At 53.6% G+C, this 57,671-nt stretch carries 50 protein-coding genes (2 of these 50 running past the window's edge); 11 read left to right on the plus strand and 39 right to left on the minus strand.

Annotated elements, in window-relative coordinates:
* From F1728_RS10150 to hpnC, 7 genes are all read right to left on the minus strand, one after another.
* Nucleotides 1–571, minus strand: the 5' portion of a protein-coding gene (locus tag F1728_RS10150) for a hypothetical protein (protein WP_155363999.1). It extends 74 nt beyond the left edge of the window; only the first 571 of its 645 coding nucleotides appear in the window; it begins with the start codon at nt 569–571; the stop codon falls past the left edge of the window.
* A gap of 772 nt (nt 572–1,343) precedes the next feature.
* On the minus strand, nt 1,344–3,122 hold the full coding sequence (locus tag F1728_RS10155; protein ID WP_155364000.1) for a CocE/NonD family hydrolase: 1,779 nt from the start codon (nt 3,120–3,122) through the stop codon (nt 1,344–1,346).
* A gap of 360 nt (nt 3,123–3,482) precedes the next feature.
* Entirely contained in the window at nt 3,483–3,995 is a 513-nt protein-coding gene (locus F1728_RS10160; protein ID WP_155364001.1) for a carboxypeptidase-like regulatory domain-containing protein, read from the minus strand.
* Between the two features lie 110 nt (nt 3,996–4,105).
* Nucleotides 4,106–5,092: a DUF1559 domain-containing protein gene (locus F1728_RS10165; RefSeq protein WP_155364002.1), complete on the minus strand. Its 987-nt coding sequence runs from the start codon at nt 5,090–5,092 to the stop codon at nt 4,106–4,108.
* An 899-nt stretch (nt 5,093–5,991) separates the two neighbouring features.
* Nucleotides 5,992–7,071: a ribonucleotide-diphosphate reductase subunit beta gene (locus F1728_RS10170; protein ID WP_350192774.1), complete on the minus strand. Its 1,080-nt coding sequence runs from the start codon at nt 7,069–7,071 to the stop codon at nt 5,992–5,994.
* A 75-nt stretch (nt 7,072–7,146) separates the two neighbouring features.
* Nucleotides 7,147–9,999, minus strand: coding sequence for a ribonucleoside-diphosphate reductase subunit alpha (locus F1728_RS10175; protein WP_155364003.1), 2,853 nt, complete (start codon nt 9,997–9,999; stop codon nt 7,147–7,149).
* An 811-nt stretch (nt 10,000–10,810) separates the two neighbouring features.
* Nucleotides 10,811–11,779, minus strand: a complete 969-nt coding sequence (hpnC, locus tag F1728_RS10180; RefSeq protein ID WP_155364004.1) for a squalene synthase HpnC — start codon at nt 11,777–11,779, stop codon at nt 10,811–10,813.
* 314 nt (nt 11,780–12,093) lie between these two features.
* On the opposite strand from hpnC, the gene der reads away from it, so the two are divergent.
* On the plus strand, nt 12,094–13,494 hold the full coding sequence (gene der / locus F1728_RS10185) for a ribosome biogenesis GTPase Der (RefSeq protein ID WP_155364005.1): 1,401 nt from the start codon (nt 12,094–12,096) through the stop codon (nt 13,492–13,494).
* 47 nt (nt 13,495–13,541) lie between these two features.
* Here the strand turns inward: der and F1728_RS10190 are convergent, their stop codons facing one another.
* Together F1728_RS10190 and F1728_RS10195 are read right to left on the minus strand one after the other, a co-directional pair.
* Entirely contained in the window at nt 13,542–14,444 is a 903-nt protein-coding gene (locus F1728_RS10190; RefSeq protein ID WP_155364006.1) for a hypothetical protein, read from the minus strand.
* A 52-nt stretch (nt 14,445–14,496) separates the two neighbouring features.
* On the minus strand, nt 14,497–15,366 hold the full coding sequence (locus tag F1728_RS10195) for an amidohydrolase family protein (protein WP_155364007.1): 870 nt from the start codon (nt 15,364–15,366) through the stop codon (nt 14,497–14,499).
* A gap of 162 nt (nt 15,367–15,528) precedes the next feature.
* Between F1728_RS10195 and F1728_RS10200 the strand changes: the two genes are divergently transcribed.
* Nucleotides 15,529–17,367, plus strand: a complete 1,839-nt coding sequence (locus F1728_RS10200; RefSeq protein WP_155364008.1) for a MutS-related protein — start codon at nt 15,529–15,531, stop codon at nt 17,365–17,367.
* Between the two features lie 25 nt (nt 17,368–17,392).
* Here the strand turns inward: F1728_RS10200 and mgtE are convergent, their stop codons facing one another.
* The 13 genes from mgtE to csrA form a co-directional block, all read right to left on the minus strand.
* Entirely contained in the window at nt 17,393–18,739 is a 1,347-nt protein-coding gene (gene mgtE / locus F1728_RS10205) for a magnesium transporter (RefSeq protein WP_155364009.1), read from the minus strand.
* Nucleotides 18,740–18,943: 204 nt separating this feature from the next.
* On the minus strand, nt 18,944–19,549 hold the full coding sequence (gene rpsI, locus F1728_RS32550; protein ID WP_350193566.1) for a 30S ribosomal protein S9: 606 nt from the start codon (nt 19,547–19,549) through the stop codon (nt 18,944–18,946).
* A gap of 72 nt (nt 19,550–19,621) precedes the next feature.
* Nucleotides 19,622–20,089: a 50S ribosomal protein L13 gene (rplM, locus tag F1728_RS10215; protein ID WP_145193687.1), complete on the minus strand. Its 468-nt coding sequence runs from the start codon at nt 20,087–20,089 to the stop codon at nt 19,622–19,624.
* Between the two features lie 298 nt (nt 20,090–20,387).
* The gene (gene flgL, locus F1728_RS10220; protein WP_155364010.1) at nt 20,388–22,649 is read right to left on the minus strand and encodes a flagellar hook-associated protein FlgL; all 2,262 of its coding nucleotides are present in this window, start codon (nt 22,647–22,649) and stop codon (nt 20,388–20,390) included.
* A gap of 68 nt (nt 22,650–22,717) precedes the next feature.
* Entirely contained in the window at nt 22,718–24,394 is a 1,677-nt protein-coding gene (flgK, locus tag F1728_RS10225; protein WP_155364011.1) for a flagellar hook-associated protein FlgK, read from the minus strand.
* Between the two features lie 95 nt (nt 24,395–24,489).
* Nucleotides 24,490–25,017, minus strand: a complete 528-nt coding sequence (gene flgN, locus F1728_RS10230) for a flagellar export chaperone FlgN (RefSeq protein ID WP_145036904.1) — start codon at nt 25,015–25,017, stop codon at nt 24,490–24,492.
* A 138-nt stretch (nt 25,018–25,155) separates the two neighbouring features.
* A complete protein-coding gene (locus tag F1728_RS10235) occupies nt 25,156–25,530 on the minus strand; it encodes a rod-binding protein (protein WP_155364012.1) in 375 nt (124 codons plus the stop codon).
* A 45-nt stretch (nt 25,531–25,575) separates the two neighbouring features.
* The gene (locus F1728_RS10240) at nt 25,576–26,661 is read right to left on the minus strand and encodes a flagellar basal body P-ring protein FlgI (protein WP_155364013.1); all 1,086 of its coding nucleotides are present in this window, start codon (nt 26,659–26,661) and stop codon (nt 25,576–25,578) included.
* 38 nt (nt 26,662–26,699) lie between these two features.
* On the minus strand, nt 26,700–27,617 hold the full coding sequence (locus F1728_RS10245) for a flagellar basal body L-ring protein FlgH (RefSeq protein WP_155364014.1): 918 nt from the start codon (nt 27,615–27,617) through the stop codon (nt 26,700–26,702).
* Nucleotides 27,614–28,753, minus strand: a complete 1,140-nt coding sequence (gene flgA, locus F1728_RS10250; protein WP_155364015.1) for a flagellar basal body P-ring formation chaperone FlgA — start codon at nt 28,751–28,753, stop codon at nt 27,614–27,616. Before flgA ends, F1728_RS10245 begins: the two co-directional genes overlap by 4 nt.
* A 43-nt stretch (nt 28,754–28,796) precedes the next feature.
* Entirely contained in the window at nt 28,797–29,597 is an 801-nt protein-coding gene (gene flgG / locus F1728_RS10255) for a flagellar basal-body rod protein FlgG (RefSeq protein WP_155364016.1), read from the minus strand.
* Nucleotides 29,598–29,668: 71 nt separating this feature from the next.
* Nucleotides 29,669–30,442, minus strand: a complete 774-nt coding sequence (locus tag F1728_RS10260) for a flagellar hook-basal body protein (protein WP_155364017.1) — start codon at nt 30,440–30,442, stop codon at nt 29,669–29,671.
* A 448-nt stretch (nt 30,443–30,890) separates the two neighbouring features.
* Nucleotides 30,891–31,091, minus strand: coding sequence for a carbon storage regulator CsrA (csrA, locus tag F1728_RS10265; RefSeq protein ID WP_155364018.1), 201 nt, complete (start codon nt 31,089–31,091; stop codon nt 30,891–30,893).
* Between the two features lie 412 nt (nt 31,092–31,503).
* Between csrA and F1728_RS10270 the strand changes: the two genes are divergently transcribed.
* On the plus strand, nt 31,504–32,163 hold the full coding sequence (locus F1728_RS10270) for a hypothetical protein (RefSeq protein WP_155364019.1): 660 nt from the start codon (nt 31,504–31,506) through the stop codon (nt 32,161–32,163).
* A gap of 117 nt (nt 32,164–32,280) precedes the next feature.
* Here F1728_RS10270 and F1728_RS10275 read toward each other — a convergent pair whose 3' ends face one another.
* The 6 genes from F1728_RS10275 to F1728_RS10300 all read right to left on the minus strand — a co-directional run bounded on the left by F1728_RS10275 (nt 32,281) and on the right by F1728_RS10300 (nt 38,745).
* Entirely contained in the window at nt 32,281–33,144 is an 864-nt protein-coding gene (locus F1728_RS10275) for an HDOD domain-containing protein (protein ID WP_155364020.1), read from the minus strand.
* Between the two features lie 241 nt (nt 33,145–33,385).
* Nucleotides 33,386–34,270, minus strand: a complete 885-nt coding sequence (locus tag F1728_RS10280; RefSeq protein ID WP_155364021.1) for an RAD55 family ATPase — start codon at nt 34,268–34,270, stop codon at nt 33,386–33,388.
* A gap of 81 nt (nt 34,271–34,351) precedes the next feature.
* On the minus strand, nt 34,352–35,467 hold the full coding sequence (locus F1728_RS10285; RefSeq protein ID WP_155364022.1) for a D-TA family PLP-dependent enzyme: 1,116 nt from the start codon (nt 35,465–35,467) through the stop codon (nt 34,352–34,354).
* 24 nt (nt 35,468–35,491) lie between these two features.
* Nucleotides 35,492–36,331, minus strand: a complete 840-nt coding sequence (locus F1728_RS10290; protein WP_145439101.1) for an amidohydrolase family protein — start codon at nt 36,329–36,331, stop codon at nt 35,492–35,494.
* Nucleotides 36,332–36,376: 45 nt separating this feature from the next.
* Entirely contained in the window at nt 36,377–38,374 is a 1,998-nt protein-coding gene (locus F1728_RS10295) for a sodium:solute symporter family transporter (RefSeq protein WP_155364023.1), read from the minus strand.
* Nucleotides 38,371–38,745: a hypothetical protein gene (locus tag F1728_RS10300; protein ID WP_145036876.1), complete on the minus strand. Its 375-nt coding sequence runs from the start codon at nt 38,743–38,745 to the stop codon at nt 38,371–38,373. The genes F1728_RS10295 and F1728_RS10300 overlap by 4 nt, the downstream gene beginning before the upstream one ends.
* A 247-nt stretch (nt 38,746–38,992) precedes the next feature.
* Between F1728_RS10300 and F1728_RS10305 the strand changes: the two genes are divergently transcribed.
* Nucleotides 38,993–39,961 (plus strand): YHS domain-containing protein, encoded by a 969-nt coding sequence (locus tag F1728_RS10305; protein WP_155364024.1) that lies wholly within the window; start codon nt 38,993–38,995, stop codon nt 39,959–39,961.
* Nucleotides 39,962–39,993: 32 nt separating this feature from the next.
* Here F1728_RS10305 and F1728_RS10310 read toward each other — a convergent pair whose 3' ends face one another.
* Nucleotides 39,994–41,049, minus strand: a complete 1,056-nt coding sequence (locus F1728_RS10310) for a hypothetical protein (RefSeq protein WP_155364025.1) — start codon at nt 41,047–41,049, stop codon at nt 39,994–39,996.
* A 314-nt stretch (nt 41,050–41,363) separates the two neighbouring features.
* Here F1728_RS10310 and F1728_RS10315 point away from each other — a divergent pair, with 314 nt between their 5' ends.
* Together F1728_RS10315 and F1728_RS10320 are read left to right on the plus strand one after the other, a co-directional pair.
* A complete protein-coding gene (locus F1728_RS10315) occupies nt 41,364–42,392 on the plus strand; it encodes a metallophosphoesterase (protein ID WP_228030630.1) in 1,029 nt (342 codons plus the stop codon).
* A 325-nt stretch (nt 42,393–42,717) separates the two neighbouring features.
* Nucleotides 42,718–44,427 carry an FHA domain-containing serine/threonine-protein kinase gene (locus tag F1728_RS10320; RefSeq protein ID WP_155364027.1) on the plus strand — a complete coding sequence of 570 codons (1,710 nt, stop codon included), beginning with the start codon at nt 42,718–42,720 and terminating at the stop codon, nt 44,425–44,427.
* 246 nt (nt 44,428–44,673) lie between these two features.
* On the opposite strand, the gene F1728_RS10325 is transcribed toward F1728_RS10320, so the two are convergent.
* Nucleotides 44,674–45,531 (minus strand): SGNH/GDSL hydrolase family protein, encoded by an 858-nt coding sequence (locus tag F1728_RS10325; RefSeq protein WP_155364028.1) that lies wholly within the window; start codon nt 45,529–45,531, stop codon nt 44,674–44,676.
* Between the two features lie 148 nt (nt 45,532–45,679).
* Here F1728_RS10325 and F1728_RS10330 point away from each other — a divergent pair, with 148 nt between their 5' ends.
* Entirely contained in the window at nt 45,680–46,432 is a 753-nt protein-coding gene (locus F1728_RS10330; protein WP_155364029.1) for an HpcH/HpaI aldolase family protein, read from the plus strand.
* 123 nt (nt 46,433–46,555) lie between these two features.
* On the opposite strand, the gene F1728_RS10335 is transcribed toward F1728_RS10330, so the two are convergent.
* A complete protein-coding gene (locus F1728_RS10335) occupies nt 46,556–47,029 on the minus strand; it encodes a DUF1569 domain-containing protein (RefSeq protein WP_194242757.1) in 474 nt (157 codons plus the stop codon).
* A gap of 275 nt (nt 47,030–47,304) precedes the next feature.
* Between F1728_RS10335 and F1728_RS10340 the strand changes: the two genes are divergently transcribed.
* Both F1728_RS10340 and F1728_RS10345 read left to right on the plus strand, forming a co-directional pair.
* Nucleotides 47,305–48,390, plus strand: coding sequence for a ligand-gated ion channel (locus tag F1728_RS10340; RefSeq protein WP_155364030.1), 1,086 nt, complete (start codon nt 47,305–47,307; stop codon nt 48,388–48,390).
* Between the two features lie 84 nt (nt 48,391–48,474).
* Entirely contained in the window at nt 48,475–48,999 is a 525-nt protein-coding gene (locus F1728_RS10345; protein WP_155364031.1) for a GNAT family N-acetyltransferase, read from the plus strand.
* Here the strand turns inward: F1728_RS10345 and F1728_RS10350 are convergent.
* From F1728_RS10350 to F1728_RS10365, 4 genes are all read right to left on the minus strand, one after another.
* On the minus strand, nt 48,996–49,307 hold the full coding sequence (locus F1728_RS10350; RefSeq protein ID WP_194242758.1) for a hypothetical protein: 312 nt from the start codon (nt 49,305–49,307) through the stop codon (nt 48,996–48,998). The two genes, F1728_RS10345 and F1728_RS10350, sit on opposite strands and share 4 nt — an antisense overlap.
* Nucleotides 49,308–49,339: 32 nt before the next feature.
* Nucleotides 49,340–49,672 (minus strand): hypothetical protein, encoded by a 333-nt coding sequence (locus tag F1728_RS10355; protein ID WP_155364033.1) that lies wholly within the window; start codon nt 49,670–49,672, stop codon nt 49,340–49,342.
* Between the two features lie 136 nt (nt 49,673–49,808).
* The gene (locus F1728_RS10360; RefSeq protein ID WP_155364034.1) at nt 49,809–50,726 is read right to left on the minus strand and encodes a CHAD domain-containing protein; all 918 of its coding nucleotides are present in this window, start codon (nt 50,724–50,726) and stop codon (nt 49,809–49,811) included.
* Nucleotides 50,727–50,826: 100 nt separating this feature from the next.
* Nucleotides 50,827–52,056 (minus strand): multidrug effflux MFS transporter, encoded by a 1,230-nt coding sequence (locus F1728_RS10365; RefSeq protein ID WP_390643857.1) that lies wholly within the window; start codon nt 52,054–52,056, stop codon nt 50,827–50,829.
* A gap of 195 nt (nt 52,057–52,251) precedes the next feature.
* On the opposite strand from F1728_RS10365, the gene F1728_RS10370 reads away from it, so the two are divergent.
* Nucleotides 52,252–52,518 (plus strand): hypothetical protein, encoded by a 267-nt coding sequence (locus F1728_RS10370; protein WP_155364035.1) that lies wholly within the window; start codon nt 52,252–52,254, stop codon nt 52,516–52,518.
* 28 nt (nt 52,519–52,546) lie between these two features.
* Here the strand turns inward: F1728_RS10370 and F1728_RS10375 are convergent, their stop codons facing one another.
* The 4 genes from F1728_RS10375 to F1728_RS10390 all read right to left on the minus strand — a co-directional run bounded on the left by F1728_RS10375 (nt 52,547) and on the right by F1728_RS10390 (nt 56,799).
* Nucleotides 52,547–53,389 carry a UbiA family prenyltransferase gene (locus F1728_RS10375; protein WP_194242759.1) on the minus strand — a complete coding sequence of 281 codons (843 nt, stop codon included), beginning with the start codon at nt 53,387–53,389 and terminating at the stop codon, nt 52,547–52,549.
* Nucleotides 53,390–53,460: 71 nt separating this feature from the next.
* Complete coding sequence (locus tag F1728_RS10380) at nt 53,461–54,675, minus strand: inositol-3-phosphate synthase (protein ID WP_155364037.1); 1,215 nt, start codon at nt 54,673–54,675, stop codon at nt 53,461–53,463.
* 277 nt (nt 54,676–54,952) lie between these two features.
* On the minus strand, nt 54,953–56,221 hold the full coding sequence (locus F1728_RS10385) for a phosphohexomutase domain-containing protein (RefSeq protein WP_155364038.1): 1,269 nt from the start codon (nt 56,219–56,221) through the stop codon (nt 54,953–54,955).
* Entirely contained in the window at nt 56,119–56,799 is a 681-nt protein-coding gene (locus F1728_RS10390) for a phosphohexomutase domain-containing protein (RefSeq protein ID WP_155364039.1), read from the minus strand. Before F1728_RS10390 ends, F1728_RS10385 begins: the two co-directional genes overlap by 103 nt.
* A 612-nt stretch (nt 56,800–57,411) precedes the next feature.
* On the opposite strand from F1728_RS10390, the gene F1728_RS10395 reads away from it, so the two are divergent.
* On the plus strand, nt 57,412–57,671 hold the 5' end (the start) of the coding sequence (locus F1728_RS10395) for an Hsp70 family protein (RefSeq protein ID WP_155364040.1). Its footprint extends 1,324 nt past the window's final position; only the first 260 of its 1,584 coding nucleotides appear in the window; its start codon is at nt 57,412–57,414; the stop codon falls past the right edge of the window.

Below are 57,671 nucleotides of genomic sequence, written 5' to 3' on the forward strand. Positions count from 1 at the left end.
CTCTCGCTGGAAAAATTAGATTAGTCCATACTTCTTTTTCTTCCTCAATTTGCTGAGGATTCATCCCTCTAAAATCCCTAACTTCTTCATATGTTTTCTGAAGACAGCCTTCCAGTTGTTGTCTTTCTTCTTTGATTTCCTCCAGAGTTAAGTATGCGATATTTTCATCTTCAGGGGGAAATCCAAAGGGTGTCTTATAGGGTCCGTTCAATTTACTGTTTTTGAACTCCAGATCATGAATTGGAGGCATTTCAACAATGTTGATATCTATTTCCAACTCTGTTCCAAATAGATCACGTATAAATCGAAAGGGAAGTACTAATGAACCGTTAGGCTCTATTGGGTCATGTGGAAGACCAAATATTTTCCTTAGATTGGACTCATGCATCTTGTAGCACTCTAATAAATCTTCAGATAGTTCGTTGTTAGGAATGTTAGGATCGATACCGTCCTCTTGTTTCACTTGTTCTAAAAACAACTGAATATAACCTTCGGCTTCTTTCTTATTTATTTTTTGAATCGATTCAATTTTGATAGCAAAACCAACGATGCTTCCACTGATATAATACATCTGTATGATATTCCTCGGAGGGGCCAGAATTATTCAGCAACTATTACTTGCTTTTAGCTGTCATTCAACGGATCCATCTAAGGATCTATTAAAGGGGACTGGTCTCTTTTTTAAGAGTCCTAACCCCTTTTTCTATCCGGCTTCACAGAAAAAGCTGGCTGGAAAGGTCTTTGATTCGAAGAACGTAGTCCAACCACATCCAAAAGTCTTCCCCATGCTCGTCAATTAGGTCCATTGTTGGATCGAAAACAGATTCTCTGATTTCATACTGGAGCAACAGAATTCGCTTGCCACGCATTTTCAGCGAAAACTCCCGTCTGCATGATTTTCTGCGAAAACTTGTGACGCACTCCCCTGCCTCAATGTTTATGCAAATTTTAGAACAGTCTGTGGTCTGCTCTGCGGGTGATAGTATAGAGCGATGTATCCATAGTCGGCCGAGTTCGAACGCCGATACGGTATCCGAACACTGCTCGACTTGCAGCAAGAGAACGTCTTCCGGGCGATACAAGACTACTGTAAGTTGGGGCGTAGAAACATAAAACCCCACTACATTTCTGGTGCCAAGGGCGCAGGACTTGGATCTATCGAAACTAAGAGGTTCTCCCACTTCAGAAACGTTACCGCATTGATAGTAATCCTGAATTACAGGTTTCATTGATTCTCCCAGTTCTCCATCACGAGCATCGGGATTAAAGGGGTGCACGACAGGTGGCAACTGAGCATCCTTGTCGCCCGATACGAGAACTGTGCCGCCTGGCAGTAGCGCCTGTCATTCACTCTGTATCCATGGCAGCACGATTCTGGTGGGGTATTTGCTGCCAAAATAAATGGTCTGGTTGGCGATCTTCAGTTCTGCGTCGGCGTTTTGATTCGCCGCCGTGTTGTGATTGCGATCGTAATTCGGGAAGTCCGAACTGGTGATATCCAGGCGAATCCTGTGACCGGGCAGAAATGCATTCGATGTGGGGTTCATGCGGATCGTGTATTTTACAACAGCTTCCGGTTTAATCAGACTCGGCTGATCGAGTCCCTGGCGATACCTGGCCCGTACCATCCCCATCGACACATCGCGTGCCAGTCCGTCCGGGTGCACATCGATCAATCGAACAATGAAATCGGTATCGGGTGCAGACGATGCGGCGTGCAACTCCACAATGGGATTTCCTGTCACTTCTATGCGCTCAGTCAGGGGCTCCGTCTGATAAACCAGAATATCCTGACGTTGGGCTAAAGGCCGCTGGTCCGTCGGAATTTGAATTAATCGTTCTCCATGCAGGGAAGGCACCGGGTTCTCGGGATCGTAGCGATAGTTGTCTGTGCCCTGTTGCGACGGTAAATCGACCGTCAACTTCCCATCGCCGGCGGGAGTGTTCGCTCCGTCAGCGCTGCCTGGATAGAGGACCTTGTCTTGAGCCCGCTCCAGTGGCCAATCGGGCTCGTCACGCCATGCGTTGTCTCCCATGACAAAGATGCGATAGGATGCAGTCTCATCGATGCCATTCTGCTTGCCCTTCAGCCAATAATCAAACCAGCGTATCTGGTAAGCCGCAAGATCAAAGACGGCCTGTGGACCAAAATCGATGTTCCCGTAGCGGCGGCGTTTAAAACCTCCGTGAGGCCACGGGCCGACGATCGTGCGCGAACCCTTGCGTGCCACCTTACTCCCCCCCTCCGACCTGATGGCACGATCCAGCATCAGGTCTCCGTTGCAATGGTCAGACCAGCCGATGATATTTAAATTCGGGACCGTGATTTCATCCACGGATTTGTGCAGCTTCCAGGGATCTGTATAAGGATTCTTCAGCCAGTAACGGACAGGCTTGATTTCATCCTCGAATACTTCTTGCGGTAAATCCAGGTAGGGGAGAAAATTCAGCCAGTGCTCGGACTTACCAGAAGTCCATTCTGTTTGTGCTGCAGCGCGTGCGTGAGTGCCTTCCCGTTCCGCACGACGGCGCATGTCCGGCGACATGGAGACGGACCACCAATGGAGCCGACGCCCGGGTCGGATCGTACCCGGACCTTCCAGATCGGTATAGCGCGCCGGGATACTATAAGCGCACATGGCGACCAATGAGGGTGGCCTCAATGGGGCTAATCGCCATTGAAGGAAGGCATTGTAGGACCCTCCAAACGTGCCGACTTTTCCGTTGGAACCTTCCAGCTTTGCCGCCCATTCGACCGTATCGTACCCGTCTTCCGCATCATGCGTATTGAAACGCACAAACGACTCCCACTCCCCATCCGAATCGTATCGTCCACGAGCATCCTGAGACACGACGATATAACCCGCTTTGACATAGCGATCCATTCGCTTCGACTTTCCATACGGGGTACGCATTACCAAAACGGGGTAGGGTCCGCCGCGATCGGGCCGAAAAACGTTTGCCCTCAGTATGACCCCGTCGCGCATCGGCACGGCAACGTTCTCTTTGACTTCAACCTTGATCGGTTCAGTATCGAACGCTGAGAGGATTTCGGCCGGGATGATTGCTGAAAGCAAAGTTAAACAATATGCGATGTATAATCGAATTCGCTTGGAGTACATGGGGCTTGCTCCTGAAACGCTCCAGATAGTTGGACGTGAAATATATTTAGAATACGGTCATGACTAAAAAGTTGTTATGCTAAATGCTTCATCTCTTTTTTAAGAGTCGCTGACCCCATTTACTGTCTTAAGCCACCTTCAGGATTTGGAGGAAAATCAAGTCTTGCCGTAGTGGGAACAGACCCTGGCATTAGTCTATCACGTTCATCCCCGAACAACAGTAACGATCTGCCAGAGCCAGTAGTTTTCTCTCAACCCTTCACGCGCAATAAAAAAGGGACCACCGGCGGTGGTCCCTTTGAAGGGTGTTTCATTTTGTTGCAGATGAATCAGTCCCGGGTCACATTTGAGACCCGCTGACTATTCATGATAAAACGACTGCGGGGGTTTGAATTTTGAGTCGAGTTGAAATTCGAATGTCGATTCCGGCGCTTTGACTGAGGCTGCCTGGATAATCGCATGTGGCTTGAACAGGTTATAGGCAGGCGGAATCTGTTCTTTCATCCCGACTCCACCTTGTTGGGAATCGGGAGGAATCGGAGACCCGTCCGGGAGGGTGATCTTCGAGAAGGTCACACCGTACTCCCCGGGAGGGCATCCCGGATTCGAATGGTAGTCAGTCAAAGTAAACTTGCCCGCCTCATCGGTCAGGCCAAAAGCGCCATTCCCTTTCGTTCCGCTCGTGGGATGAAATTCAACCATGGCACCGACAAGCGGTTCTCCATCCATCGTCACGGATCCCGTAACAGGAATCATATCAGTGCCGGGACCGGTATCCGAACCGCCACAACCGGAAAGAGCAGTCAGCATTACCGCAAAAAGGATCGCGGTTCCTCGAGTCAATTGACGCATCGTATCTAAGCACGCGCTCATGTTGTTCCACCAGAGTAAGAAGAAGCAGGATTGAATAAGAGAAAAGAGTCTGATGCTCACGGATTTCCTCATCCGTAAGCATCAGACATATCGGAAAACAAATTCCATGATCAGAATTCACCGAGTACCTGGCCGTCTTTGATTCTGGAGAGGCCGGTGCGGATAGAAGCATCGACGTTCTCGCTGAGAAAACGCACTGCACCATCGGCAAGCAGAATCATACAACCGCCGACATGGGCACTTCCGGGCATACTGTAAGATCCCAGTACGCCGGGACGTTCCGTCATTGGAGGAGTCCAGGAGCAACAGAGCCAGTAGTTGATTCCCCGACTGTGACCCAGGTTGACACCATTTCCTGCATAGACGCTACAGCCCCAGTAGTTACCGGTTCCATCCCGCACCTGACGAGTCGTTTCGCAGACCATGACGGTATTACTGGTCCCATCTTTGATCTTCGAGATATCAGAATCGGAATTCTCCCCGAAGAGCGCTCTTGTGGTAGCTCCTTCATTTCGCCACAACGCCCAGGGGCCCGTACCGGAGGTGACACTGAACCCGTAGTTGGTCATGGCACTTCCCGAGACACCACAGCCGTAGTTGGGAGACACGGCATTGTAGGTCTGGTTGTTGTCATCACTCGGACAATTGAAAACAGCGATGACCTTTTTCGTCAGCTCCATATTCGCGGTGATGTCTGCAGACGCGCCCATCACGGTTCCCGCACTGTTCGAAGACCATCCGCTAAATGTACTGTTGCGCTGGGCGGCACTGAAGTTGAACTGATTATATAGTGCAGTCTGTTCAATATAGGGCAGCAGCAGCGTCCAGCCTGTTTGATTCAGGATCGGATCGCCGGCCTGCTTCCAGACCATGGCATTGTTGGCACTCGAGTAGGGAAACTTGCTGTGAGCATCGTGATAATTGTGCAACGCCAGTCCAAGCTGCTTCATATTGTTCTTGCAGGTGGAACGGCGGGCCGCTTCGCGCGCCTGCTGTACGGCAGGGAGCAGCAATGCAATCAAAATAGCGATAATTGCAATTACCACCAGCAGTTCAATCAGAGTAAAACCCTTCTTGTTGTGTATGGTCCTCGACATCAAATAACTCCCTCTTAAAATTCATAGGTTTAGAGATAAATCCACAGGATTAGAAAATACAGAAGCTTAATATGTGTGCTGGATTAGTTTCGTGATGATGGTATTGAGAAGGCTTCTCACAAACGAAGGTCGATAGCGTATTGGAGGGTCACTTATTGGAGGGAAAACAGTTCGTTTATTTTATTTATTAAACTATGGTTAAGCCATTGATTCAATACTAAATTCTAAAATGAACATCGGTTCCCCGAATTAAAAGGGAGTCTCCAACAAACTGTGCAGACTCCTGCCCCGCCTTCTGAATCACCATTTCCAGGAATGAAAAGGGGATTTGTAGAATGGCACAAGGAATTGTTTTCCAATAAGTAACTCTTGTTCTTGTCCTGATGTAATAGTGGATGAGATGTAGCAAGAGGACATTCAACGTGAGGCTCGAAGAGAGGTCTTCAGCAGGAGGGGACAGAGCGCCATGTTCCAGCACACAGTAATGCAAAGCATGTGCCGTCACGGGTATCAAAAGGGGTCGTTAAAATTCTCAGTTTACCGGACATGAGGCATCGAGACACAAACTGTTATCCATGCTTCACTTATGCGAAATTGTATTTCGTCGTCTCAGAATGGGTAGTCTTTGAGACATTGGATGAGAACTTCGCGAGTGCCATAACTTTTTGATGATTGCCAATTAATTTCGCACCAGAGATCACCAGAATCATAGGACGGTGAACTCTCTAATACAGTCGGCTATCGCCAGCTGCGTTGGTTTATCTCTTTTCAACAGCCACAGATAAAACGCTTTGGTTGGAGCCCCGCCTTCCATTTTCCCCCATTCTTCACGCGCATCAAAAAAGGGACCACCGGCTGGTGGTCCCTTCGAGGGTGCATTCCATTTTGTCGCGGACGAATCAGTCCCAGCTCAGTGATCCTGAGCTCTGGTATTCGGTCACGCGGGTTTCGAAGAAGTTCTTTTCCTTCGAAAGGTCCATGGTTTCGCTCATCCACGGGAACGGATTCGAAGAACCGTACTGGGCGGGCAGACCGATGCGTTCCAGACGACGGTCAGCAATGTGCTGCACGTATTCGCGGAACAGATCGCCGTTCAGTCCCAGAATCCCTGTGGGCAGACAGTCTTTAGCGTACTCGATTTCGAGTTCGGCTGCGTACTTGACGCGCTCGATAATGGTCTGCTGGAACTCGGGAGTCCAGACTTCCGGGTTTTCCTGCTTGATGCCATTGATCAGGTCGATCCCGAAATTCAGGTGAATGGTTTCGTCCCGCAGGATGTACTGGAACTGTTCCCCGATTCCGGTCATCATGTTGCGGCGATGGAACGAGAGCACCATCACGAAACCGGTGTAGAAGAACAGGCCTTCCATGATCAGGTAGTAGCCGATCAGGTTCTTCAGAAATGCCTGAGTTCCTTCGAAGGAATCGGTGGAAAAATCAGGATCCAGAATTTCGGAAGTCAGTTCCATCTCCAGCTGATCTTTTTTGGCGATCGCAGGCACTTCGTGGTACATGTTGAAGACCTCAGACTCATTGAGTCCCAGGCTTTCCACGATGTACAGGAAGGTATGGGAATGGACGGCTTCTTCAAACGCCTGACGCAGCAGGTACTGACGGCATTCAGCGTTGGTCACATGCTTGAAGATCGCCAGCACAATGTTGTTGGCCACCAGGCTCTCTGCAGTCGCAAAGAAACCCAGGTTCCGCATGATCACAAACCGCTCACCTTCGCTGAGCTTGCTGGAACGCCACATTTCGATATCCTTGGTCATTCCGACTTCGGTGGGCATCCAGTGGTTCGCACAGCCATTCAGGTAATGTTCCCAGGCCCAGTGATACTTCAGCGGCATCAGCTGGTTGACATCAACCTGCGAGCAGTTAATCAGTCGTTTTTTATCCGCCTTGAAACGGCCCGTGGGGGTATCTCCTACGGGAGTCAGTGAAGGAGAACCGGATGTATTGGAATTGAGAATTGTCATCATAACACCTCATTAAAATCCATTTGGAAAAGTAACGTAAGCACAAATACGGATCGTGGGACGCAGCCCGCCAGATTACTGGCAGGCTTCGCAATCACCATCCAGATTACAGGATTGACCGGGAGCCACCACGGTAGCGGGCTGAACCGACCGTTCCACCTGGATGTCGCCGGAAGCACTGGCGTTCTTCATCCAGCGGGGCTGAATGCCGAACTTGTTGACGTCCACGGTCGATTTCTCAACCTGGGTGGCTGCCAGCGTTCGCAGGTAGTACGTAGTTTTCAGACCGCGTTCCCAGGCCAGCATGTACATTTCATGCAGTTTCTTCCCGGACGGTTCTGAGAGGTACAGATTCAGTGACTGCCCCATGTCGATCCATTTCTGGCGATGGGCCGCACATTCGATAATCCACTTGGGTTCCACTTCGAATGACGTCAGATAACGGGCCTTCACATCATCAGGAATCCGCTCAATTTCGACGACCGAACCATCGTAGTACTTGAGAGCTTCCAGCATGTCCGCATCCCACAGGTCGAGGGCTTTCAGGTCGTCCACCAGCTGACGGTTGACCTGGGTGAACTCACCAGACAGGTTGCTCTTCACATACAGATGCTTGTAGGAAGGCTCAATCGACTGAGACACACCGATAATCGTGGAGATAGTTGCCGTAGGTGCAATTGCCATCACGTTACTGTTACGCATGCCGTTCGCAGCGATCGAATCGCGAACACGCTGCCAGTCCAGACGGGTCTGACGATCCACGTCAATCGGCACGCCCCGCTCTTTCTCGTAGAGGTCGAGCGTATCGATCGGCAACAGGCCGCGTTCCCACTTGGAACCGTGATAGGAACCGTAGCGCCCCCGTTCTCCGGCGAGTTCGGACGAAGCCAGAATCGCGAAGTAGGAAATGGCTTCCATGCTGGCATCGGCGAATTCAACCGCCTGCATGCTGGCATAGCTGATTCCCTGGGCAAGCAGAGCGTCCTGGAAGCCCATCACGCCCAGACCGACGGGACGATGGCGGGTGTTGGAGTTGCGTGCTTCGGCAGTCGGGTAGTAGTTGATGTCGATCACGTTGTCGAGCATCCGCATCGCAGTGCGAACCGTTTCTTCCAGCATGCCCAGGTCGAGCTGACCATCGACGATGTGCAGCTTGAGGTTGACGGAACCCAGGTTGCAGACAGCGGTCTCATCACGGGAGGTGTTGAGCAGAATCTCAGTACAGAGGTTACTGCTGTGAACCACGCCGGTATGATCCTGCGGAGAACGGATGTTGGACGGATCTTTCCAGGTAATCCAGGGATGACCGGTTTCGAACAGACGGGTCAGCATCTTCCGCCACAGTTCGACAGCAGAAACCTTCCGGAACAGCTTGATCTCGCCGGTTTCGGTCATCTGTTCATATTCGACGTACCGCTTTTCGAAATCGTGACCGTAGAGGTCATGCAGATCGGGTACACTGTCCGGGCTGAACAGAGTCCATTCGGCGTCTTCGCGAACGCGACGCATAAACAGGTCGGGAATCCAGTTGGCGGTGTGCATGTCGTGAGTACGACGGCGATCATCGCCGGTGTTCTTCCGCAGATCGAGGAACTCTTCGACATCCAGGTGCCAGGTTTCGAGGTAGGAGCAGACAGCCCCTTTCCGCTTGCCACCCTGGTTCACAGCCACAGCCGTATCGTTGACCACTTTCAGGAACGGAATCACGCCCTGGCTCTGGCCGTTGGTACCACTGATGTGCGAGTTGGTCGCCCGGATCTGAGTCCAGTCGTTCCCCAGTCCGCCGGCCCACTTGGAGAGCTTGGCGTTGTCGGAAACACACTTGAAGATATGATCCAGGTCGTCATCGACGGTCGACAGGTAACAGGAGCTCAACTGCGGGTGCAGTGTGGCTGAGTTGAACAGGGTCGGCGTCGCAGAGGTGAAGCGGAAGGTTGAAAGAATATTGTAGAACTCAATCGCCCGTCCGGTCGGATCGTCCTGCTCCTGGATTGCCAGGCCCATGGAAACACGCATCCAGAAATACTGAGGTGTTTCAATGCGACGGCCGCCAATGTGCAGCAGGTAACGGTCAAAGATCGCCTGCAGTCCCAGGTACTGGAACAGGTGATCCCGCTTGGGTTCGAGGGCCAGAGCGATACGATTCAGGTCAAAGCTGAGCAGATCGGGGCTCAGACGTTTGGCTTCGATACCATCATTCAGGAACTGCTGGAACCGATCGACGTACAGCTGATTCAGCTCATTTACGTCCGCGGGAGCGTTACCCAGGGCATCGTTATAAATGATCTTCAGCATCAGGCGTGAAGCAACGGTATCGTAAGCGGGATCCCGTTCGATACGGGTCCGGGCTGCCAGAATCATGGCGCGATACAGTTCTTCTACGGAGATACCATCGAAGATGGAACGCATGACTTCTTCCAGCAGGTCTTCTGCTGAGCAGTCCCCTTCCAGGCCGCGACAGGCTTCCGACAGGCGGGCCAGAATTCGTGATTCGTCAAAGGGAACTTTCGTGCCGTCTTTGAGGATCACATGGAACCGGGGTGCGGAAGACTTGAGCTCGTCTGCAGCGTCTTCCAGCTCTGAGGAGCCACGCAGGGCCCGCAGTTTGGCGCGTTCGGCACGATAGACGATGTAGCGACGGGCGATCCGGTAGTGCCCGCGACGCATCAGCATCATCTCGACGACGTCCTGAATCTTTTCGACTTCAATGCCTTCATCACTGCTGGCTGCTGAAGAAATTTCGTTGGCCACTGTCTCGACCATCTCCGGAATTTCCATCCGGATTTCATCATCGAGTGGCTGATTTTCCGCGAGATTCAGTTCTGCACGAAAAGCGTTGGAGATTGCTCGACCGATCAACGAAGCATCAAACGGAGCTTTGCGGCCCCCGCGCTTCCTGACGATCCATTCTGTTTGCGCTCGAATCATTCGATTGCCTCCTTAAAATGGAATGCTAAAAATCCGGCTGTGTCCATGCCGACAGCAGCTTAGGTGTATCCAAAAGATGTGTGGTGAGATGATCTGCAGTGACACCCCCAGTGACACTACATGAAGTGCTCTCGCTTCTCATTGCCAGAAATGACACAACAGAAAAGACAGGAAACATAAAGAGAATGGAGCAGGCAGGCAGCATTTACGCATTGCATGAACTGGCAACTCCGTTTGCTCTTACAGAACCCTCACTGATCTGAAATTCGATTTCTGAACAATAACCGCATGTGAGAGTCGAGGCTCCAGCAAGTCCCTGTCAGACAGGTTTTTCGAGTCATCAGCAGACACGTTGAGCACTCTGAAAAGCGACAAAAACGCGGCCCGCAACGATCCGGAGATTTACCATCCCAAGGCTTGTGAAAACCAACTTCTTTTTGACCCAGAACGGAACAGCCGTGTACTGTTTCATCTGTGTCACTCACTCATAATACCCAATATAGTGTGTATATTTCAGTAGTCAATACTAAATGTTGGACATCGTCCAAAGATGTCAAGAATCATTAACCAGACTCATCAAAAGCCTGTATTTGTAGAAATTACACACAAATTTCATTCAAATCCAACCCCGAACTCACGAAAAAAATCAAAAGAATCTTTTCCGAATCAGCCCATCGTCAAACTCACCGATCCCCTTGCATCTTGCAAAATGAGACCAGCTTAATAGAGGGCAAACGGGGCGAACTCACCATTCTTCATCAGAACTTAATCCCCACTGAATTTGCAGGAACGGGACGGCTGAATCGGGGACCTAACGTCCCAACAGACCCCACCGCCGGGCGAGACTCTGCATCAACAGGCCGAAGAACTCTCCCTTTGAGACGACCGGCCGCGTTTTCCAGACGTTGAACTGCACGCCTTCCACATGATCCAGGATCCTCAAACCTCCCCGCGCAAACAGATCGATATCCACCTGCAGACGGCCCGGCAGGCGGGCCACCAAAGGTAATCCGTCCCGCAGATATTTACGCGCCCGTTCGACCTCAAACGCCAGCAGACATTGAAATGCAGGGTTAAATTCACGGTTCTCTAACTGCTCCCGGGAATAACCGAACTGATGTCGATCCTCCGCGGGCAGATAGATGCGGCCGATCTCATAATCCCGGGCCACATCCTGCCAGAAATTCGCGAGTTGCAGGCCTGTGCAGATCGAATCGGACCACGCCAGGTTCTCCTCGGTCACTGATCGGCACAGATGCAGGACCAGTCGTCCCACCGGATTGGCACTTCGCTGGCAGTACTCCAGCAGTTGTGCGAATGTCTCGTATTCCTGTACCCGCTGATCCTGTTCGAACGCCTGAATCAGATCATCAAAGGCCTGCTGCGGCAGATCGAACTCAACAATCGTCGGCATCAACGCAATGAAGACCGGGTGCAGTTTGACCGTCTCTGAGCCATGTTCCTGTCCTGCCTGAGGCAGTCCGGCGTAACAGGCTTCAAGCTGCGATCGCCACCAGCTGAGCAGCGCCAGCGATCGCTCTGCGCCTTCGATTTCATCCCCCAGATCATCGGCCCAGCGGCAGAAGGCATACACGTTGAAGAAGTGCGTGCGCAACTCACGCGGCAGCACCCAGGAGACGACGGGGAAATTCTCGTAATGCCCCAGCGCGACCCGCCGACAGTAGGCCTGTGCCTCCGACAGGGAAACAGGAGCATCCGTCCCCTCAAAATAGGCCGAATCCGGTCCCCAGGCTGCTAATTCATGCTCAAATACCGTCATTTAGCCGGAAGTTCCCAAACGCAGGGCTCCAGTTGATTAACAATCGCCGGTCAACTGGATAACCTGTAGAAATATGACTCAGCCGCTATAATATGCGAACCGCAGGCTGTGGTTCGCCGAGCTCTGTTTGTGACCGCCCGGTCCCCTCACCGGCTTGAATGTCAGCAGCAATCAGCTCCGATTTGACAGGCGCTTCACCGTTTCCCCCTGCCAGCTTTCAGGGATACAGCCCCGACAGCGGGAAATCAAGCGAGTGAACCGGCTCCCGTCGAATTCAAACTGAAAACGATTCCTTTGGATAATATAGATTCATCATGGCCATACCCAAAATTGCCATCGTCGGCCGCCCGAATGTAGGCAAAAGTTCGATCTTTAACTGGATCGCCGGACACCGGATCGCGATTGTCGATCCGACCGCCGGCGTGACCCGCGACCGCGTCACGTACCTCGTACATGAAAAAGAACGCTACTTCGAACTCGTCGATACGGGGGGCATCGGCATTACCGACAGCGACGATCTGTCGGAAGACATTGAACGCCAGATCCAGGTCGGCATCGACGAAGCAGACCTGATCCTGTTTGTTGTAGATGGTTCCATGGGCCTGGCCCACCTGGACGAAGAAGTCGCCCAGCGGCTCCGTTCAATCGAAAAGCCCAAAATCCTCTGTGTCAACAAATGCGATTCCACCCGCACCGATGACGAAGCAGCCCAGTTTTTTGGTCTGACCAAAGCGCCCGTCGTGCTCACCAGTGTCAAAGGGAACCGCAACCGGAATGAACTGATCAACACAATTCTGGATAACCTCCCCCCGGCTGAAGAGTTTGAAGAATCGGAAGGCGAACATCTCTCCAATCCACCCGAACTCAAAATCGCCATCGTCGGTCGGCGGAACGTGGGGAAGAGCACCTTCATCAACGCCCTGGCCGAGTCAGAACGCATGATCGTCAGCGAAGTCGCCGGCACCACGCGGGACAGCGTCGACATCCGATTTGAGTTCGACGACAAATCATTCCTGGCTATCGACACGCCGGGTGTGCGGAAACGCAAGAGTCTGGCGAATGACATCGAATTCTACGGCCTGACCCGCGCCAAACGCAGTATCCGCCGCGCCAATGTGGTACTGATGTTCTTCGATTCCCAGCAGACCATCTCCAAGGTCGACAAACAGCTGGTCGCGGAAATTGAAGAGAACCACAAACCCTGTATCTTCGTCGTGAATAAATGGGACCTGGCCCGCGAAAGCAAAATGACATCGGAGAAGTGGGACGAATACCTGACCAGCCAGTTCCGCACCATGCGGCACGCCCCGGTCGCCCTGGTGACCGCCCGCGATTCGAAGAACATCAAGCAGGTCGTCAACCTGGCACAGACGATCTACAAGCAGTCCCGCAAGCGCGTTTCCACCGGGCGGCTCAACAAGGTCGTGCGGGCGGCGATTCAAAATAATCAGCCCCCCTACTCCAAGAACCGACGTCCGAAAATCTTCTACGCCACCCAGGTCGCCACCGAACCGCCGACCATCGTTCTGAAGTGCAACGATTCGAAACTGTTCAGCGAATCCTGGAAACGCTACCTCAGCGGCGTGCTGCGGGAAGAACTCCCCTTCAATGAGATCCCGATCAAGATCTACTACCGCTCCAAGGATCTCAAGGAAGACATCGGCCCCAGCCTGGATATGCGTGACGAGCTCGAGGAAGACTTCGAGCAGGAGTAGGCATTTTCTGCTTACCCCACCGAAGGCACTAACACTCGCACGACACACTAATCGAAGTTCATCTGCTTAATGTGCGCCGCCGCGGCGTCTGCCAGAACGTCGCGGAACATGCGATCGGGATTGTCGAAAAAGGCGATACTGATCCCGCGATCCACAGAGCGGGTCGCCAGCAGGGTCTGCATCGGTGTGGGAGGCACATAGCGTTCCATGTAAATCAGCCGCATGCCGGGTCCCTCGAGATTCAGCAGGCGTTCAAAATATTGCATCGCCAGATTACCCTCGCGGGCCAGCACAGCCCCCTTCACCGACACCCGGAGTTTCTGCCATTCTTCGGGCGTCATCTCTTTTTTCCAGACCATGACCTGCTGATGCATGGCATCAAGCTGACTGGCAGCCGCCTCCGCAATATTCGCCTGAATCATCGGCAGCATACTGCGTGTGAATGCATAGAGCTCTTCAGTACTAAAGCGTTGCTGTTGAATCACCTGTTCCAGGAACTGTTTTGAACCGGCCAGCAACTGTTTCTGCCGCTTCAGCTGTTCTCCTTCCAGGCCAATGTGATCGAGTTGCTTCTCAACCCGGTCTATCTGACCATGATACTCGGCCAGTTGCTGCAGACGTTTCGTATTCAGTTCTCCTGCACCAGCTGGCCCCAGCATGAGGTAGATCGCGACCGGCATGTGGGCAAAGACTTTCACCGTGTCATACCGGGGAAACAGAATTTCCGAAGTCGTTTCCTTCCCGCCACGGATCAACACGAGTTGACCATCTTTCAGCAGAATGATCGGTCCGCCAGAGGCGAGGTCCAGTTTTCTCGCGGCTGCGTGCGCCTTGATGAAGTCCCCATTCAGCTTCAGCAGCGCGTCTCCTGCAGCGGCATCCGGCCCATCCGAGTAGGCCGCCTGCGGCAGCACCATCAAGATCAGAACCGCGAAAAGTAAGTGCCTCATATTCCTGCCTCCCTGAATGAGAATCAGCTGTGGGATTGAAACCGTGTCTTCCTTAAAGTCGATAAAACGCTTCCGCATTGTCGTGGAACAGCTTTCGCTGAAAAGCCTCGGAGCGATCCTGCACGATCCACTGCAGTGCCTCGTACCATGTTTCAAATGTCGCCGTCAGCGTACAGACAGGCCAGTCACCTCCGAAGAAGACACGGTCTTCGCCAAACGTGTCCAGGCAGAAGTCGATGTTCTGTTTGAGGTCTGCCGGTTTCCATGTTTCGGGAGTCGCAGTCGCCACGATTCCCGAAATCTTACACATCACCTGCTCCCGCTCAGCCAGTTGTCGCAGTCCCGATTCCCATTCCGCACGGGCTTCCTGCTGATCGGGCTGCACACTCATATTGCCGCAATGATCCACGATGAACCGCGTCTCCGGACAGGCATCAACCAGTTCCACCGCATCCAGATACTCCGCCGGTCGCATACACAAATCGAAACTCAGATCATGCTGACCAAGCAGCTGGATATTCTGTTTGAATTGAGGCGTCAGGCACATGCCCCGCGGCCGATCCGGATCGTGTAAAATGCTCCGCACGCCTTTCAGAAACGGATTCCCGAGGAACTCTTCCAGGTACGACTCAAAACCGGCTTCGCCCGGCTGCCCCCCAATGACGGCTCCTGACATCGGGTTGTCAGACTGAGCGCACAACTCGAGTACGTAGCGAGCTTCTTTCGGATGCAGATCCGGGTGAACATTTACTTCCATGTAAACCGTTTTGGCGACCGGGCAATTTCGTGTCGCCTCCCGGTAGTCGGACATCCGAAAGCTGCGACGCAGGACATCCATTCCAGGCAGTTGCAACCACGGCAACTCGAATAGATCCAGATCCCAGAGATGCTGATGCGTGTCGATAACAGGTACTTGATCCATGCCCGGTTTCTCCTGAAAAATAACTGAGATGCATGGTTGTTTTACCCTGTACGAAGACTCATTGCAAATCAGAATTCACCGTTGTTTACGCTGGCAATGAACCCGTCAATCCGTTAGAAGTGAGCTTTACCAGAAGAGCGTTCTCAGAAGATTACGAACTCGATGCAAGCCCCCCAGAATCAGCAGAATCCCCGGACCGAATACGAACAACGGCTCGCCAGTCGTGCGGCGGACGTACAGGCATTTGTGAAGGAAAGCGACCGCTATTCGACATGGCGGGGCTTTGTCTTTCTGGCAGCAGTCGGAATCCTGCTGGCCTCCACGCTGGGCGAAATCCTGAGCGCCCAGTGGCTCTTTGTGCCCGCGATTACCTTCATTGTACTGGTGATTCTGCACGCCCGCTGTATCCGCCGCCTCAAACGGGCCCGGCTGGCGGAAGCCTACTATCGAACCGCCCTGGATCGCCTGGACGACAAGTGGATTGATGTCCGGCCCACGGGAGAGGAATATTACGACCCGCAACACATGTACGCCGGCGACCTGGACCTGTTAGGGCGAGGCTCTCTGTTCCAGCTGATCTGTGCCGCCCGTACGAAGCTGGGAGAAGAGACGCTGGCCCGCTGGCTGCTTGGCCCGGCTGAGACCAGTGTCATCCGCGCGCGTCAGCAATCCGTCGAAGAGCTCCGCAACGAACTCGATTTTCGCGAGACGTTAGAACTGCTCGAAGCGGAAACCCATAGTGAAATCGAACAGACTCACCTGGCCGACTGGGTCGGGCAGCCCCTGATCTCCATTCCCGCTCCCCTGCAGTGGGCCTCGATGATCACGGGGATCTTCGCCGCACTGTCAGTCATCAGCTGGCTGTTCTCCTGGACCGGAATCGCCCCGATCGTAGTCGCCATCATCATTCAGGTCTGCCTGCTCTTCTTTGTGGGTCCGCAGATCCGCGAACTGCTGAGCCAGACCGACGAAGTCCGCGACGGGCTGCCGGTGCTCTCCGATGTTCTGTCTTTGATTGAACAGCGAGAATTTAATTCGCCGCACCTCCAGGCAATTATCGCCGCACTGCAGACTGACGGCGTTCCTCCCTCAAAGAGCATCGCCCAGCTCAGACGATACATTCAAGGCTTGAACAACTGCTTCCGCAATCAGTTCTCCGCGCCGTTGACGATTCTGCTGGGAATCCCGTTTCACTACCTGAGCGCCATCGAACGCTGGCTCAAACGCGTGGGACCACACTGCCCCGAATGGCTGGCCGCGGTCGGCGAATTTGAGGCCCTCTGCTCCCTGGCCGGCCACGCCTATGAACATCCCACAGATCCGTTCCCCGAAATCGTGGAACCGACAGCTGGTCCCTGTTTCGAAGGAACCAGCCTGGGACACCCCCTGATTCCCGAACATCAGGTCGTTCGCAACGATGTCACACTGAATTCACAGGACCGCCTGCTGATGATCAGCGGTTCGAACATGTCCGGCAAAAGCACACTGATGCGAACCGTGGGTACGAACTTCGTGCTCGCCCTGGCGGGAGCGCCGGTGCGGGCCGTCTCACTTCGCGTCTCACCCATGCAGGCGGGAACCGCGATGCGGGTCCAGGACTCGCTGCAGCAGGGAGCCTCGCTGTTTTACCAGTCGGTCGCCCGGCTGTCAGCCGTGGTGCACCTGGCGGACGCTCCCGAACCCGTGCTGTTTCTGCTCGATGAAATCCTGCAGGGAACCAATTCACATGATCGCCGGATCGGCGCCCAGAGCGTGATTGAAACGCTCATCGAACGGGGCGGAATCGGCATCGTAACGACTCACGACCTGGCGTTAACCGAAATCACGGACCTGTTCGGCGACAAGGCCCGCAACGTGCACTTTGAGGACCAGCTGGTGGACGGCAAAATGACGTTCGACTACCGCATGCGTCCCGGTGTCGTCGAGCACAGCAATGCCCTGGAATTGATGAAGATGATGGGCATTCAGCTGAAAGAAGTCGAAATCGACCCCGAATCCTGAGTTGCAAACCGCTGACCACATCCGCTCAACTGACGATATACATCGCCACCTGGAAATAGATTATCAGCCCCAGAATATCCACCAGGGCGGTAATAAACGGATTCGACATCAGCGCCGGATCCATGCCCAGTTTGCGAAAGCCCATGGGCAGCATTCCCCCAGCTGAGATTCCCATCAGAACTACCAGAAAGACCGCCAGACCGACGACCGTCGCCTGCATCAGAGCACCGGTAAAGGCCCACGAGATACCAAAGCTGATCAACGACAGCATGCTTCCCAGCAGCAGGCCCAGCTTAAACTCTTTCATTAACAGCGCATTTAATTCTTCGCGCTGGATATTCGATTCCAGTGCCATCGCCCGGATGATCAGCGTGGCAGACTGCGATCCCGCATTACCACCACTGGCCAGGATCAGGGGAATAAACAACACCAGCCATTCGAACTTGTCGGACACCGCCTCGTAATGTTCCAGCACCTTGGCCGCCAGGAACGAAGGGACCAGCAGGAAGATCAGCCAGCCAATCCGCTTGCGAATGACTGTGACCAGAGACGTTGACAGATAACTGTCTTCAAGTGGCTCGACCGCAGCCAGACGGTAGGCATCCTCGGTCGCCTCTTCCTGCATAATATCGATCGCGTCATCGTGTGTTACAATCCCGACCAGCTGGTTCTGGTTATCGACTACGGGAATCGCCACGAAGTCGAACTTCGCCATCTGTTGTGCCACAAATTCCTGGTCATCATCAACGCGTACCGAAATCACATCCCGGTTGATTAATTCAGACAGGGGACGCGTCGGACGGGCAAAGATCAGCTCCCGCAGCGAGACAATCCCCTGCAGTCTGCGGCCTTCATCGACCACATAAATGTAGGAGATGATTTCACTGTCTGGTGCCTGCTGCCTCAGTTTCTCCAGGGCCTGGGCCACGGTGATGTTCGCGGGCAAATACGCATACTCGGTCGTCATGATCGCGCCGGCACTGTCTTCCGGATAGGAGAGCAGCTTGCGAATATCACTCCGTTCGGCCTGGGCAATCAGTGGCAGCAGTTCTTCGACGTGTTCTTCGTCCATTCGCGAGAGCAGGTCGACACGGTCGTCGGGCGCCATCTCCTCAATCAGCTTGGACAGCGGTCCCCGATCAATGACCGCTACGATTTCAATCTGCTGAGGCAGTGACAGGAACTGGAAGATCTCAGCCTGCTTCTGAGAATCACAACAGGAGATGACCCGCCAGACTTCCCGGCTGTCCAGCTCGGCCAGAATTTCGGCAGTCACAGCCGGATAGAGGGCTTCACAGAACTCCCTGATGCCTGCGTTATCATTTTCATCCAGCATCACCTGGAGCTCAGGTAGCAATAACCGCCCATACATGCTGAACGCTCCTTTTGATTGTGATGTTGATCAGACGCCCGCACCGGCTACGAAGATGATCCGCGACAGGATGAGAGCGCCTGCCTGTCTACCGGCCGGTCCATTTTCTGTAAAAAAACACCCTAACCGGAGAACGCCAGTCAGGGTGTTGATGACTTCTAACAGGCAAGTAATTGGAACGTTGCCTGGTTGCTCGCAGGTCGCTTACCGTTTTGAGAACTGGAAGCTTTTGCGGGCTTTCTTGAATCCGAATTTCTTACGTTCAACCATACGGCTGTCACGAGTCAGGAAGCGTCCTGCACTCAGAGCTTCGTGGAGCTGGTTGTTGTAAGCTTCCAGAGCACGGGCGATACCCAGAACGATAGCACCGGTCTGACCAGTCGTTCCACCACCGCTGACGCGAACCCAGACATCAACCTTACCGTAGGTGTCGGTCGCTTTAAGGGGGGCTTCAACCATCTGGCGGTCACGTTCGACCTTGAGGTGATCATTCAGACCAACGCCGTTGATGGTCAGGTTACCGGAACCAGCTTTGATGCGGACGCGGGCGACAGCGGTCTTACGACGGCCGGTTCCCATGGCGACGCCATGCTTGTCCAGTTTGCCACGGATGACGGGCTCTGGTTTGACGACATCTTCCTCTTCCGTTTCAGTGGCCAGACCTGATCCCAGAGTCAACTCAGGAACACCAGACGAGACTGTCATCGATTCGGCAGTCGCATCCTCTGATGTCGCTGTTTCTGCTTCAACCGGGGTCTGCTGTTCTGTGGTTTCTTCTGTTACTTCTGATTCTGGAGTCTCATTTTCCATAACGGTCAACTACTCTTATCTTGTTTTACTGAAAAGGGATAAAGGGAAGATCGAGTCTTTACTCTCAGTGTCTTACGGGAGCAGGTACTCAGGCCATTCCTGGGGCTGCTGAGCCTGATGATCGTGAGTCGGGCCGGAATACAGCTTCAGCTTTTTCAGCATCTGACGACCCAGCTTGTTTTTAGGCAACATGCGACGAACGGCTTCTGACAGAACCTGTGTTGCCTGTCCGCGTTCCAGTTTCTGCTCTGCAGTCACGTTTTTCAGACCGCTGGGGTAACCACTGTACTTCGCGTAGCTCTTTTCCTGCATTTTGCGGGAGAAGTAGGGATGCGAATCGTGGGCCAGCTCTTTGCCGGTAAACTTGATCTTATCACAGTTTACGACGACGACATAGTCACCGGTATCAACGTGGGCAGTATAAGTTGGCTTGTGTTTGCCCATCAGTACGGTAGCAATTTTGGTAGCCAGCCGTCCCACAATCATGTTATCTGCATCAACAACGAGCCACTGAGGGTCGACAGTCTTTGCATTCGCCATAAAAGATTTTGTAGTAGACACCGGTTATTCCTCAAACGTAAACGATACAATATTATAGACTTATATCAAAACGCCCAACATCAGGGCGTCTTCAGATTGACTTCAAAAAGTCTGTAGCAGGCCGGTTTACGCCGGTAAAGGGAGCGCATACCAACCTCAAGGGAGCGGGTAACAGTAACCTTTTTGCAGGCGATCTTCAACTTCAGCGAGGAGGAAAATCCGAGCCAGAAGGCAAAAAATGAGAGAAAACCGGTACCGGCTGGCATCAGGCGCGAAATCCGCTTCCCGTCAGCCCTGATCAGAGGTAGGAGAGCAGCGTCAGCTGCAAGGCCTGCGAGGTTACCTGAAGATTTGCCTGAAAGGCCGTCTGGCGCTGGGTGATCTCAACAATCACTTCCGTCAGGTCGGTATCAAAATCCCGGGAAATGGCTTCCCTGATCTGTACTTCCTGATCCTGCAGTCGACCACTGGCGTCCTCGAGAATACTTAACCGGTTCCCGATCTCCGATCGCACGCCATTCACGCGATTGATTTCGGCATCCAGTTTCACCCCGATCCGCTCAATTCCCTGACTGTCATTGTTTCGCAATGACGTTTCCAGGCGGGACAGCAGATTAATCACCCCCGTCGCTTCTTTCGGGTTGGGTTCTTTCCCCTGCAACCCCACCAGCGGGTCACTGCCTGATTCGGTACCATCGATCCCCAATGCATACGCGAGCTCAATCGGCGGAATCTCCAGCGGTCCAGAACCTGAGGCATCATAAATGGTAATGCCGTTCCCCGTCGTATTCAGAGTGGCCTGCAGCTTGATGGGAATGAAATTCCCCTGTAGCGGCACACTGTTATCGGTCCCGGTCTCACTGACCGCCAACCCCAGGGCATCTGAAACCGCATTGCTGGCGATACTCAATGGCCCGGTCCCCGAATTGTCGGTAATGCGAATCGCATTCGTATCCGGGTCGATACTCGCAACCAGATTTCCTGGATCCACTGCGTTGATCGAGTCCAGCACATCCTGCACGCTCGCATCGCCGGCCAGACTCACATTCGCCACGGAACCGTCCCGTCGGGTAATATCCAGAGTGGTCGCCCCGACTGGTACGCCCTGCCCCAGATTCAGATCCGCCAGCGGCGTGGTACCATCGAACGTCTCAAAATCGTTGATCTTATCCAGCACGTCCTGCACGGTCGTCGCACCGCTCAGATCGATGTTGATTGTACTTCCATCACGCCGGTTGATCTGCAGCTTGTTAGAAGAATTAACATCGACGCCCCGCCCGTAATTCAATTCCGAGAGAGGCGTACTGGCAGAAAAGGTAGCAATCCCCAGTCCCGCAGCATTGGATCCGCCGTTATTCTCACCAATCGAGAAGTCCGCACCACTGATGCGACTTGAAATCGCCAGGCCATTCCGGACTTCATTGATTCCCAGGTTGAGATTAGGATCAGCCGTACGAATCAGATTGAAGACATCTTCAATCGTGGTCGCCGTCGACAGGTCGACAGTGTGAGTCTCGCCGCCATTATTGATGACAAGTCCGGTTCCGACAGTCGAACCGATTCCGGTGCCGCCGTTCAGAGAAGCCAGCGTGGTCTGCAGGGTGATCCCCGGATCGAGGTCGCCTCCGTTGATTTGTGCTACCGCGGTACTGGCAATCCCCAGTTGCGTCGCCAGATTCGAACCAGAGACATTGGAAACGGCCACGGTTCCCGCAGAGGGAGTTAACCGCAGTCCGTTCTGACTCGAAGGATCGATGTCGACCGTCAGCGTGACCGGACTACCGGAAAACGCATTCTCCAGCACGGTTTTGAGATCCTGAATGGTCTCTACCCTGGAAAGATCAATGGTCTGAGTTTCGGGCGTCCCGTTATCCAGCGTCACTGAGATCGACCCCAGTTTGGCCCCCCGTCCGCTGTGCAGGTCGGCGATGCGGGTCTGTAACGTTAAGGCGGGATCGATGTCACTCCCGATTTCCGGACTACTGGCGGCAAAAGCCGAAATGCCATCGAAGTTGTTGGCGAGCAGGGTCTGTGTATCGATGTAGGACTGAACCTGATGACCGTCCCCATGATAGACCACCTGCCCGTCGGCCAGTTCCTGGAAGGGGGCGACATTGGTCAGGCTGCCGGAAAAAAGGTATTGGCCGCGAAACGTGGTATTGCCCGCGTTGATGACCTGTGTCCGCAGCGCTGCCACCTGATCGGCAAGTGCCACGCGTTCCGCGTCGGAGACCGTCGAACCGACTCCTGAGAGAGCCAGCGTCTTGGCGGTATTGAGTGCATCGCCCACACTGTTCATCGCCGTCTCACTCATGGCGAGCAGGCTCTGGTTGGTACTGATGTTGGTCTGGTACTGCAGCTGACGTTCCAGAGAGGACTGGAGAATAATTGTCCGCAGCGCCGCTGCAGGAGATTCACTGAGCAGGGAAAATTTCTGTCCGGTGGCCACCTGCTGCTGGAGATTCGACAGTTCCCGGGCGTTGCTGTTCAACGATGTCTTCAACCGCTCAGAGAGCATCGTCGAAGGCAGTCGACCTGGTAATAAAGGACCGATATTCATAATTCACGGCATCCGTCATTCATTTCCGAGACGCAATTCTGACAATCCGCCACGGGTATAGTGTCTGTTTAAATCTGTAATAAAATGGTAAAGAGCTCGTCGATGGTGCTGACCAGTCGGGCGGCAGACTGAAACGCACGCTGGAACTTCATGACGTTGATGGTCTCTTCATCGATACTCACTCCGGAGTACTGTTCGCGCTGATTCTTAAGCGAATCCCGAAATGTCTGAGCGCCTTCCGCCAGCGCGCCCTCAGAGGCGGATGACTGGGCGATGCTGGATACCACTTTATCGTAATACTCGTCGAGGGTGATGCCCCCGAGTGACTCGATGGGCAGCTGTGAAAAGGCAGCCAGCGCGACCGCGTTGCTGCCATCTGAAGGGCCGCCCCCCTGTCCCAGTGCCAGAAACTGCTGGTTATCTCTCACAACCGAGTTGATTCCGATATCACTGGAATCGGATCCCGTGAACAGCGTATTGATGCCGATGGCCGCCAGGGCGCCACTGGTATCATTGGAGAAGCGGAACTCATAATCGGAGTCGGCACTCAGATTCAGCCGACCATCGGTCGACACACTCGAATTCAGATTCGCCACGCCGTTCAGCGCACTGGCCAGACTGTTTAACGTTGTGTCTGCCCCAATTCCGTCCAGGTCGACATTGATCGTTGTGGTATTGGTAATTCCCGTGGTCTTATTCGTGACTTTAATCTGGAAGCTGCCATGACTCGCCTGGAACGGCAGCCCCGAAAGCGCCGAACTCAGATTGGCGGAAGGATCCAGCGCCGCGGACGCGGAGGTCAACTGTTCAAAGCCTGCAGTCCCTTCTCCGGAAGAATGGATCTTGTTGAACTCAAAGATCAGGTTGGATGCATACGTATCCAGCTGATCCACAAAGCCCCCCAGGATGTCATCGCGGCCTTCGATAATTCCCTTGAGCTCTCCCCCGGTTCGGGAAATGTTACTATGAGTCCGAGATAAAAACACTTCCTGGACAACAACCCCTTTATCGGTGTCGGTCTCGACAGTCAGCTTCTGAGAGGAGCCGGCCAGGACCAGATAGTCGGAACCGGTAAACACATCGATGGCACCATCCGCGCGTTCACGAAACCGCACCGGGATCAGTTCGGAAAGTCGATTGAGCGCGTTATACCGCTCGGTTCGCAGAGCGCCCGCATCACTCTGCAACAGCCCGGAAGCTTCAAGCTTCGAAATCTTCGGATTCAGGTCCACGATCTTGTCGATCAGCTCGTTGGCCTCTTTCACGAGGTTTTCCACATTGACCGACTGGGTCTCGCGCAGATCGTTGATCCTCAATCTTAGCGAACTGATCTCGGACGCAAACTTCTGAGCTTCACTGAGCACAAACTCCCGGTCCGGAATTGAGCCAGGTTGATTCACCGCGTTGTTCAACTTGGCCAGAAAATCATTCAGACCGGTCGACAGGTCACCACCTGAGAGCTCGCGCAACTCGCTTTCCAGCTGCTTGTAAATCGTGTCGCGTTCGTTGATAGAAGAATATTCAGTGTTCGCTGAGTGGATGCGGGTTTCCAGGAACAGATCGATCTGCTGCTGAATCCCGGAGATCTCCACCCCCGTCCCGTTGATCAACGCTCCCTGTCGATAGGGATCGGACGGATTAAGAACCAGATTCTCACGGATGTAGCCGGGAGTGCCCGCATTGGCGATATTCTGACCCGCAACCTGGATGCCGGTACTGAATACCTCCATCGATTGCTTGGCCATTGATAATGCTGCATTAAGTCCCATGGCAGTATGTCCGTAATGATAAATGCGTTCTTAAACCATCGCCCTGGTCCGCCCGTAACGGGCAGCCACAATCAGGCCGATGCGTCAAAGATCGCCCCCCCTGAACCATTTTCATTCTGGCCGCCCGAGTACGTCGGCGTCTTTTTCCCTGCGTGCGCAATCAGCTCCAGGATCTGCGAGTAATGCTGAAACGAACGTTGGGCCACAATCCACTGGACCCAGCTTTCATGCCTGAGCTTCTGCGACCGCTGCTGCACGACTTCAATCCGTTCCGCGATCGGTTCGGAGACCTCAATCCCCAGTCCCAGACCAGGCAACAGTTCCTGCAGGGAACCGGCGGGCAGACCGAGTTGCTCCGCGGTCTGCAGCAGTTGCTGCCTTCTCAGCAGAATGAACTGCAGCGTATTGGTGAGCTGCTCTTCAATCACGGCCAGCTGTTCAATCCGTTCCGGATCGACCTGTTTCAGCGCCTGTGACTTCTGCTCATAAAGTTCGAGCAGTTTCTTTTGAATGGGTTCGAGATCATTCAGGATCCCGGTCAGTTTACCCAATAGCTGTTGATGTTGCGCCGGTACCGGCGCAGTTGGTGCTGCATGCATGGGAGCCCCCTTTCTCCCGGTTTACATAATCCGCCCCTCGGACGGTGAAAATCGCCTATCGTTATAATCGGCACAATCGCTCTATCTCTCGCGTCTGTTTTATTCAGAATCCCCTCGTCAGGTATAAAGACTGTTCTTTTATAGTGTTACGCCTGATACGGCATTGATCGATTCCATCGACTGCGCATTCAACTGGCGTGAAAATGACGAGAACAACGTGTCGGAAAACGCATTTCCTTCCTGCGAAGCCAGGTCTTCAGAAATCTGCTGGTCCAGTTGAGACTGAAACATCTCTTCCGCCTGGCCACCATGAAAATAAGCCGGCTTGCCCTGGGCAGAACGCAGCGCTTTGAACATCTGCTTATAGAACGTACCCGCAACGAATTTCTGGAACGCTTCCTTCAACTCCGGCGAACTCTGACCGGGCTGCTGTAATTCCGACGGTGCCTGGCTGACAGGTGTCAGCAGAGAACTCTGTTGAATGTTGTTTTGAATTCCAGACAGGGGGGCCATGGCTGGTGATCCTTGTGAAAATGATTCGAATGAAATACCGGCTTCTTAGTGTTCATCATATTCCGCGTGCAGTTTTCCGGAACGATGCAACTCGCGGATAATGCTGATCACATCTTCGGTAGGCACGCGCAACTGATTCAACGCCTCGACCAGTTCCTGCAGTCGTTGCGTATTCTGCTGACCTGGCTGTCCATTAACCGGCACAAAGCCTCCCGGCAGCCCCCCCTCGGCCGGATTACCAATGCCTACGGTCAGATTCTTATGTGAGATCACCACCGGGCTGATTTCGACTTCGCCGGTGACGACAACGGTTTGTGATTTAGGATTGACCACCACCCGGGCCTGCTGGTGCGGACGATCGATGCCGACCTCCATCACAGCTGCAATAAACTCGACCGGTGATTCGATATACTGACGGGGAATCCGGATAAACACCCGGCCCGGCCCCTGGGCAATCGCCAGTTGACTGTTCCCTGCTTCAAAACTGAATTCGGCATTGATGACACGGGCGACTTCACTGGCAGTGTGAAAGCCTGCATGACGCTTATCGACAAGCAACGTAATCGAACGGGTCCGACGATCGATAAACGAAAGTTCGAAGTCCCGCTCCATCACCAGGCCGTTGATAATCTTCCCGGTTGCCAGTGAAAGTTCGTCTTCCAGAATCACAGCTCCGGAACAGAGACCGGCGAACACTTCGTTACCGATTTCCGGTGTCGCTACCGGTGCGACCAGCAGACGACCGCCCCGCAGACTTTTAGCTCCCAACATGGAACTGACGAAGCAATCCAGCTTCTGCCCTTTCCGAATTCCACTGGCAGGAATCGTGGCTTCAATCATGACCAGTGCCACGTTATTCGCGGCAGCCAGATCCTTGAGATCGACCACCGGATTATTTAAGTGCTTGAGTGCTGCGGCCAGGCTGCGGATCGTCGGCAGATTCTTGGGCCCATCTCCCGTCCCGTCGAGCCCGACTACCAACCCCATGCCTGTGAGCTTAATCTCCCGCATGCCATACACGCTGCAGATATTCTCCACGCGCGTACGTGCCTGCAGTTCCTGTTGCGAACAGGTCAGCATTCCGAGGAACAGCAGACAGACGATAACAGATTGGAAGAACCGGGCAGACATGATGAATTTCCGTATTCGTTTAACAAATAGACTCAAAATTAAAACGGGAAGAACCAGTCGTACAACACCACGCCCCAGGGACGCTTCGTACTCTGGTAAACTTTCCCGCGCTGGTGTTTGACGATATCCAGGTTCGCAATGTTTTCACTCAATGCTGTATTGTCGCGATTGACATCTTTACTGCGAATCTCTCCCGTCAGCCGATATTCCCAGACATCCCGATTACTGCGAATGCTCTTGCGGGCTTCCAGGATCAGATTACCATTCGGGCGAATATCAACCACGGTCGCGGCGATGCGGTACTGAATCCCTTCGCGGTCCGCCACCTGACCAGTACTCTGCAGGCGTCCCTGCAACTGCGTGTCAATCTTGGGACTGTTCAAGGCAGCGGGTGCCAGGTTTCCGGCGTTATCAATTCGCATGAACTCTTTGAGTTCCGCTTTCAGAGTTTCGGTACGGTTCCGGTTAAAACGGGAATCGATGGTCACGCTTGATTTTTCATCTACCATAATCGTGATGATGTCGTGCACCTTGACAACAATCGGCTCAGGCGCGGGTACGTAGATCAGCGAATAATCACGCAGCAGTGGTGGCTTGGGCGAGGGCGTATACAGGTCACCTTGCCCGAATGTATTCGCCAGGGACTCGGTCACTTCCATCGCCTCGGATGAGTATTCAAACTGATTCATACGGGCGGCCAGACGTTCCGGCGGCGTGACGGGTTTGTCTGCCTTCTGACGCAATGCTTCGATGTTACTCAGTTCGGAAGTACCCTGGGTGGATCGTATTGCAGTGCTCTGATTGGCCTGCGCGGTGTTCTGCACAGCTGGACCCTGTGCCCGCACGACGCTCGAACAAAACAATACGATACATCCCAGGGAAATCGCCTCCCGTAATACTGCCAGCTTTCTTCTTCGCTGGCAGGTTCGCACACTGATTCCTCTGAGTGACTTCATTTGGACCTCCCCCCTCTTTGAATTTCGTATACGGTCTGCACCTGACCGCCTCGCGAGGGACCAGCTGACTCGGTCGTACCGGAGATGAACTGGATTCCCGTCGACTGGGGCATCTGGCTGGACGGACGGTAATTCACTTCGGTCTGGTTGTAACCGGTCACCGTCGCCGTCAAACGATCGCGGCCTTCCAGAGCGATCAGTGTGATCTGATCCCCCATGGAACCATCACCGCGTGCCCGCATTTCGCGGCGGACAGAAATGCCGCCCCGTCGGGCATACACGGTTACGATCGCACCATCACGTACCAGGGGGACTTCGATCAGGTCTTCGGTTCGCATCGGCTGCGTCTGATAGACAGTGCGGGTCAGTTCGCGGCCAATTACCTGCCGCGGATCGCTGATCCCTTTCTGATCTTTTTCGGGTCGCATCCAGACCAGGTCGTCGGCGCGAACCACTGTACCCCGATTTAATGTGTATTTGGCTGCCAGAATTTCCGGCACTCGTTGGATCTGACAAACCACCCGCACCTGTCGGACCATACCCTGAGCATCTTTCAACTGTAGCAGAACAGGTTGCTCGGTCTGACGGTTCAGATCCAGCTGTGAAAAGTAAAAGCCATCGGCCCGGGTTTCACGTACCACAGGCACGTCTGCCGGCTGCAATCGGACCGAGACCGTAAAATGGCTGGCCTGGGGAGCAGTCCGGCTGATCCAGTTCTGGAGTGCCTGCTGGACTTTTTCTTCAGTCTGCTGCAACTCCTGCTGTGTCGCGACCTTCTTAACCTGGGGCTCTTCCCGCGGGCTTTCAGAACTGACACGGATCTGGCTGCGTCCTGTTAACTCCAGCCGGCTCAAGTCAACGCCCAGTGCCTGCAGGCGACTGCGGATTTGTGAAACCGTGATAACCTGGGTGCGCCCCTGCGCCGGTGCAGGCTGCAGGATCATCGCCTGCATACGGGCGGCTTCCGCTTCATCCGCGTTCAGCACGTCAGCCACATCGCCCAGACGTACCACGGACGAATTCACGACCGCGGTCGCCTTCAGCCGCAGAATCTCAGCCCGCACATCACACGTGTGGCTCAGACAGCAGGCTGTCAGCAACAGACTTAAAACGGATTTGGCCCAGATACGATTCATTACAGATTTCAAATTTCTATGGTTTGTCGGTCAGAGAGTCAGCTTAGAAACGACGCAGATTCGTAACGGTCTGCAGTGTCTGGTCGGCTGCCTGTACCACCTGACTGTTCAACTCAAAGTTGCGCTGTGTTTTAATCAGTTCGACCAGTTCCCGTACGGGTTCCACATTCGACTGTTCCAGGAAACCCTGTCGTAACTGGCCGCGTCCTTCTGTCCCCGGGTTACCGATCTGTGCGTTACCGGAGCCGGTCGTTTCGGTATACAGGTTGTCTCCCTGACGCAGCAGACCCTGGTTATTGATGAAGCGGGCAATCTGAATGTTGCCGGCGATCTGAATCTGTGTGGATCCCTGCTGCTGATAACTCACGACACCATCCCCGGAAACCGTCACGTTAATCGCATCCTGGGGAATCGAAATGTTCGGCTGCAGAAGATAACCCTTGTCCGCGGAGGCCATGACCAGGTTACCGTTTGCGTTGAGTGTGAAGTTTCCGGCCCGCGTGTAGAGATCCTGGGTGCCGTCGTTCACCTGGAAGAAGCCGTCTCCCACGATGGCCAGGTCATAAAGTCCGTTCGAAGGCACGATTGATCCCTGACTGAAATCACCTTCCGTGCTCTGAACGCGAACACCAATACCAAGGTCGGTGCCAGTGGGGGTGATGTTTCCCTGGTTGTCCTGCACACCGGGCAGTTTGAAATGCTCGTAGAAGATGTCTTCAAAATTCGCGCGGTTCTGCTTGTAAGCAGTGGTACCCGCGTTGGCCAGATTGTTGGCAATGGTATCGAGATTGAAGCTGTTCGCTGCCATTCCCGTCGCACTGGAATACAGGGCTCTGATTGCCATCGGTTGTCTCCTTACTTCCTCAAGTTCTGTAACGGATTACAGAGCTAAAATTGTCTTTGATTGTTTGATTTCTATCTGCGGGGCATGCTTTGTATCAGACGGCCCAGGGAGTCATCCTGCAGTTTGATCATGTTGATGTTAGACTCGAACATCCGGGTAGATGTCACCAGTTCCATCATCTCCTCGATGGAGTTGGTGCCGGACGCTTCCAGAAACCCCTGTTCGATCGTGACCGGCCCTTTGGCCTCGGAAACACGACCTTCAGTGGTGTAGAGGCTGTTTCCCATTTTGACGAGTTCGTTAAGCGACGATGGCATCACGATCGCAATCTGTCCCCGGGTTCCCAGCGCCTGTCCTTGGGCGTCAAAGGGAGTCACTAGACCATCGGGAGAAATTTCCATGCGAACGGCATCGACGGGCAGTGTAATTTCCTGGCCGTTGGTATTCAGCAGAGGCAGCCCCTGATCGGCAGTCACAACGCGGCGCTTACTGTCCAGAGAAAGGGACCCGTTGCGAGTCAGATAGGAGTTTTGAGAATTGCCGACCTGGAAGAAACCCTGCCCTTTTAAGGCCAGGTCAAAATCGCTTTCGGTCGAGATCATGGCCCCGTTTTCGAAATTGGTCGTCATCACTTCCAGAGTGATACCACCACTGTGGTTTTGCAGATCTCCGGGAAGAGGCGCCAGGGGAGCCTGTTTCTCGTCGGCAGGCGGGTTCATGCGAAAAATGGGTATATCACGCTTGAATGAAGTCGTATTCGCATTCGCCATATTGTTAGCCAGCACATCCATTCGCACTGAATTTGCATCAGCGCCTTGTGCTGAGAGGTACATGCCGTAAATCATTTAGATACCTGTTATGAACCGCCGCCATCTGAATAAATAGACAGTAACGATGTCAACGAGTTTCGATAGACACTTCCCCCCGTCTATCTATCGGAACTCGCTAACAGGTATCTTTAATATAATCGGAAAAAAGAGTTTATTTCTCCTATTTTCACATCTGCAAGTAATTCGGACTCGCGTATGTGCCGGCATGCCCTAATCAATGTCTGGCCGATGAATGTCTGGGCACTAGAACCGTCTCTAAAAGATGATCAGTTGGCTGCTGTCAAACCAAGGCATATAGAGAACATGGAGAACAAAAAAGATACTGCTCCCACGAGAGAAATATAATAGCATCGGTCCGTTGTAAACTGACCTGGAAGGTCCAGAATTCTCCGCCAGATCAATTAACAACCATAGTGGCTCTTCAGCAACCAGCGCCTGATCAATCAGCGATCATTGCGATCAATTATAAACCACAGCTCTGCAGGGGTTCACATTCGACTTCAAACTGGGTGACCAGCTTACGAATTTCAGCGCGATTCACCTGAACATCATCAGGTGCTTCAACCCCCAGACGTACTCGATTCCCCTTTACTGACAGCACTTTGATCGAGATATTGTCGTTAATCACAATCTCTTCATCCTTGCGTCTTGTGAGCACTAACATAGTGGACTCCTTTCTTAAGTTCATTCCTTTGATAAATCTAACCAAGCCCTACTCAGTAGAGTGAAAGAGTTACATCCATCTCTAGAGATTATACGCAGCAAACAAAGTTCCAGTTTGCAGAAAAATCGAAATTTTTAAAATATTTATCATAACCCTTAAAGTTTACTGAATGATGCGACACGACACCGCACTAACCCTATTCCACCCCCTTTAACATGCCCTGAGAGTCACGCAAAATGCTTCACTATTTTGGCACAAAAGTGAAGCATTTTGCAGCAGTGTGGTAAACTTGCAGTAGATCGATACACAAACCTGACTGCGAGCCAGTCAGGCCAATGGTCGATATATGCAGGTAACGCAATCAGAGGCTCAATACTACTTATTCAGTCAACTACCCAGGGGGGAAAGTCCCATGCTACTCGTTCCAAGGTCTTACCTGACCGCACTCATATTAGCAGGTCTGTGCATTCCACCCACACTTCAGGCTGCAGACCCTCCAAAGGGCACCGCACTGCCCGAAGTGATTCCTGACGACGCCATGCCTCCCAAAAAACTTCCGAAGCTCTCAGAAGTCATGAGCATTGCCCGGGAGTATTTCACAAATCGCAAAGGGTATGAGTCCGGTGATCTGCTGACCAGCAATGACGTCAAACCTCTGTTTCGGGAACTGCAGCAGGCTGGCTGGAAGGTCAAAGCGGAAAAAGTGATTCTGAGTCGGATGCATACCAATAGCGATTTTCTTGCATCGCAGCTGAGTACTCCCAAAGGCGTCAAATTCATGCGTAAAATCGCGAAGATGCCAGGCGGCTACGATCGCCTCGATCATCTGCTGAAGATGCCTTATGGCAAACGACGGATCAAAGAGTTCATCGACTCCCCCGGCGGTTACACGATGATTGAATACATGACCACAACCCAAGGGGGCAAGAACTTGGGAAAATACCTCTCCCAGACCAAGACCGGAAAGGGCTTCAACCAGCCGACAGACATGATCTACACCCAGACAGAGCTGCTGCAGGTGATCCAGGAAACATACCAGGCAGAGAACAATCCCAAAGGCAGACGTAAATAGTCTTCTATCAATCCTGGTATGATCAACGATATAAAAAGCCCCGCACACTTTTCAGCGTGCGGGGCTTTGTCATTTCAATATCGATTCAGAACTAAAGACACAAAGTTTTCAGTGCATTCAGCCTTCGAGATTCACACCGAAGAACTCGGCACTTTCAGCAATATCTGCTCGGCATTCTTCGATCATCTGTTCGATTTGTGGTTCTTCAAAGTCAAAGAAAGTGATCAGCAGATCTTCGGCTTCGGCGAATTCTTCTGAATTCCGGTTCCATAAGGAGCCAGCTAAGAGACTTCCCGTCCGGAGCGCCATTCCCAATGGACAACCGTGCTGACCGGTATCATGGTGATGTTCAATCGCCACAACCATTTCATGCGGGAGATCCCAGAAATCCATCAGGCGTGCGCCCAACAGAGCATGGTCAAATCCAAAGAACTGACGTTCGCCTTTGACCAGCGCTTCGCCGTGCGGATAGCTTTCATAAATCAGGCTGTACTGTTCCCGCTCAACCTGAGAAAACACGAGAATCCCCACATCCGCCAGCAGGCCGGCAGTGTAGGTTTCATCTTTCTTAAGACATTTATGATGGTCTGCCAGATGAGCCGAAATCGAGGCAATCGTCAAAGCACGCTGCCAGTAATCGGCGAAGATTCGTCCCTTACTCCGTTTAGTCAGTGACTCCACCATGGAGAAGCTGACCGTTAACATCCGGATGGTATCTTTTCCCAGGTAGGACACTGCATGCTTGATGCTCGTAATCCGACGCGATACACCGTACTTGGCTGAATTGACTACCTGCAGAATTTTGGCAGCCAGTCCCGGATCGTGTTCGATACAGTTTACAATATCATCGATCCGGCTCTCAGGATCGCGGGTCAGCTGCAGCACCTGCTGTGCGACCTTGGGTGCGGAATGTAATCGATCCAGACGTTGAACAAAGGCGTCTGCAAGATCGCCCGGGTCTAAACAATTATCAACTAACATGACCGTCCTTCTCTCTGTTCTCAGGCTCTCTATATATGTTCTGCCCCTTCAGGGGAACCTCGTTGAAATCTATCTTTGAGAGCAGCGGGGAACGGCAGAAACTGGAGCGTACGAACCGATTTTTGGATTCTTGGCAGGGACTCTTCCAGTCGTAACGGTCAGCAGTTTTATAATGAGAATGGCCAGAACCTTGAGTCCAGAGAAATCCCTCCTCAAGGTCCGAATTTCAGGCCGCCTGGTTTCAGCGTAGCAGCTCCAGGCCGGTTTCCCTGATTTCGTAAGGGATCAGGGATTCATCGACGGCACTGCCACGATGTTTCGCGATGTGTAATGCACGGCTCATCCGGTTGCCTTCCCGGATCTTTCCCATCAGGATGATCGTATTGGCATTGGACAGGACGTCACCACTTTCGATGGGACGCTGAATCAGGTCATCCAGCATTACCTCATGCGTGGTTAACAGCAACAGGCAGCCGATCTGCTGGCAGTCGTAACGATGTGCTTCAATCTGCTCCTGCTGACTGCGAAACTGTGCCCGAAACAGATCACGGGCCACCCAGTCGTATTCTTTGCGCAGGATCTGATGGTAGACGTATTCGAAGGCATGGAACTGGAAGGAATCACTGGGCCGTTCGGTCGGTTCGATCCCGTCAATCACTGTACGCCGGACACCATGCACAAAATTGGCATAGAAATACGCGATTGCAGCATCCAGCTTTTTGACAAATTCCAGCTTCCATTCCTTCCACTCATCCAGCTCCATATCCCGGCGGGTCACCCGGCGGCCACTTTGGCGGAAGAGATGCTGATAATCTTTGCGCGCCTGTTCCCGCTCCCAGATCTGTTCCAGATCGAAGACCTCATCGACGAGTTGCTCCCGTAGTTTCCATTGAAACAGACGCTCTGCATAATCCTCGTGACTTTGTGAATCGCCGCGGGTCGCCATATCGAACAGAATGCCGGTCTCCCCTTCCTGGGCGAGTCCTGCCTGAGCATACTGCAGCCCCAGTTGCGTTTTTCCAATGCCGGTCGCCCCCAGAACTACTGTCAGCTTTCCGGGCAATAATCCCCCCGACAGCATTTCATCCAGTTCCGGAATTCCCGTTTGTTGGCGCAGTTCAGACATAATTCGACTCGTTGACAGGCAGAGGCGGTTCGCCTCCAGGGGTATAGATTCGTTCGCAAGAAAGCACGACCTCAGTGCATCTTAAACGGTGATGAAGCGATCCCGGGCAGCCACATTCCACTGACCGACCACTTTGCCGCCGCTGACAACCGTTACCGATTTGTGCAGGGCCGAGGTCGGACAGACGTGTCGGGGAATGGCCAGCAGCTCGTCACCCGGCTGAAACTCTCCTGCCCGTTCAGTCAATACAACCAGATGCTCTTCATTCTGCAGTACTGGTTTGGCATCGGGTAAATCGGGGAACCGACAGCGGCCTTCCATCGCGGGATCCGAAGCAATCGCTTTATAACCCAGGTCAAACGTAACCCGATCAGGGCCAGGCCGACTGATCACACGTGTCAGAACCATCGCCGCCGGTTTGAATTTCAGATCTGGAAATAGTTCGCCGTACCCGACGTCGTGAAACACACAGGTTCCGGGACAGACTTCAATCGCGGGATCATCAATACTGGCGAAGATTGGAAACGAACCGGTCGCACCCGCGACAATCCGGGGGACTTTCAATCCCTCGAGCAGCAGTTGATCACGCAGTTTGGAAACATGATGCCAGACCTCTTTGACGGCGACCTCTCGCTCATGGAAATCGACCTGGTGATTCTGACCGTCATAAACGTGCAGGCCCGCGGGAATCAGACCGGGAGTATTCGCAATCAACTGGTAAAGTTCTACCGCTGCGTCTCCGGGTACAATCCCGGTCCGGTTCTGCCCGGTATTCAGATCGAGCAGAACTTCGATTTCGAGTCCCGCTTCGGTCATCGCGGTTCCCAGCTGTTCGATGGGGGTAGGATGATCGGCGGTTACCTGTAGCGCCACATCGGGCCAGCGTTTGCGGAACTCAATGGCCCGCGCGATATTCGGTCCTACCAGATTGTATGCCAGGCAGATGTCTTTGACACCGGTCTCGGCCAGCATCTCCGCTTCAGCAAAGGTCGCCGCCTTGTGCTTCTTGATGCCCAGCGAGAGTTCCAGCTCGATGACTTCCCGCATCTTATGGGTCTTGCAATGCGGTCGCAGCCGGTCGGGGTTCCCCACCAGTGCGATCATCTGCTTTAAATTCTCTTCCACAAGATCTTTAAAAATGATCATCCCGGGAGAGATAATCTGACTGGTATCCTCTATCTGATAGCATGCATCCATGAGCAAACCCGATTCACGTTTCTGTTAAATGCCCTGGAAAAAGACATGTTCAGCGGTCTTTTCCAGAATCCATGATTTGTCGTCATCCGACAGGAACGGCAGTCCGTTCTTGATCAGATCGATCGACGCCTTGTAAGTATGGGGTCCCTGCACCTGGTAAGGGCAGTCGGTAGCCCACATCAGGCGTTTGGCACCAAAGGCCTGATACACCTTTTTAATGAGTGGCGCCAGATCATGGTAGGGCATCTGCTTCTTGCCCAGGGCATAAAAGGCAGAAACTTTGACATAAACGTTGGGATGCTTAGCCATCTTACACAACGCGTCGACTTCTTCAGGCTCAATCTTACCCGTCACGCCGATCCGTGCCAGGTGGTCGATCACCACGGTCGTGTCGCGATGCTTTTGACACATTTTATCCAGTGCGGGCAGCCCGTTGGGATTCATCAGGCAGCACATGGCCATGCCTTCTTTTGCACCGGTCGTCCACATCTCTTCCATGCACGCACCGTCCAGCCACTCGTCGACCTTCTTCGTCTTCGGTGCAATCCGGAAGCCCCGGACTCCCTTTTTCTTGAGGTCCAGCATCTTTGGCGTCGGGTTGTCCCCCTTCTGGTCGATCACAGCCACACCGGAAAACATTCCCGGATACTTGGCCATGCAATCCAGCATGTAGCTGTTGTCAAAACCATAGAAGGACATCTGGATCAGCACGACCCGGTTCACACCGACCGGCATCATCTCAGCCTGCAGCTCTTCCGCAGTAAAACTGGGAGGCTGCATATCCGCGACCTTATACCCGGGAGCCAGGGGGTATTTTTTGACGTCAGGAGTCCAGACATGCGAATGTGCGTCGATATATTCCATAGCATGATCCTCAAAAGAGTCAGAAACCCGTTGGACAAAGTCGGCTCAGGAACCGGCTTTCTCTTTATAGAAAAACTTATGCACCAGTTCCTGTGGCGGAGGTGCAGTCAGCTTCGTGACAATGAATCCACAGATGAACGAACCAAACAGACCGACAATGATCGGATCGAAATCGAACAACTGATATGGCTTGAAAAAGCTGCCATTCTCGAAGTATCCGGTCACGTACATCGCCAGATGCAGTCCGAAACCGCCCACCATCGCCCCCATCGCACCAGCGGCATTTACACGTCGCCAGTACAGAGCATAGACGATTGGTGCCAGGAAGCTTGCCGCCAGTCCACTCCCCACATACACAATAATGTCCTGCAGGAACTGGGGTGGATTGATCGCGACAATCATGGCTGCGGTACCAACGACAAAGGTCGCCAGGTAACTCAGCATTTTAATTGTCTTCTCGCTGGCTTCGGGATTGATATTCCGCTGATACACGTCGCGGACCCAGGCAGAGGAAATCAGCAACAGGAAGCTGTCTACGGTCGACATCACAGCGGCAAATGGTGCCGCCACCAGCAGACCAGCCAGCCAGCCCATGCCGATGTTCTCCGTCAGATAAACGGCCATCGCCGGCATGATGCGGTCGGATTCGCCTTCCATCCCCGGCAAAATCACCCGGGCACAACAGAAAATCACCACCAGTGGGAAGTAAATCAGGGTATAGTAAATGGCCACGGTACAAATCGAACGCTGCAGCGTTTTCGTATCGCGGAACGCCATCAGGCGAACCATATTTGCAGGCTGCCCCGTTCCGGAAATCGCCCACATGAAGAAGAACGAGATCGCCAGGCTTAAAGGCAGAAACCCATTATTACTGGCAGGGCTGGGCCCCGGACCGACAACATAAGCACCCTGCTGACTTGCTTCCTCTCCATAGGCATACTGCACCAGATCAATATTGGAGACACTCACCCCACTGAGGAAATTCTCCTTTTCTTTCCGTTTCAAAATGCGATCGATGTCTTCCAGCGTGGTCAGCTGAATAACTTTCACCTCATCTACAGTAGTTTTGCCTGCTGGAATTTCTGAAGCAGCGGTCACCCGGAACAACAGCGGGACTTTAGAACTTTCAATCGGATTGTCTGTGATCCAGGTGCCAACCTCAATTCGCATGTCCTCTGCAGCAGGTTTATCCAGGGTTAGCGTGATCCCCCCCTTGTCTGCAGCGGAATAACGGGGAGGCGTCATTTTCGCCATCAGCTTGGTGGTGTTCTCCAGTCCGCCCGCCTGTGAAATTGCCAGGGGGAGCATGATGATCACACCGATCACCATCACGATGCCCTGCATCACGTCGGTCCAGACCACCGCATGGAAACCACCATACGTTGTATAAACAATCACGGCGATACCAAACACCAACAGGCAGAGCAGGTATTCCGGACTCACACCATCAGAGAGAAATGGGATACCCGAGACAGCCTGTGCCAGACCGTCAGCAGTGCTCTCAAACACAGAGACGCCATCGAGCAGCGTCTGCAGAATCAGGCTGCCCGCTTTGAACTGGGCCACCAGGTTAAACGACATGAAGAACACGATCAGCGAGACGGCCATCAAACCCAGAATGGGACTGTGAAAGCGGTCGCGAATCACGTCGGGAACCGTAATCGAACCGGAGCGCCGCGCAATCTGGTTTAATCGTTTCCCGATCAAACCCATCGTACAGATCGGGACGACCATGTAACTGCCGATCCACAAGGCGAGAATCCAGCCGTGTGAATAAATCTTGGACGGAAACCCGGTAAAACTTCCACCGGAACTACTGGTGGCAGCAAAGGTCAAAGCGAAGGCCCAGACCCCCAGGCCACGACTTCCCAGAAAGTATTCACTGAGGAAGCTTTTGCTTTTGAGCAGCTGGTTAGACAGGGCTGCGAGCACGAAGACTGCCAGCGTATAGATCATAAAGGAAATCAGCGCCGCATCGGGGCCGGTTTCATCTGCTGCAAACAATAATGGTAGACTCTGACTGGTAGCTAGTAAGACTTTCAAGACTCATTCCCCCCGGTAGTTGCATCATCTTGTGCTGCGTGCATCTCTGCTATTTCTTCTGCGAGATCTTCACCTTCGTGAGCTACTCCGAGGTCGTCTTCTTTCATATAAAACAGGCAGAACCAGATTGTAAACAGGTCAGCTAAGACCCAGGGAAATGCAATCCCCCAGAACACCCAGCTGGGTATTCCCATTGTCGTCTCAACCGCTTCAGGATCCAGTCCCGACTGAAACCCGTTCAGGTAACAGTAAGGCACGGCCCACAGCAACGCGACAACCCATAATCCCAGGATAATCCAGGCCTCACGCCTGGAGTTTAAAAAGACAGGGTCGACTTCCATGGACTCTGTGTCGTTCACTGGTGCGGTCATTGCACGGCCCTCACTTTTAAACGTTTCTTTATTAAATGAGCGTTTGAGCGAACGATTGTACTCTCGATTCTGACCAGACACAAAGGACCTCTGCCCGAATGACAAAAAAAATCAGAACTGAATTCAGAGTGACAGAATCGTGAACAGACTGTTATACTGGTCTCACAGATAAAACGCTTCAGTTTCACCAGTGAAACTCGAAGCACGTTGATCCGCATTCTGCTTTCAAGTTCGGGAGTTCTGTTTTATGTCTTCGCGTCCCTTTTGCACCGGCTGTCTGATGACCCTCACTCTGCTCTTCAGCGTCGGCTGCGGTTCCTCTGACCAGCCACAAAACGCGCCGGAACAGGTCAGCGTCGATCTGGGCGGCGGGGTCGATCTCGGTGACGCCGGCGCCATGGAAATGGAAGCTGCCCCTTCAGAACCCAAAACCCAAAAACCGGTCCGGCGGTTCCAGCCGGTGACACTCGGTGGTAACCAGTCCGCCAGCGGCTCCTCTGCCGATGGTGCTCCCGAAGAACAGAAATTCGACAACGTACTCGAAGCACTCAAGCCCCTGCAGATCATGCTCGGCGAATGGGGAGGCACGACCTTCAAAAAATTCGATGGATTCAGTTCTGTGGAAACACTCGACTGGGTCTGGGACCTGCAGAGCAATCCGGCTCAACCCGCGCTCGTCATGCAGGCCGATAAAAGTCGTTATTACGAAAACGCACGGCTCACTTACCTGGCCGATAAACAGAAATACCGGCTGACTGTTACCGACAAAGACGGACAGAAAAAAGTTTACGAAGGCGAATTCTCCGTCCCCCTGACCAAGATCCCCGGCGACGACGATCCCAACGTCCTGCACTCCACGTATAAGCTTAGCCTGGCACTGGTCGAACCGGCGGATGAAAAGAAACACGCCCAGATCATCTTCAATCAGCAAAACAACGATCGCTACATGTTCGAACTTTACGATCTTCGTGGCGACAGCTACGCACGAGTAGACACCATTAACACCCGCCGCAAGGGAACCTCGTTTGCGAAAAGCGATTCGGACTACGGTTCCAAAACCTGTATCATTTCAGGAGGTCTGGGGACCTCGCAGGTCTCATATCAGGGCAAGTCCTACTATGTCTGCTGCAGCGGCTGTCGAAAAGCCTTTGAAGCCAATCCGGAAAAATGGATTGCCAAGTACGAAGCCAATAAGAAGAAAACCGACACGCAATAAAATGCTCGCAACAGCGCCGGTTCCAAGTTCCTTTAATTCGCTTTCCAGCGGACTGTAAGCTCTTCCCACCCGGGTACGCTTGTGTCGGGCAGGTTCTGCAGATAAGGCACGCGTTCCACGACCTGGGCAAATAAATTCGCGACCGCTTCTCCCATCTCCCACAATGCGTGACGCAGATTCGCCTTCTCTGCCAGCGCGACCATTTCCGAATAAGAGAGTCCTCCCGTTAGACGGCTCAGTTCTTCGTCACATACCCAGCGGGTTCCCTGCTGCTTCAAAGCGTACTGCTTCATCAACCGTGGATTTCGAATCTGCTGATAGCGACGATTCTCCGCCAGCACGCGCAACAACAGAGCTTCGTGCTGTGGTGCCCACGCATCCGGAAAGTCTGTACCCAGCAGTCCTCGTGGCTGCGAGACGCGCATGTAGTGCAGCTGAACCGGTTCGACCGGAGTCTCAGCCAGATCCGCTAACAGGCTCGCCCAGTCCAGCTTCAGTTCCTTACGACCAACTTCGTGTAAAGTTACCAGATCCTGAATCGGTCGATTTGCCGGCGTGTACTTTCCGTCTAACAGATTCAACGTAATCCCCGGTTGCACCGATTTGATCAGGCTGTCACCCACAATATGAGCCAGCCAGCCAAACAGATACGCCAGCTGGCGATCCCCCGGACCATAGAGATCCCGCGCATCCTGAAACACACGGGCCGCATAATCAGGGAGATGATCCCAGGGCACCGTAAACTTCCGCTCAGCAGGCACCCAGCCGAAAACCACATGTGCGCGACCATAGAACAGCTGATGGATTTCCCGCGGACGATATTCCTTGCCCTGAAAATTCAACGTCCACGGCTTAACATCACCGCCAGTCAACGGACTGCGTTCCAGTGGAGCCGTCCCGAAGCCGACCTCTTCCCCCGTATCCACACAGATCGCTTCCGGCATGATCTGAATGTCGCAACCCATATAGGCACCGGCCAGGTAACTTGAATAGTGACGATGAATCAGAGAGGCCATCGGCAGTTGCTTCTGCACCGCCGCCTTCCCTCCCAGGATGGCGTACATCGTATGACCGACAATTCCACTCATGACTGCCTCGCCTCATCGGTAATGGACCGGAAACACACATCAACATACTGTGATTTATCATACCAGAACAAGCCCCGATACACAGCCCGCAGTGCAGCCATCTGTAATCCGATCTGCATCCAATTTCAGAACCGTGTCTCTTCCAAAAGTGAGAATTCTATTTGTCAGCCTGATTCCCGGTTCAAAAATATGGTCCCCTGTCGAAGCAGTTTCCCTGCAACCGGGAGACCAATCTGATATTATAGTTTGAGTCCTCCCATTTTCATTCGCCCAACAGTAGAACCACCATGAAGCTTCAGACGATCTGCGTTCCCATGTTATTACTTACTGCCGCTGTCCTGCCCGTTCACGGGGAAGAACTTCCTCCGGCGTCCCGGGGCTCCTTCAGTATTGCTGTGATCCCGGATACCCAGCACTACAAGGGACGTGGTACGCACAGTAAAAAGCAGGCCAAAGATCCCACGACGAACCCCGTTTTCGAAGCGATCACGGACTGCATCGTGGATGAGCTGGACCGACAGCGGATTGTGTTCGTCTCCCATGTCGGCGACATCGTCGACATCAATAACGACGAACAGTGGGCCGTCGCACAGAACTGCATGGACAAGCTGCATGGCAAAGTCCCTTACGGAATTAGTGTCGGCAATCACGACATGACGGGAAAAACCGGCAACTCGGCATTGTTCCAGAAATATTTTCCCCGTTCCCGCTTCGCGGAATTCGACTGGTATGGCGGCTGCTATCCTGGCGAACCGAACCAACCGGAAATCTCGGGCAACAACGCGAACAGTTATCAGCTCTTCTCTGCAGAAGGCATGGATTTCATTATCGTGCATCTGGAATGTAACGCACCCGATCCGGTTCTCGACTGGGCCAATGAAGTACTCACCAAACATGCCGACCGCAGAGCGATTGTCACCACCCACATGGATCTGGGCCCACTCGAGCATCCCAAACAGCCACGCGACTACTTCGACGCCCCCAAAGGTCGCATGGTCTGGAAAAAGTGCCACGGCGCCAATGGGAACACTTCACAGCAGATGTGGGAAAAATGTTTCAGCAAGCACAAGAACCTGTTTCTGATCTGCTGTGGTGACCAGAGCCGTACCCAGGCAATGCGCCAGAGCGTCAAAGGCCAACATGGGAATACAGTGCATGAACTGCTCTCCGACTACGGAGCCGAAGGCTTCCGGTTGATGCGGTTCCTGCCTGCTCAAAACAAAATCGAGGTCCGCACCTGGAATCCCGTCAAAGGGACCTCCTGTGAAAAAACGAAGCTGATTCCTGAACGGGACCAGCATCAGTTCACGCTGGACTATCAGATGACCAAATCTGCTGACTGACATCAAACCAGACTCATTCCGGAAAAGCGCTCACAACCCCATTCGGTTGCGAGCTGCTTCTCTTTTCCCGCCTGTGCGATTCCACGGGGCGTCTCCCCGTCCGTCATGCCAATCGCCTGTCACGCATCTCCCGCCACAGACACACATCCATACACGTTGATTCATCGACTTCGACTCTGTCTGTCCGAAGCAGTTACCAGATCAGGATTTCGGTCTGCGCGAAGTTTCAGGAAATTATGCGCCTTATAGAAATCCGCTACCAAAGTGCGTTGCATCTGTATATAATTAGGAACATTTCTCATTTCCCATCGCGCAACTGTGATTTATGTCGAAACCACAAGACGTACCGTCATTTCTGGAATTACTGCGGGAGAGCCATCTGCTCTCGGAAGACAAAGTTCGCGCCGTCATTGAAGAATTCGACCTGGAATCCGCCGAAAAGCCCAAGGAGGCCGCTCAACGTCTCGTCACCGGGAAAGTCTTGACGCGTTACCAGGGCGAACGCCTGCTGGCCGGCCGTAAACGTGGTTTCTTCATCGACAAATACAAAGTGTTGGAAGTCCTCGGTTTCGGCGGCATGGGCAGTCTGTATCTCGCGGAGCATCTGGAGACGAAGGAACCGGTCGCCCTCAAGGTCCTCAATGACAAATGCCGCAACGACGCGGGCATGCTGACCCGGCTCAAACTGGAAGCCTCAGCCGGATCGCGTCTGGATCACCCCCACATTGTCCGCACGATCTCCTATGAAGGATCAGGGGCCGTCTGTTACATCGCGATGGAATTCATCAAAGGCATCAGCCTGCTGGAACTGGTCCTGCTCAAACAGAGATCGCTCCCTTCTCCCCAGGTCTGCGACGTCATCGCCCAGGCCGCTCTGGGGCTGGAAGAAGCTCATCAGGCAGGCATCATCCACCGCGACCTCAAACCGGAAAACCTGATCATCGATTCCCAGGGTTATGTCAAAGTACTCGACTTTGGTCTGGCCCTGCTCAAAGACAATCCCGATGCGGAATTCTCACTCTCGATGATCTTCGGGCATGGCTGTGTCGGGACCCCCGAATACATTGCCCCCGAGCAGTCCCGCGAAGGCACCACCGTTGATGCCCGGGCCGATGTTTACGGACTGGGTGGTACGATGTATTTCCTCCTGACCGGTAAACTCCCCTTCCCCAAAGGGACCGCTGCTCAGAAAATTCAGGCCCACCGCGAACAGGCTCCCCGGTCGATCGCCGAAATCGCACCCGCGATCCCTGCTGAAGTCGTCGCAATCGTCGAAAAGATGATGGCCAAGGATCCCGAGGATCGTTATCAGTCGATGGCAGAAGTCGCCGCGGCCCTGGAACCATTCGCCGAACGTCAGCCAGTCGAATTCCGCTTCAATAAAGTTGTCTCGCAGCGGGTTCAGCAGGCCAAGGCCCGCAGTGCGATCGCTCAGTCGAGTATCGTCAAGCCGCAGCTTTCTTCGCGGATCGCGACCGCCAGTCATGTTGCCGAACAAGCCAGGCAGCAACAGAAAGCAGATGGCATCGAACGCCTGACCCGCGGCGAATCGGACATCTCCAAAAGTGGCATCCTCCGTCATGGGGTTCCCGCCGAATCGACAGACAACATGGCACAGGAAGCCTCGGATGCCCTGGTCAAAGACTTTCAACCAATTGAATTGATCGACCTCGACGATAAACGCAGGTTCCCGATCTTTAAACAGCGGGTCACCCTCGGCCGGAATCCGACCTGCGATATCCAGATTGATCGACCCGGCATTTCGGGCAATCACTGCGAATTTCACTACGAGAACACCGGCTGGGTTGTTACCGACCTCAAAAGCAAAAACGGCACCGAGGTCGACGGACGACGGATTCAGGAACAGATCCTCTTCCCCGGCAACACTCTGTCACTGGCCGCCAGCTATCACTTCCGCGTCGCCTCACCGAATCAGTACGTCCAGAAAAACAAGAAGAAGCCGATGCTGATCGCCGCCTCCGTCCTGGCCGGCATCTGTCTCATCGCCGGCATCGGCTACTGGCTGCTGTCTTGAATAATGAGCGGAATGGCGCTAGCCACCGGTAATTGAAACAGCTTCCGGATGTCTATCGCAATCACGACTTCAAAATGAATGGGGTGGGCCCGAATAAAATTCGGGCCGAGCGCAGCGAGCAGGAAATCGCAGCTCACTCTCGCAAATGTTTCTGACAAGACCGATTCAAAAAAGAAATTAAAATCGGTTCATCCATATTCGCCCTAACACCGGCGGCTAGCGCCTTGCCGCTCAGTCTAAAGAATGCTACTTCTGATTCTCTTCCTGCAGTGCCCCCTCAATATACTCCGCCACCTGTTTGCCCAGCAGGTCATAGCCTTTGCCGTTGAAGTGCACGTCTTTCGGATTCTGTACTTCTGACAGATGTGGCGTGATGAAGGTAAACAGATCGTCGATCTCTACACCGTTCCGCTCCATCACCTTCGCAGCGATCGCATTCTTTTCTTCCAGCTTCGCCTTCATTTCCGGTCCCTCTTTCCAGTCAGCCGGGATCGGCGTACTGCTGGCCCAGACCACTTTCGCCCCGGTCTGCTTCAGTCGTTTCACAATCTCTTCCAGGCGTTTCTCATAGTCTTCCGCTTTGGTCCGTCGATCGTGAATGCCAAAGTTGAAATGGATCAGGTCCCAGTTACCGTCACCCAGCCAGACATCGAGTTTCTTCAGGCCTGTCGCCGTCGGTCCGCAGTTCGCCGGAGCACGATGCACGTTCACTTTCCCTTTTAAGGCGTTCCGGGCCGCCTGTGTGTAGCCCCGTGAAACCGAATCCCCAACCAGCAGCACGCGAGGCAATGTGGGATCGTCGGCGACATAATCCCAGGCCGTCTTCTGACCGGCGACTTTCTGTTTCTTATAGATCGGGAGATAAAAACCGCCCAGGTTTTCTTCAAGCACGGTTTCCCACGCCTGCTGTTTCGCGGGCAGCGTCGCTTTCCAGGCCGCGAACTTTTTGTTGATCTCCGCTTCCTGTTTCGCTTTTTTAGCAGCGGCTTCGTCAGCGTTGGTCGGTTCGGTTTTCTTGTCATTCGCCTGCAGCGAGGCTACGATGAAACTCAAACAACACAGAATCAACAGTGTGGAACGCAGACAACGGATTGATTTCAACATCGATATTCTTCCCGGTAACTGAAAACGAATGAATTTGGACCTCGTCTTCAGGATACCGCAGGCGCATGCCGGAAACAATCTCGCCTCAACCGCCCGAGTCACGTTCAGGCTGTTTTTATCATTCACATTTAGATACCAGGGACCTCCCATGTCTGACTCATTCCGCTCGCAACTCAAACAGGGGAAACTGCTGATTGCCCCCATGGTCACCTTTTCCTGCCCGGAAGCCGCCGAGATCCTGGCCGACGTCGGCTATGACTGGCTGTTCCTCGATGCCGAACACAGCACTTACGCCCCCTCCGATCTGCAGGCCATCGTGGGGCGGGTGAGTCACAAGATCCACAGTCTGGTCCGGCTGCACGCCCCCGAAGAAGTCTCCATCAAGAAAGCCCTCGATCTGGGTGCCGCCGGAATTATCGCCCCGCAGGTCAATACCGTGGAACAGGCCGAACAGATCATTTCCTGGTCCCGCTACTCACCTGAAGGAACCCGGGGTGTCGGCCTGGGCCGCGCCCACGGCTACGGCTTTGCCTTCGAAGACTACCTGGCCAAAGCGAATGAGGAAACCACCGTCGTCGTTCAGGCTGAGCACATCGATGCGGTCAATGCCATTGAACAGATCGTCGCCGTCCCCGGCGTCGACGCAGTGCTGATCGGCCCGTACGATCTCTCTGCCAGCATGAAACGCATCGGCGAGATCGATCATCCCGAAGTGACCGGCGCCATCGACCATGTGACCGAGGTCTGTCAGAAAAACAACATGCCCCTGGGCATCTTCGGCGTCACCGTGGACGCAGTCAAACCGTACATCGACAAAGGCTTCACCCTGATCACCGTCGGCGTCGACACCATCATGCTGGGCCACGCCGCCCGCAAAATGCTGGGACAGGTTAAGGGATGAAAAAGACTTTCCTGACATCCTTGTAAACGTTGTATTACGATTCTCTGGATCAGTTTGGGATAGAATCATTGAGAAGGGATTTTGTCATTTTCAACTTTCGTAGGCTGATCCCGCTCTAAAAGATCATGAGTTTTGAGTAACACATGGCTCCAGAAACCGCAGGTGATGGGCGGCGTGGGTTGTGTAAACAGTTTCCAGCGTTTCGCGATCCAGGCGGCCGAAGCCGGGGTGCCAGTGGTAAGGTCCCTCGTGGGCTTTGAAGCGGGTCACGCTCTGGGCAAAGTGTTCCGCTTCCGCGGCGTCTGCCAGGTCCGCTGCCGGAACGAAGATCGGAGTCGTCGGAATTCCCTGGGGAGAATCTCCCTTGAGCAGACGCGGCAGGAACAGCCGACGCATCACCGGCCAGAGAGGGGCATAGATCAGCATCCACTTTGGGTATCCATCGAGTGCGGGATCCTGCACCAGCGATAAATGGCGGCAGATCTGGGCCAGATTCCACTTGCCCCGCTGGGTGTAGCCGGTCCGTAACAGCGACTCCACTTCCGCAACCGCGTCCTCCAGCCGTTCGAACTTCAGCTCCCGCAAATCCTCAATCATCTCACCGGTTTCCTCGATTTCCTCTCCCAATTCCCCCTGCTTCGCGACAGCAGACAGTTCCTGTCATAAACTTTTCTGTCAATTTCCGAAACCGGTACACCGAGTAATATTGCTTTTTTTGGCTGAGAGAGGACAAAGTATGCATTTCCACTGATTGATGAACTGTGGAAAGATTCAGAGGGATCAATGCTCCGGCCGTGGGTATAATCAAAGAGACAGCCTCGCCCTGGATTTCTCGGCCAGTCTGATCCCACTTCTCGATAAGGAACACTTGATTGACAAACGCGTTTCTGCCTCGCTTACTGGTCTGCTTCGGGTTGTTGCTACCGGTCCCCGTTTTTGCCCAGGAAGCTGCCCCTGGCCCTGCTGCAGCAAAAAGTCCTCTGAAGTCAACCCTGGTTGAAGAGGCCAAGCCGGAACTGAAGCGTCCTGCCAGTCCGGGTGAAGCGACTGAGGTGCAGGCCCTGATTTATGTGATTGATATTGATGAAATCAACTCCGCCGACCAGAGCTTTGCCGCCAGCGTGTATTATGAAGCCCGCTGGAACAGTCCCCTGCTCCAGCACGCGGGGCCCGGACCACTGCACGTCGATCTGGCCGACATCTGGAATCCCCGCCTGACCATCATCGGTCAACAGAATTCCTGGAAGTCGTATCCCGAGACGGCGGAAATCCTGCCGGACGGGACCGTCATTTATCGACAGAAAGTCTGGGGCCATTTTTCGCAGCCACTGAATCTCCACGACTTTCCGTTTGACCGACAGGAACTCTCGATCCAACTGGTAGCCCCGGGCTTTTCGGAGAAACAGGTGAGCATGACGCCCTGGGTTGGCGAACTGGGGAGAACTTCCAACCTGGCTCCGCATTTTTCCTTACCCGACTTTGATATTCTCTCCTTCGAGGCAAAGTCAGCACCGTACTATCCGGACCAGGGCCCCATTGGCGTCGCTGGTTACGAAATGAAAATCCAGGTTGCCCGACAGCCCGAATATTACATTTTAAAGGTCATCTTGCCCTTATGCCTGATCGTGATCATGTCCTGGCTGCCCCGCTGGTTGAACCCGGAACAGTCAGGAACCAACATCGGGATCTCCACATCCGCGTTCCTGACTCTGGTTGCCTACCTGTTTGCGATCACGGTTCTGCTGCCACGGATTTCCTACATCACGCGCATCGACCGCTTCATCATGCTGTCGACCCTCACGGTGTTTTCAGGATTGATCCAGACGGTGACAAACACCTACCTGCTCAAGGGTGAAAGTATTCAGAATAAACGTCTGGTGGCACAGCTCGATTTCTGGTCGCGGATCCTGTACCCGCTCATCCTGGTCGCAGTCATCGTGATCTCATTTGTACTATGAATGTCTGACATGTTAAAACATGTCAAGCAATCGGCGTGATTAAAACGCTAGTCGCATCCTCAAAACTCAAGCAGATAAAGTCCCATGTTCACGACCCGCGATGCCACTCTGGATGACCTGCCTGCGATTGTCGACATCTATAACCAGTCGATTCCCGCCGGTACTGCGACGGCAGATACCCGGCCGATTACCGTTGAAAGCCGCCGACCGTGGTTTGCCCAGTTCTCTCCGGAAAAGCGACCCATCTGGGTGGCAGAAGACGAAGCGGGACAGATCGCCGGCTGCATCTACGTGACTTCGTTTTACGCGGGGCGACCGGCGTATGACAAGACGGCGGAAGTCAGTCTCTACCTGTCGAACTCCCACCAGAAACAGGGACTGGGCACGTTTCTGCTCCAGAAAATGATCGATGCCTGCCCTTCTCTGGGCATCACAACCCTGGTCGGCATGCACTTCGATCACAACGAAGCCACGAAACATCTGAATGAAAAGTTCGGCTTCGAAGTCTGCGGACACCTGCCCGAAATCGCTGAAGTGCACGGACAGAAACGGGGACTGCTGATCTCCCTGCTGCGAATCCCCGAATGTTCGGAAGACGGAAACACTTAACCCTTATCGGAGGGAGTCGATTCCTGCGGCGCTGGTTCTGAGGAGGGCTCCTTGTCCGTTGCTTCTCCCGACTCTTTCTCAGGGGTCTCCGCGTCGGCTGGTTTCACTGCGTCAGTCACTGTCGGCACCAATGGATAGGCCTTGAATTCTTCAGCCGTCAGTTCCAGCACGCGGCCTGCTGCAGTGAGTGCAAAGCCGCCGTTGTCAGCGATGTCTGCGGTATAGGCCAGCAGGTACTTGTCGTTCTCCTGACCCGAGTCTGTCAGCACGGCATTCCAGATGACGACGACCTTCCCCGCTTCAATCATCTTTTTCAGACTCTCGGGGATCGTAACCACAACTACGGAATCGGGGGGACGATCCCCTCCGCTTTCGGGGGAGGCGGAGGGTTGTCGATGAAGTCCTGCAGATCTTCCAGGCTGGAAGGAGAGCGTTCCCGTTTCTGATGAAATTCGTGATACGCCAGGCCCAGCGGCTGCATTTCACTTTTAAAGGAATGTGCCTGCTCTGCGGGTTTGAAGAGGCGACCGGAATAGATGCCGACTACCAGCAGAATCAGAAACGCGAACACCAGCCCCCTCACGATCAGCGGAGAGCGATAAGGGGGATGCTGCCGGTCTGTCTCCGGCGTGGAGGTTGGCGTCTGTGATTCAATGTGCTCGTTTGAGTCCATCGTGATCTCCGTGGCTCATCTTCAGAAGTCAACCGCTGTCGAAACGCGATACACTGCGGTTTTGCATGGGAACGGAAAAATCAATGTACCCGGAACAGAGTACGAATACAAGAACGCATTCCCAGACCTGCAGCGATCACGTTCTCTGTGACGACTGGTCCTGCCACAGTTTCCAGTAAGCCTGCATACGCTGGGCGAATGCTTTGGGCTGTTCCGCATAGATTCGATCGGCCAGCGCCAGTCCCGCTGACTGTAGTTCTTCCCTTTGTTGACCGATCAGCGTTATGAGTTGATCGATGTCACTGGTCGCGCCGAACCGCTCCGGTTCGCTGGTCAGCTGACTGGTCATCACCGCCAGATCGTGATCGTCGCCGAGGTAATCATTTAACTGATCGAGTTCCTCAAGCTGGGCTGCCATGATCGGCTCCCAGATTTTTTTCAGCAGGCGCAGATGATACATCAGATACTTGCTACGTTTGCGGCACTCGTGAAAGAGTTCATCGTGAGGTTGCACGTACAGTTCCGCCAGAGCCTCAGCACCGCGACGGTAATTCCGCTGTAATCCGCGTTTAAGAATCTTGTCTGCTTTGCCTTTGATCTTCCACTCGTCAATCTGCCGATGTGCGGTCTGCAGATCATCACAGAGCTGCTGCAGTTCCTGATCCAGGTCAATCCACTCTTCCACCAGCTGCTGCTTGCGTTCCTGGAAGCAGCGTTCAAAAGCGGCAAACAGGTCTACGTACGCGGGATCGTCGAAGCGTTTCTTGAGTTTCGCCAGAGATTCCAGCATCGATTCCGCATCGCGTACGCGGGACAGCCTGCGTCCTGCATCACGGTACCAGACATTAATGCGGCTGTAGTCGTCTCCCAGTCCCGACCGGACGATTCGAATCAACCCTCTCAGTTTCTTGAACCGTTTGCGAACTTCATGAATCGCCTCGTGCCGGTCCGATTCTGAATCCTGCAATTCCTGGATTGCCTTATGCACCTGATGACCGGCAATCCGCCGCACGCCATCTGCCAGTGATTCACCTTGTTCGAACTGATAACTCATCGTAAGTCCTGAGGCAGCAATAATAGAGGGAACGGTTTTAGAAAACGTTACCTTACCAGAAACGATCCGTTTTGTTAATTCTGCCGCAGCCTGGACCGGTTCAGGCAGTCTCTTCCGTAGCCTGTGTCGGCGCGGATTCCACCCAGTGCATCACAACCACAATCAGCACTCCGGACAGCATGAATCCACTTATGACGGGAATGACGGTGCCGTTATAACTGTGACCAATCAGAATCCCACAGGGAACTGAGATCAGCGTGGATAGTGCGCCCATCACTGCCGCTCCGATGCCGGCGATATGCCCCAGTGGCTCCATTGCCATCGCATTCAGATTGCCATACATGATTCCGAAGCAGAACAGAATGATCATCATATAACCCATCATCGTCCACAGCGGGGGTTGTCCTCCCGTACTCAGAACGTACACGAAGAACAGCAGGGAGATGACCGTCGAAAACTTTTTGGACCACCGCGACAGGTTCTGCATCCCGAACCGCATAACCAGTCGCCCGTTCACAAACGAAGCACTGCCGATACAGAGGGCCAGGATGGCGAAGTACAGCGGAAACATGGTTCCCAGTTTGTACTGTTTCTGAAAGATCTGCTGGGCGGAACTCAGATATCCCAGGAACGCACTGGAAATCAACCCCAGAGAAATCGTGTAACCCAGCGAAACGCGGTGTGAGCAGACTTCAATCACAGCAGACTTGATGCGTGCGATCGAGAAGGGAATCCGCCGCTCTACACTCAGAGTTTCGGGCAGACGCAGCGCAAACCAGGCGAGGGTCAGCAGTCCGCAGACCAAGAGTGCAGCAAAGATGGCGCGCCAGTGTGCGATCAGTAAAATCCCCTGCCCCAGGGTAGGGGCGATTGCCGGAACGAAAATGAAGATCGTCATCACAAACGACATGACCCGGGCCATTGCGGGGCCTTCGTACTGATCGCGAACGATTGCCACGATAACACACCGGGGCGCTGCCAGCCCGAGTCCCTGGAGAAACCGTCCCCCGAGCATGACGTTCAGATCTGTAGCAAACAGTGAAAACAGGCTACCTGTCAGAAACAGACCGAATCCAAGGTAGACAGCTGGTTTTCGGCCGGTGGTGTCTGAGAGTGGACCATACACGCCCTGCCCGAACGCGAGCCCCAGAAACAGAAACGAGACAATCAGCTGACTGTCATTGGCCTCTCGGGCACCGAGATCCTGACCGATTTCTGTCAGGGCAGGCAGCATCGCATCGATCGAAAGTGCGACCAGCGACTGCATCAAAGCCATCATCGCCACAAATTCCGCAAAGGAAATCGCGACGGGTTCTCGTTTCACACTCAAGGAATGCTATTTTCTACTAGAAGGAGATCCAGGGAGTCATCAGTTGTACGGGCGCCCGCCCGAGAATCATATCGTTCTACCCCCGTGGAGAAAACCATGCTTCTTCCCCGAATGTTCCTCTTGCTGAAATGATCGTGAAATCCTATCTTGCGTGGTGTTTGAGTTATTCCCTATTTCCTTCGAAAGACAATTACCATGCAAAGTGCAGAAGGTTGGCGTTCCATTTTAGAGAACTGGCCCGAAGTGATCCCCAAGCGGGGCATTATCATCACAAATTACCAGGAATCCATTCCGTTTCAGAACTTCCTGCTCTCCACAGGCGTGGTACTGCTGGAGCGGGATAAGCCGGATTCCCTCGGAGCACGTAAAGTCATGCTGTCATACGAAGCAATCAGCGCTATCAAGCTGACCGACACAATGGAACTGGCCCGCTACCAGGTCATGGGCTTCCAGCCGGTATAAGTAAAACGGACTTCTCTGCCTGCCCCGATCAGGTGACCGCCATCCAGCGGGAGAGCAGGATCGTGGGCAGCAGCAACGCCGCTGTCAGAATCGCGTAGGCAGGGTTGGTTGTCCAGACAAAGACCATGATCGCATTCAGCATCACGTAAGAGATGAGCATGGTCTTGACGGCGATCTGCACGTTCTGGGGTGCGGGGTTCAGAATGGCCTGCACCAGCCGCCGGTTGATGGTCAGAATCACCACACCTGCCGCCGCCAGGACCATCGTCAGATTGATTTCCCGCGGCCAGGGATAGGTCGCCAGCATCCAGACCAGGCCGCCGAGACCAGCGTTAATCACCAGCAGCCCTCCAATCAGGTGACCGCGATGACTCTGTTTCGCTTCCATCCGGGCAAACCAGGTGAGCCCCATGATGAAGAGTCCCATGGCTGCCGCGATGCGTAATTGGGGTTTGACCCACAGATTGATCTCGCGTTCCACCGCACTGGCCCCGAGCATCAGGTTCAGAAAGCGACAGCTGCCCATCATGACCGGACCGAGGAACGTCTTCTTCAGAATCACGTCATAGCCCAGGATCGCGACGACCAGCAGGCCGGCGACAATCAGGCTCTGCGTCCCCACCGTCTGGGCAGCCCCGACACCGGCCAGCATTAACATGCCCCCCAGCACCGCAGCGTTCCGAGTAGATATGCGTCCGGAAGGAATCGGACGGGACGGCCGTTCTTCAGCATCCAGTTTCCGGTCGAAGACATCGTTGAAGACCATCCCTGCGAGGTACAGCCCCGCTGATGCGACCAATAATAATCCAAAATCCAGCCGCGGTTCAAACGAATTATGCGTCAGCAGAAAACCCAGGATGATGTCCGACATCGCTGTGAACACCGTGGGAAACCGCATTAGTTGTAAATACGCGAGACACTTTTTCATGCTGACGTTGATTTCTATTCCTCGGAAACGGCGTCGGCCCAGGCTTCCAGCTGCTGGTACTGTCGTTCAAATTCGGGCGTGGTTGCCTGCATCGGGCTCTTGAAGAACGAACTCAGATACGACATCACACCACTGCGACCACCACGCCGCCATTCCCGTTCGGTAAAGCGAACCATATCGAGCATCAGGGGAGCAGCCAGGATCGAGTCGGTTCCCTGCCAGGTGAACTGCAGCGCCATTTTGGTATCGAGGAAGCCCTGAAAGTGAATGTGGTCCCAGGCGGTCTTCCAGTCACCCATCGATTCAATGTATTCAATGGAGACCAATGTCTGCGGTTTGTATCCCAGGATTTCGGTCAGCAGATGATCTTTTGAATGGACCTTGTTCGACTTATTGACTGGGTCGTCCAGCACTTTGCCGTCCAGGTTACCGAAGATGTTATGTCCGACCCAGCTCATCACGTTGAGGTTACGATGAGCAAACATCGGGGCCAGTACACTCTTCATCAGAGTCTCACCGGTCTTACCGTCCCGACCTCCGTGTAAAACTTGCTTTTCTTCTGCCAGTTCGATCATCGCCGGCAGATCGGTGGCTGCGGAAGGAGTGAAGTTGAGATGCGAACAGCCGGCTTCCATCGCGGCAATCGCATACAGCGAACTGGCGGGAACCGGAGATGTCACTCCGTTTTCGAGGGCGTCTTTGAGTTCAGCCAGGCTGAGCGATTTCGCTGCTTCATCGACCGGCGGTTCGGTAGAAGCCAGGTTGACCACAACGACGTGGCCCAGATCATGCTTTTCCTGGAACTCTTTGATATCCGCAGTCAGACGGGCCAGCGTTTCCTGCAGAGTTTCTGTATCGAACTTACGAACGGCATCACCGGCGAGAGATCGAATCGTATCTCCGACATGGATCAGCGTTCCCGGCTTGACGTTTTCATCGAAGGCCTTGAGATCTTCTTCGACGGCCTGCAACAGCGCGGGGTGGAACACGCCTGAGTTTTCACTGAAGTATTTCGCGGCTTCGACAAACGAGGTATCGCGGATTTCGTGACCGCCGATGACGAACTGATCCCAGTCGCGCAGATTCAGTTTCTTAAAGTAGGGATTTTCTGAAACAAGACCGCTGGTGCCGGTCAGGCCTTTCGTCAATGCGGAAAGCCCCACTGCGGCTGTGGTAGCCACACCGCCCCATGCTCCGATAATCCAAATCCCGATACGTTGTTGCGTCATGATATTGCCTGAAATCTGATAAAAGTTGGTCTAATGGTAATCGTTGTTGTTAGCTGGCCGGGTGGGAGCAGTCCAGTAGAGAACGGCGGACATGAGGCCGACCGGAACTCCTGACTACTGATGCTGGATCACCATCTCTGAGGGAAGTTGATGACAATAAATTGTCAGAAAATATATTTAAATTTGCTTAATATTATAGATGGCAGCCGTCAGTTCACAATCAAGGAAATGCCAGACTCACCCACATTTTTATCTGATCTGTCTCTGGGGACTCGGCTCAGCTGGTTTGTAATGTCTGCTCAATCCAGTCCATGAGTGACTGCTTGAATTCTTCAATCGTCGCCACCGCGGACGCTTTGGTTTCTGCCAGCTGACCGGCTTCAGAGACCTCCGCCTGGGCAAAATAGTAGAACTTGATCTTTGGCTCTGTACCTGACGGACGCACACCCAGCTGAACTGTCAGCGGCGAGCCTTCGGCCCGCGCTTCAAACATCAGAACATTTCCTTTGGGTTTAGAAAAGGTCTCAGCAGTGGTATTTTCGGGTAATGAACGAATTTCGAGATCCGCGTAATCGCGGACCAGGGTGAACGTCAGCTGCCCCATTTTCTGTGGAGGCGTGCTGCGAAACGCCTTCATCAGCTGCCTGATCTGCTCGTTACCTTGCGACCCCTTGCATGTCTTGGACACCTGGCCTTCCAGATGAAATCCATGCTCAACATAGAGTTCGTCCAGGCGATTGAGCAGGGTTTTCCCCTCACTCTTCAATTCTGCCGCCAGTTCACAGGCCCAGAGGGCACCAATGGCGGCGTCTTTGTCGCGACAGTAGGTTCCTGCCAGGTAACCCAGCGATTCTTCCGTACCGAAGACGAATTTGTCCGGACCTTCCGCATCCATTGTCTCGGCAATGTATTTGAATCCGACCAGCAGGTTGTTAATGATCCGTGCACCGGCGCTCCGTGTGATCGCAGCAATCAGCGGCGTGGTGACAATTGTCTCCACAACATAATGCTCGGAGGTCAGGCTTCCATTCTCTTGTTGTTTGCGTAACACATAATCGGCGAGCAGTGCCCCAACCTGATTACCGGTCAGATGCACGAATTCACCAGCATCGTTTTTGACGCAGACACCCAGTCGATCCGCATCCGGGTCACTGGCCAGAATGATCTCTGCTCCGGTCTGCGATGCCTGCTCGATGGCCGGCTGATAGACTTCATCCCGTTCCGGGTTAGGCAGCTGGTCAGGTACATTCGGAAAGTTGCCGTCCTGTTCGCACTGCGGCTCGAACCGCTCAATGCCTTTGAAGCCAACGTGCTGCAGCACATGAAAGACAGAGGTTTCTCCTACACCGTGGAGAGGTGTGAAAAGCCCTTTCAGTTCGCGGGCACTGGAATGACTGTGCTCGGCGACGCACTTGCGATACTCGCCGGCAACCTCCTCGTCGATCAGTTGGATCGCTCCCTGTTCAACCGCGGTGTCAAAATCGACGACAGGAATTTCTGTCGCCTGATAGACTTCGTCAATAATTCCCTGGTCGTGTGGCGGCAGAACCTGCCCACCGGTGGACCAGTAGGCTTTGAACCCATTGTCCGAGGGGGATTGTGCGAGGCAGTGATCATGGCCCCGACGTCACAGCCCAGCTGACGAACCGCAAAAGAGAGTTCCGGCGTGGAACGGGATGTCTTGAAAAAGTAAACCGTCAGACCATGGGCGGCCAGCACACTGGCTGCAATGCGGGCGAATTTCGAGGAATTGATGCGCGAGTCATGGGCAATCGCGGCCTTACCTGTTTCCTGTCCCGAGAATTTTTTGTAATACGCGGCCAGTCCATGTGCCGACTCGGCAATCGTCCGCTCGTTGATCGTCGCCGAACCCAGCTCACTCATCAGCCCCCGACGTCCACCGGTTCCAAACGGGATCACTTCCCAGAAGTAGGTATCGAGATCTTCAAAGGCTTTATCTTCAATCAACTGGAGCAGTGCCGGCTGATAGCTGGCATACTGAGGTTCAGTAACCCAGCGTTTGAGATTTTCGAAAGCGGATTCGGAAAGCTGTTTTTCTGAGACAGCATTCTGAGCCAGGTCGAGTGCCTGCTTGGGAGTGATAGAAGGGGACGGCTGGTTCATCCTGTTCTCGTTTTCATTGTTGAGACCGCGGGAACTGGTTTCTATGTGCGTAAAATCATATATATCAGTTGTTTCTGCTTCAGAACCGGAGCAGTTCCCAGACCGCTATCACGCCCCAGGGTGGTGTGAACGGGTTCTGAATCTGGATTAGATTGTAAAGGGAACTTCTCCCAGAGCCAACCCTCACGCCCTCTCCGATTCTACGGTCGCGTGCAGGAATCGCTCTGGATGTCACGTTCAGAAATTGAAATCGAGACTTTTCATCAATCGAGATTGCGACTCCAGTTATCCTGATCAGCGCGAATGTAGGAATCAGTCAGGAAACGCCTCTGACCGTGGCACTGAATTTTTGCCCATAACGATCAAATCCATTTCGTTAAGACTTTGCCAGATTTTAGTTTCCCAACGATCAAGTCCTTGATTCCCCATCACCGCGGTGGCAGAATAGGTGAGTTAAACGTTATACAGATTAACTGGATACACCAATCTTGATTTCAGAATCAGATGAAATCGGGAGCGAGTCTTCCTGTTTCGCAACCTGATTCCTGCGATTCCGCTCCAATGTCCTGATCCATGATGAACCCGCTTGATAATCCAAATTAAGGTAGCATTATGAAGTTTGTTGAAGGCCAGACTGTTGGCATCGACCTCGGAACCACATATTCCGCCATCGCCCAACTCGACAATGACGGGAATCCGATTTCCCTGAAAAACACGGACGGCCGCTCGATTACACCTTCGGTAGTTCTGCTGGGAGAAGAGGGACGCGTCGTCGTCGGCCCCTCGTTCGAACGGACGGCGATCGAAGACGATCCCTCCCGCATCATCGAAGCAGTCAAACGCCATATGGGCGACGATCACTTTTACGTCGT

The sequence above is a fragment of the Gimesia benthica genome, assembly GCF_009720525.1.
GTDB lineage: Bacteria > Planctomycetota > Planctomycetia > Planctomycetales > Planctomycetaceae > Gimesia > Gimesia benthica.

Excerpts from the sequence above, each read along its gene's own strand:
- F1728_RS10155 (WP_155364000.1), bottom strand. The coding sequence starts at position 3,122 with ATGTACTCCAAGCGAATTCGATTATACATCGCATATTGTTTAACTTTG.
- F1728_RS10160 (WP_155364001.1), bottom strand. The coding sequence starts at position 3,995 with ATGAGCGCGTGCTTAGATACGATGCGTCAATTGACTCGAGGAACCGCG.
- F1728_RS10165 (WP_155364002.1), bottom strand. The coding sequence starts at position 5,092 with ATGTCGAGGACCATACACAACAAGAAGGGTTTTACTCTGATTGAACTG.
- F1728_RS10170 (WP_350192774.1), bottom strand. The coding sequence starts at position 7,071 with ATGACAATTCTCAATTCCAATACATCCGGTTCTCCTTCACTGACTCCC.
- F1728_RS10175 (WP_155364003.1), bottom strand. The coding sequence starts at position 9,999 with ATGATTCGAGCGCAAACAGAATGGATCGTCAGGAAGCGCGGGGGCCGC.
- hpnC (WP_155364004.1), bottom strand. The coding sequence starts at position 11,779 with ATGACGGTATTTGAGCATGAATTAGCAGCCTGGGGACCGGATTCGGCC.
- der (WP_155364005.1), top strand. The coding sequence starts at position 12,094 with ATGGCCATACCCAAAATTGCCATCGTCGGCCGCCCGAATGTAGGCAAA.
- F1728_RS10190 (WP_155364006.1), bottom strand. The coding sequence starts at position 14,444 with ATGAGGCACTTACTTTTCGCGGTTCTGATCTTGATGGTGCTGCCGCAG.
- F1728_RS10195 (WP_155364007.1), bottom strand. The coding sequence starts at position 15,366 with ATGGATCAAGTACCTGTTATCGACACGCATCAGCATCTCTGGGATCTG.
- F1728_RS10200 (WP_155364008.1), top strand. The coding sequence starts at position 15,529 with ATGCAAGCCCCCCAGAATCAGCAGAATCCCCGGACCGAATACGAACAA.
- mgtE (WP_155364009.1), bottom strand. The coding sequence starts at position 18,739 with ATGTATGGGCGGTTATTGCTACCTGAGCTCCAGGTGATGCTGGATGAA.
- rpsI (WP_350193566.1), bottom strand. The coding sequence starts at position 19,549 with ATGGAAAATGAGACTCCAGAATCAGAAGTAACAGAAGAAACCACAGAA.
- rplM (WP_145193687.1), bottom strand. The coding sequence starts at position 20,089 with ATGGCGAATGCAAAGACTGTCGACCCTCAGTGGCTCGTTGTTGATGCA.
- flgL (WP_155364010.1), bottom strand. The coding sequence starts at position 22,649 with ATGAATATCGGTCCTTTATTACCAGGTCGACTGCCTTCGACGATGCTC.
- flgK (WP_155364011.1), bottom strand. The coding sequence starts at position 24,394 with ATGGCCAAGCAATCGATGGAGGTATTCAGTACCGGCATCCAGGTTGCG.
- flgN (WP_145036904.1), bottom strand. The coding sequence starts at position 25,017 with ATGCATGCAGCACCAACTGCGCCGGTACCGGCGCAACATCAACAGCTA.
- F1728_RS10235 (WP_155364012.1), bottom strand. The coding sequence starts at position 25,530 with ATGGCCCCCCTGTCTGGAATTCAAAACAACATTCAACAGAGTTCTCTG.
- F1728_RS10240 (WP_155364013.1), bottom strand. The coding sequence starts at position 26,661 with ATGTCTGCCCGGTTCTTCCAATCTGTTATCGTCTGTCTGCTGTTCCTC.
- F1728_RS10245 (WP_155364014.1), bottom strand. The coding sequence starts at position 27,617 with ATGAAGTCACTCAGAGGAATCAGTGTGCGAACCTGCCAGCGAAGAAGA.
- flgA (WP_155364015.1), bottom strand. The coding sequence starts at position 28,753 with ATGAATCGTATCTGGGCCAAATCCGTTTTAAGTCTGTTGCTGACAGCC.
- flgG (WP_155364016.1), bottom strand. The coding sequence starts at position 29,597 with ATGGCAATCAGAGCCCTGTATTCCAGTGCGACGGGAATGGCAGCGAAC.
- F1728_RS10260 (WP_155364017.1), bottom strand. The coding sequence starts at position 30,442 with ATGATTTACGGCATGTACCTCTCAGCACAAGGCGCTGATGCAAATTCA.
- csrA (WP_155364018.1), bottom strand. The coding sequence starts at position 31,091 with ATGTTAGTGCTCACAAGACGCAAGGATGAAGAGATTGTGATTAACGAC.
- F1728_RS10270 (WP_155364019.1), top strand. The coding sequence starts at position 31,504 with ATGCTACTCGTTCCAAGGTCTTACCTGACCGCACTCATATTAGCAGGT.
- F1728_RS10275 (WP_155364020.1), bottom strand. The coding sequence starts at position 33,144 with ATGTTAGTTGATAATTGTTTAGACCCGGGCGATCTTGCAGACGCCTTT.
- F1728_RS10280 (WP_155364021.1), bottom strand. The coding sequence starts at position 34,270 with ATGTCTGAACTGCGCCAACAAACGGGAATTCCGGAACTGGATGAAATG.
- F1728_RS10285 (WP_155364022.1), bottom strand. The coding sequence starts at position 35,467 with ATGGATGCATGCTATCAGATAGAGGATACCAGTCAGATTATCTCTCCC.
- F1728_RS10290 (WP_145439101.1), bottom strand. The coding sequence starts at position 36,331 with ATGGAATATATCGACGCACATTCGCATGTCTGGACTCCTGACGTCAAA.
- F1728_RS10300 (WP_145036876.1), bottom strand. The coding sequence starts at position 38,745 with ATGACCGCACCAGTGAACGACACAGAGTCCATGGAAGTCGACCCTGTC.
- F1728_RS10305 (WP_155364024.1), top strand. The coding sequence starts at position 38,993 with ATGTCTTCGCGTCCCTTTTGCACCGGCTGTCTGATGACCCTCACTCTG.
- F1728_RS10310 (WP_155364025.1), bottom strand. The coding sequence starts at position 41,049 with ATGAGTGGAATTGTCGGTCATACGATGTACGCCATCCTGGGAGGGAAG.
- F1728_RS10315 (WP_228030630.1), top strand. The coding sequence starts at position 41,364 with ATGTTATTACTTACTGCCGCTGTCCTGCCCGTTCACGGGGAAGAACTT.
- F1728_RS10320 (WP_155364027.1), top strand. The coding sequence starts at position 42,718 with ATGTCGAAACCACAAGACGTACCGTCATTTCTGGAATTACTGCGGGAG.
- F1728_RS10325 (WP_155364028.1), bottom strand. The coding sequence starts at position 45,531 with ATGTTGAAATCAATCCGTTGTCTGCGTTCCACACTGTTGATTCTGTGT.
- F1728_RS10330 (WP_155364029.1), top strand. The coding sequence starts at position 45,680 with ATGTCTGACTCATTCCGCTCGCAACTCAAACAGGGGAAACTGCTGATT.
- F1728_RS10335 (WP_194242757.1), bottom strand. The coding sequence starts at position 47,029 with ATGATTGAGGATTTGCGGGAGCTGAAGTTCGAACGGCTGGAGGACGCG.
- F1728_RS10345 (WP_155364031.1), top strand. The coding sequence starts at position 48,475 with ATGTTCACGACCCGCGATGCCACTCTGGATGACCTGCCTGCGATTGTC.
- F1728_RS10350 (WP_194242758.1), bottom strand. The coding sequence starts at position 49,307 with ATGATTGAAGCGGGGAAGGTCGTCGTCATCTGGAATGCCGTGCTGACA.
- F1728_RS10355 (WP_155364033.1), bottom strand. The coding sequence starts at position 49,672 with ATGGACTCAAACGAGCACATTGAATCACAGACGCCAACCTCCACGCCG.
- F1728_RS10360 (WP_155364034.1), bottom strand. The coding sequence starts at position 50,726 with ATGAGTTATCAGTTCGAACAAGGTGAATCACTGGCAGATGGCGTGCGG.
- F1728_RS10370 (WP_155364035.1), top strand. The coding sequence starts at position 52,252 with ATGCAAAGTGCAGAAGGTTGGCGTTCCATTTTAGAGAACTGGCCCGAA.
- F1728_RS10375 (WP_194242759.1), bottom strand. The coding sequence starts at position 53,389 with ATGTCGGACATCATCCTGGGTTTTCTGCTGACGCATAATTCGTTTGAA.
- F1728_RS10380 (WP_155364037.1), bottom strand. The coding sequence starts at position 54,675 with ATGACGCAACAACGTATCGGGATTTGGATTATCGGAGCATGGGGCGGT.
- F1728_RS10390 (WP_155364039.1), bottom strand. The coding sequence starts at position 56,799 with ATGAACCAGCCGTCCCCTTCTATCACTCCCAAGCAGGCACTCGACCTG.